Here is a 57671-nt window from a genome sequence, read left to right as displayed (position 1 = left end):
GTCAATCTCACTCTGTAGCCCGGAAACAACCTAAAACCCTATCAGGGATTGAAACGCTGAGAAAAATGTAGGACGACCGCAGTAGTAATCCGGAAACAACCTAAAACCCTATCAGGGATTGAAACGGCCGCAAACAACTTCTTTTTAAAGTAGACGAGACCGGAAACAACCTAAAACCCTATCAGGGATTGAAACTCTCAGCAAGTACAACTGACTTGATAGGATTTTCCGGAAACAACCTAAAACCCTATCAGGGATTGAAACTTACACATGGCGTATGTTACACATAAACAAGCTGCCGGAAACAACCTAAAACCCTATCAAGGATTGAAACTTATGAGGGAGTTTTCAGAAGCAATCTCAACTCCGGAAACAACCTAAAACCCTATCAGGGATTGAAACGTTAATCCCAACGAAATTAAAAATGGTTCTCGTTTCACCGGAAACAACCTAAAACCCTATCAGGGATTGAAACTCCTAACTTGTAAGCTTTCTAATCACTAAAGAAACCGGAAACAACCTAAAACCCTATCAGGGATTGAAACAGAATAATTCTAAATGTAATAACATAAATCATTAAAGCCGGAAACAACCTAAAACCCTATCAGGGATTGAAACTGCAGTTCTGCTAACTGTTCACTGGCATCCAGTTGCCGGAAACAACCTAAAACCCTATCAGGGATTGAAACGCACAAAGTATTACTTAGAAAAAGAAACGGGTAGCCGGAAACAACCTAAAACCCTATCAGGGATTGAAACGCGAGTCAGAGCAAGCTCTAGATACTCATCAGCCCGGAAACAACCTAAAACCCTATCAGGGATTGAAACACACCCTAATGACTTTACAATCAGCGTCAATATTTACCGGAAACAACCTAAAACCCTATCAGGGATTGAAACAGAACCTTCCTTTCAACAAAAAGGGAGAAAGAAGCCGGAAACAACCTAAAACCCTATCAGGGATTGAAACTTGCCACGCAAATTTTTCAAACGATCGCCTAACGCCGGAAACAACCTAAAACCCTATCAGGGATTGAAACCCGGTAGTCCCCGCCCCTCGCTACTTCACTAAGGCCGGAAACAACCTAAAACCCTATCAGGGATTGAAACCTGTAGTGGCTGGCAATCTTGCTAAAAAGCAAGCGCCGGAAACAACCTAAAACCCTATCAGGGATTGAAACATCATATTTCCACTTCTGTCCATAGTCATCAGCAAGTGCCGGAAACAACCTAAAACCCTATCAGGGATTGAAACTCAATACAATGAAGATTTAATCGATCGGACCGAAGACCGGAAACAACCTAAAACCCTATCAGGGATTGAAACGCAGAAGGGGATACACAGCGCACCCGCCGCTAAACCGGAAACAACCTAAAACCCTATCAGGGATTGAAACGTTTTCAAAACTCATACCGTCAATAAATTCATCGTGCCGGAAACAACCTAAAACCCTATCAGGGATTGAAACTATGGAATCTCCAAGCCAGCCGAGATTGAATCCGAGAAGCCGGAAACAACCTAAAACCCTATCAGGGATTGAAACGCAGCCCTACTTACCCGCTAATCAAAGAAATCAAACACCGGAAACAACCTAAAACCCTATCAGGGATTGAAACCTATTCTGAAGATACTGACATACTTGTGCCAATTCCGGAAACAACCTAAAACCCTATCAGGGATTGAAACCCGACAGCAGTTGCTGGCACTAACACAACGCAGCCGGAAACAACCTAAAACCCTATCAGGGATTGAAACACCCCATCCTAAGCGCTGCAAGTCTTTAAAGGTTTGCCCGGAAACAACCTAAAACCCTATCAGGGATTGAAACCCTACCAGTGTTAATGGTGTTGAGACTGTTTTCGCTACCGGAAACAACCTAAAACCCTATCAGGGATTGAAACTACGCCCCGCACTGGAATTATGAGCAGGAACAAGCCGGAAACAACCTAAAACCCTATCAGGGATTGAAACTAATTGGCAGTGCCTCAAACACTACAAAATCATTAGCCGGAAACAACCTAAAACCCTATCAGGGATTGAAACGCTTTATTCGGTTCGGAAGATGGCGGGCCCTACTCCGGAAACAACCTAAAACCCTATCAGGGATTGAAACTATTCTGGTGTCGAGGACAAACCACCATCTTTTCCCGGAAACAACCTAAAACCCTATCAGGGATTGAAACTTTAGATAGATATTTTGATATGGATAGCACTAACCGGAAACAACCTAAAACCCTATCAGGGATTTAAACCCAAATCTCCAAAGAACTTGCAGAACTTTAACACGCCGGAAACAACCTAAAACCCTATCAGGGATTGAAACATATTAGCCGACAGGCTGCCAGGTATCAAAATTACCGGAAACAACCTAAAACCCTATCAGGGATTGAAACTCAGAATATTTTGCTCACTTTGTATAGCCACCCCCGGAAACAACCTAAAACCCTATCAGGGATTGAAACATAGTAGGTGAAACGCCTGACACAGGCAATAAACCGGAAACAACCTAAAACCCTATCAGGGATTGAAACTTGAGCAAGTTAGCCTTCTCTGATTCACTCAGGTCCGGAAACAACCTAAAACCCTATCAGGGATTGAAACTTTTCGCTTCCCACCCTTTCAATATAAGGCCCTCCACCGGAAACAACCTAAAACCCTATCAGGGATTGAAACTTATGCACGAATACAAAAAGAGAAAAGCAATGGCGCCGGAAACAACCTAAAACCCTATCAGGGATTGAAACCTACCCATTTTCTTAATGTGATGTATTCGTTATTGCCGGAAACAACCTAAAACCCTATCAGGGATTGAAACCTAGACCCGCCCCGCCCCGACCGAGCTAGATTGCCGGAAACAACCTAAAACCCTATCAGGGATTGAAACCCCTTCGGAGACTTGCAATGAGGCTGTACCGCTCGCCGGAAACAACCTAAAACCCTATCAGGGATTGAAACCCCAGCATTGGGGTAGCCAGTGCGAGCAATGACCGGAAACAACCTAAAACCCTATCAGGGATTGAAACTTACTTGGTAAGGTAATAGCAGTGATTCTTTACGTGCCGGAAACAACCTAAAACCCTATCAGGGATTGAAACTTGACCGCTCCGACATGAACAATTTTATCTGCCTTCCGGAAACAACCTAAAACCCTATCAGGGATTGAAACATCACAAATCACCCGCAAGATTGAAGCGCTAGCCGGAAACAACCTAAAACCCTATCAGGGATTGAAACACAACCTATACCCCGAAGGGTACGGCGCTGCTGTCCGGAAACAACCTAAAACCCTATCAGGGATTGAAACCACCTGCTGCATACTTGAAAGACTCGATATAGCCCGGAAACAACCTAAAACCCTATCAGGGATTGAAACTGATTATCTTTTTAGCAGCTACAGCAGCGCCGTACCCTCCGGAAACAACCTAAAACCCTATCAGGGATTGAAACATCAGGCAGCGATTTATCGCAACCATTTTATAACCGACCGGAAACAACCTAAAACCCTATCAGGGATTGAAACGCGACGCATATTCTGGCGACGTGCAGTAGATGCCCGGAAACAACCTAAAACCCTATCAGGGATTGAAACAAAACTACTATCCACTACTTCTTTAACGGGTAATACCGGAAACAACCTAAAACCCTATCAGGGATTGAAACTCTATTTGGGGGGTCATGCCCCCAAATATTTTTACCCCGGAAACAACCTAAAACCCTATCAGGGATTGAAACTAGCCATTGTTTTGTTCTCCAATAATGTCTTAATTGCCGGAAACAACCTAAAACCCTATCAGGGATTGAAACCGCCTTCTAATTTCTCGACTTCATCGAGTACATCCGGAAACAACCTAAAACCCTATCAGGGATTGAAACTAAGACGGGAAAGAAGCTGAAAAAAGAGAGTTTAAACCGGAAACAACCTAAAACCCTATCAGGGATTGAAACTTGAACTTGTTTGAGCTTACAATACTATTTTAACCGGAAACAACCTAAAACCCTATCAGGGATTGAAACCTCGGAGAAAAACTCTTTGAGACATCCACCAATAGAACCGGAAACAACCTAAAACCCTATCAGGGATTGAAACTTGCCCGGCGACGGATTGAACACCTCAAGCAGCTTGCCGGAAACAACCTAAAACCCTATCAGGGATTGAAACTTGGCTTGTTGACACCACAGCAGGTGGAAATAGTCACCGGAAACAACCTAAAACCCTATCAGGGATTGAAACCCGAACTTCACTTTTGCTCCCACTACAAAAGCAGCCGGAAACAACCTAAAACCCTATCAGGGATTGAAACGCAATTGAGGCAACAGCTAGCAAGACGCATCCTCCGGAAACAACCTAAAACCCTATCAGGGATTGAAACCCCCCAGACAAGCATTGATGAAATCTCAGCTATTTCTGCCGGAAACAACCTAAAACCCTATCAGGGATTGAAACTCTTCTCTACGCTTGATAAATTGCATTGCTTGCCGCCGGAAACAACCTAAAACCCTATCAGGGATTGAAACTACCGGGGAAGGCAGTCTGGGGGTACAGAATTCCCGGAAACAACCTAAAACCCTATCAGGGATTGAAACGAATCCAGCAGCCTCTTGATTCCATTTCCACAACCCGGAAACAACCTAAAACCCTATCAGGGATTGAAACAATCAAAATTAAGTGAGTCGATTATATCATGATCAAGCCGGAAACAACCTAAAACCCTATCAGGGATTGAAACAGGATTTACTGCAATCGTGCTTCCTCAAAGTGCGACCGGAAACAACCTAAAACCCTATCAGGGATTGAAACATGCAACTATGAGGATTATAAGGAGAATTCTGCGGTCCGGAAACAACCTAAAACCCTATCAGGGATTGAAACGTTTCTGACCCGGCTTTTATGATGGATGCTTTCTTGCCGGAAACAACCTAAAACCCTATCAGGGATTGAAACATAATGAACATGAACACTTAACAGAAACCGCGATGCCGGAAACAACCTAAAACCCTATCAGGGATTGAAACGTAGAATTACTATCCATTCGCCCTTGCAGTTCCTTCCGGAAACAACCTAAAACCCTATCAGGGATTGAAACGTGTTCCTCCTTCATGTCGCTCCTTATACCCTGTCCGGAAACAACCTAAAACCCTATCAGGGATTGAAACAATGGAGCAAGTTTCACCGAAACGAGTGCGAGAAGAGCCGGAAACAACCTAAAACCCTATCAGGGATTGAAACACAACCAAAATTCAAGTCAGCCGACCTCTCTTGCAACCGGAAACAACCTAAAACCCTATCAGGGATTGAAACGAGAACCTGGTCAATAGTTACTGCGACTCTTTAACCCGGAAACAACCTAAAACCCTATCAGGGATTGAAACAATTGACAACTTGTAAGGCGGCAAATAGTCAGCCGGAAACAACCTAAAACCCTATCAGGGATTGAAACAGCAGTTACTTGCAGCTTGAAAATTTCGACTGGACCGGAAACAACCTAAAACCCTATCAGGGATTGAAACAATTAAAGGTAATAGAACTAACAGAAGTAGCAATTACCGGAAACAACCTAAAACCCTATCAGGGATTGAAACATCATCTTCATTTAATAATAAAGTTACTTGTTGCCCGGAAACAACCTAAAACCCTATCAGGGATTGAAACTTAAGCCAAAACTGAGCCAAAACTGAGCCGTCACGCCGGAAACAACCTAAAACCCTATCAGGGATTGAAACTTTTGGACTTAAGGTTTTTCACTAAGGTTTGCAAAATCCGGAAACAACCTAAAACCCTATCAGGGATTGAAACGCGATACTGTTTCTGATGTCTTAAATCGGTTTGACCGGAAACAACCTAAAACCCTATCAGGGATTGAAACCTAAACATTTTGTTTTATCAAATACTGCCCGCACGTCCGGAAACAACCTAAAACCCTATCAGGGATTGAAACCTGGCTCTACCGAATTCCATGATTGAGCGAAAGCCGGAAACAACCTAAAACCCTATCAGGGATTGAAACCAATATCATCTCGAACATCATACGCATTCTTAGAATCCGGAAACAACCTAAAACCCTATCAGGGATTGAAACACAGGTAATTTTGGTTCACAAAATAATTCTTTGACCGGAAACAACCTAAAACCCTATCAGGGATTGAAACTATCTGCCTTGGTCTGACGGGCGATCGCCGTTCTTTTGCCGGAAACAACCTAAAACCCTATCAGGGATTGAAACGCCGAACTGGGAGTGTACAAAATTGCACTTTGAGGAGCCGGAAACAACCTAAAACCCTATCAGGGATTGAAACTACAGAAACAGAAACATCCTCACCAGAATCAAAAGCCCGGAAACAACCTAAAACCCTATCAGGGATTGAAACTACAGTATAAATCAATAGTGTCTACACTGTCAACACTGCCGGAAACAACCTAAAACCCTATCAGGGATTGAAACGTCTTAATTTCACCTCATTAACCATTTTTTCACCAACCGGAAACAACCTAAAACCCTATCAGGGATTGAAACGCGCTTGATACTTTTTATAAAGCAGATTCTAAAAAGCCGGAAACAACCTAAAACCCTATCAGGGATTGAAACAATCGGTCAAATTCCTTTTCCTGGAATTCATCCGTCCGGAAACAACCTAAAACCCTATCAGGGATTGAAACATGAAAACCACACTTCCTTCTTTCAGATCGACTTTCGCCGGAAACAACCTAAAACCCTATCAGGGATTGAAACGCGTATTCTTTCGATCGCGACGATATTTTTGCCAAGCAATCCGGAAACAACCTAAAACCCTATCAGGGATTGAAACGTTGCCACCAGTGAGCGATCGGAATAACGGCAACCGGAAACAACCTAAAACCCTATCAGGGATTGAAACTCAAATTGTCTAGTTACCAGTGGTGTCTCGTCAACCGGAAACAACCTAAAACCCTATCAGGGATTGAAACTACCAGAGAACAGCAACCGAGCAAGTTTCTACCAAACCGGAAACAACCTAAAACCCTATCAGGGATTGAAACAAGTTTCAGAAGGCGTTCTAAGCTGATGGGTCAACCCGGAAACAACCTAAAACCCTATCAGGGATTGAAACAATGGAAGTTTGTACGCGATTCCTTTCTACCTCGCCGGAAACAACCTAAAACCCTATCAGGGATTGAAACAGGACTGATTCGGTTTGTGCAATTGCACCTGCATCGCCGGAAACAACCTAAAACCCTATCAGGGATTGAAACTTACAAAACCAGACTCAGTATGTAAGACAATATGAAGCCGGAAACAACCTAAAACCCTATCAGGGATTGAAACCTAGCTAATTCTTCCACTCTTTCAGCGGTGTTAGCCGGAAACAACCTAAAACCCTATCAGGGATTGAAACTGACTTTAACGAGGCCGAAAGCTATTCAAACGACGCCGGAAACAACCTAAAACCCTATCAGGGATTGAAACTGAACCAGGGAAATCGGACGGAAGCTGGGGGCCGAGCCGGAAACAACCTAAAACCCTATCAGGGATTGAAACTGAAACAATCGGACGTAATGGCGACGGAGTTTTGCCGGAAACAACCTAAAACCCTATCAGGGATTGAAACTGATATGAAGTTGGCGATCGCACTTCCGCTCGGTCGCCGGAAACAACCTAAAACCCTATCAGGGATTGAAACGTTATTAGCGAGCCGTTTTCTACTTTCGATCGCCCGCCGGAAACAACCTAAAACCCTATCAGGGATTGAAACAGAGAAAAACACAAAGTGAGAAAATATTGATTTCTTAAGCCGGAAACAACCTAAAACCCTATCAGGGATTGAAACAGGCAATAGCCAAAGTAGAGCAAGCGTACTGGAAGCCGGAAACAACCTAAAACCCTATCAGGGATTGAAACAGGATGCGTCGTAACATCTCCTGACTTTCAATGTCGCCGGAAACAACCTAAAACCCTATCAGGGATTGAAACAGAGAGAAACAAAAGCAAACGCCCAAAGATAAATACAGCCGGAAACAACCTAAAACCCTATCAGGGATTGAAACTGTAACTTGTGATATTAACATTACAAGTATTATTGCCGGAAACAACCTAAAACCCTATCAGGGATTGAAACCGATTTTGGGGGTATTTTCGAGCCGGATTTGGGTAGAGCCGGAAACAACCTAAAACCCTATCAGGGATTGAAACCTTAGCTGCGAAAGAGCCATGTTCCGAGCAAGTACGGCCGCCGGAAACAACCTAAAACCCTATCAGGGATTGAAACCAACAAAATGGAACCACTACGCCACAACCTATTTGCCGGAAACAACCTAAAACCCTATCAGGGATTGAAACCAGTAATTCTGTCGATATTTGCAGCTTTTACAGTGCCGGAAACAACCTAAAACCCTATCAGGGATTGAAACAAACGATTTATGATGCTCTTGCTGAGGTGGAAATTTCCTTGCCGGAAACAACCTAAAACCCTATCAGGGATTGAAACAGGAGGTAATATGCTTTTAAGATATGCAAAATTGCCGGAAACAACCTAAAACCCTATCAGGGATTGAAACCTTCTTACTTCTCCCGTAATTCTTACTTTTTTAAAGCCGGAAACAACCTAAAACCCTATCAGGGATTGAAACTAATGCAAAAGATGTATTAGCGGCACTGCACACAAGCCGGAAACAACCTAAAACCCTATCAGGGATTGAAACCTTAAAGGTCAAGCTGGTAGCGGAAAATCCTAGATGCCGGAAACAACCTAAAACCCTATCAGGGATTGAAACTGACGTATTTATCGACTACCTTGCCTCGATAAATTAATTCGCCGGAAACAACCTAAAACCCTATCAGGGATTGAAACGTCAACTTTCTGAAGTGCGTTAACCTGATTCTGCAAGCCGGAAACAACCTAAAACCCTATCAGGGATTGAAACATCAGAATACAGTCTTGAAATCCGTCCCCAAATGCCGGAAACAACCTAAAACCCTATCAGGGATTGAAACCATTTTTTGGTTTGTTGGTCGTAACCCAAAAAGTGCGCCGAAAACAACCTAAAACCCTATCAGGGATTGAAACCTCGCAGCTATCCATCTCCTTACTCATCTCTTGGGCTAGCAACAAGTTTACTTCCCACACTTGTCACAGCACAGGTAGTGGTGATGGATAATCTCACATTTGATAAAAGTGGTCGGATTCAGGAATTGATTCAAACAGCAGGGTGTAGACTATTATATTTACCGCCATACTCTCCAGAGTTTAACAAAATTGAACAAAGAAGAGTCTTGGCTAAAAAGTCAAATTCGCAAACATCTTGATGAGTTTGATTGCTTACATTTTGGCCACCCTTGGATGTCTTGCGCCTTGCATCCTAACACGGGCGGTTGCTATATGTGATTTCCCAGATTATTCAGTTGAAAAAATACCAAAATTATGACCAATCAAACAACTTCTCCACTCCTACTCAGTCCCTTCAAAATCGGAGATTTACCCTTAAAAAATCGGGTAGTCATGGCACCCCTAACGAGAGCCAGAGCCGGTGAAACGCGGATGCCCAACGCATTGATGGCAGAGTATTACACTCAGCGAGCCTCCGCTGGTTTAATCATTACAGAAGCCACAGTCGTTTCTACTCAAGCTAATGGTTGGCTCAATACGCCCGGTATTTATTCAGACGAGCAAGGCCAAGCTTGGAAACAAATTGTGACTGCGGTTCATGCCCGCGAAACGCCGATTTTCATGCAGCTTTGGCACTGCGGACGAGCTTCCCACAGCAGTTTTCATGAAAACAATCAATTGCCAGTTGCAGCCTCTGCCATAAAAATAAACGGAGAAGGCATTCATACCCCTGTGGGCAAACAACCCTACGAAACCCCCCGCGCTCTAGAAACCGATGAAATCTCCCTGGTTGTAGAAGATTATCGCAAGGCAGCCGAACGGGCAAAAATGGCAGGTTTTGACGGTGTAGAAATTCACGCTGCAAACGGCTATCTCATTGACACGTTCCTGCAAACCAAAACCAATCACAGAAAAGATTCCTATGGTGGCACAGTTGAAAATCGATACCGTTTTCTTAAGGAAATTGTAGAGGCGATTATCACAGTATTTACTGCCAACAAAGTGGGAGTTAGACTTTCTCCCAACGGCGTTTATAATGATATGGGTTCTCCTAGTTATCGCGAAGATTTTCTGTATTTTGCAGGGCAGTTAAATGCCTATAATTTAGCTTACCTTCACTTGGTGGACGGTCTAGCATTTGGCTTTCATGAATTGGGAACGCCGATGATGATAGGAGAGTTTCGCGATGTGTTTACAGGGCCGCTCATCGGCAACTGCGGATATACTCAAGAACAGGCTGAAACGGCCCTGAGCAGCCAAGTTGCGGATTTAATTGCTTTTGGTCGGGATTTTATCAGCAATCCTGACTTGGTAGAGCGTTTTACTAATGGTTGGCCGCTCAATCCGCCTGCCGAAGTCGGCGTCTGGTATTCTTTTGGACCTGAAGGTTATATCGATTTCCCTACCTATCCGGAACCAGCAGCTATTTCTTAGTTGAGTTGGTTGGGGCGGGTTTATCAATAAATACCGAGTATGTGCCTCATAGATAATGGTGAACCCGCCCTAAAAAAATTATGGTTAATTTATCAAAATAGGACTGGGAGTTGGAGCAATATTTAATTTTCATCGCCCGTTGAGAACGAGCATCTCCTATTGGTAAAAACACTTCTTCTGCCTCCTGCCTCCTGCCTTCTGGCTTCTGTCTCCTGCCTCCAATTTCCACCTTGACTGCAAAAGTGAGAGGCTCCCAGTTGAGATCGAGAACGTTTCCCCATATCCTAATAACCATAGGGTACTTCAAAACATCCAAGCTGCTAGCTCAGCGTTTGAGTGCCTGAAAATAATCAATAGCGGAAGCGCTTTTAACAAGATGGCACAAAATCACAAATCCACGGTTATCATTACCGGCGCTTCCTCCGGCGTCGGTTTGTACGGCGCGAAAGCTCTCGCAGACAAGGGATGGCACGTGGTCATGGCCTGTCGGGACGTGCGAAAAGCCGGAGACGCCGCCCGAGAGTTGGGTATACCTGAAGGCAGTTTCTCCATCATGGAGATTGACTTGGGCGATTTGGAGAGCGTGCGTAGGTTTGCTCGGGCATTTAAGGCCAGCGGCAGGCCTCTGGACGCTTTGGTGTGCAACGCCGCCATTTATATGCCTTTGATTAAGGAACCGCTGCGGAGCCCGGAGGGTTACGAGTTGACGATGACTACCAATCACCTGGGTCATTTCCTGCTGTGCAACCTGATGATGGAAAATATGAAGCCTTCCTATTATTCGGATGCAAGAATCGTGATTTTGGGAACCGTGACTCACAATCCAGACGAGTTGGGCGGGAAGATTCCGCCGCGCCCGGATTTGGGCAAGTTTGAGGGTTTTGAAGCGGGTTTCAAAGACCCGATTTCGATGGTTGACGGCAAGAAGTTTGAACCGGTCAAGGCTTACAAAGATAGCAAAGTTTGCAACGTGCTGACGATGCGGGAATTGCACCGCCGCTTTCACGAATCCACGGGGATTACTTTCACTTCGCTGTATCCGGGATGCGTTGCGGATACGCCGCTGTTCCGCAACCACTATCCTTTGTTTCAGAAGCTGTTCCCGCTGTTTCAGAAGAATATCACCGGGGGTTACGTGTCGCAGGAGTTGGCGGGCGAAAGGCTGGCGATGGTGGTTGCCGATCCAGAATACAAGCAATCTGGGGCTTATTGGAGTTGGGGGAACCGCCAGAAAAAAGATGGTAAGTCTTTTGTGCAAAAGGTTTCTCCCCAGGCCCGCGATGATGAAAAAGGCGAGCGGATGTGGGAGTTGAGCGCTAAGTTGGTGGGCTTGACTGACGGGGCTCAAATGGGTGCTGCGGCTGGTGCGGGCCGCTCTGCATAATTCAAAGTTACAAACCCCCTTTATCAGGCTTGGCGGTTGAAACGGCGTCTACGCACAGGAGGTGGGTAGACGCGGACTCAATAATAAAGGGGTATTCAAGTCTGATTTGGTATGATGCACCAAAATCAAAGAAACCGGGTTTTTTAGTGGCTCTGCGGGCTGTAACTCACATCTTGCCTGTTCCTAAAAAGATTATTGAGAAGGGTGCCATATCTCAGTTGTAGCGCGTCTTTTCGGACACAACCCGGTTTCGGGTTTACCCTGGCGTGCAGGGCTATTCTGGTAGCCGTATTAGCATGAAAGCATAGGTTTTGCAAGCAAAAAAATTGGTTTTTTTTACCGTTTACGATCGACTTACACGATATTTTTTCGGATAAGAACCCGGTTGATGCGTAAGTCTTCGGAAATCAACAGCCGTCGATCGACCTTTTGGTTTGTAGCGTCGCCGAAACTGTTAGCTGCGACGGCTGTTTCCTTTTTTGCTGTTAAGATTGATTTTTACTTGAGGGTGCTCACTTCCTGAAAATATTTTCCCCCGCTTAAGCGAGATAATAATTAGATCCTATGGCTTGTCGCTCACAAAAAATATTTTTACTCGCTGGAATTTTTGGGTTAGTTTGGCTGGGAAAACCAGCGAAAACATCCGCTAGCACCGTTGAAATTTTGACCTCAAATGTTGAGGATTTGGCAGCAGTCAGCAGCGGAGGCGATCGAGCTTTAGCCCCTAACGACACCGAGATCGGCCTTCGTGAAGGCTTACCAGCCTCTTACGAGGAAACGCAGTTACCCGCTGAGTCAGAACGATCGGCTTTGGCGACAACTCAACCCTTATCCCCACCAGCAGAAATCCCCAACTTAGAGTCGGAAGCGACCAATTCTGGCGATCGCACTTTCAGCACAAAAACTCAAGAAACCGAGCTTTTTAACTCTAATCAAAAACTAGAAGAAAATATTGACCCACAAAAAATTGATTTGGGTATCGATCGAGCCTCGCATCTGGCCCAACTGCCCAACCCAATTTTGCCGCGATCGCCCGAATTACCTGCTCCTGAGCCGCCGCAACCGCCTGCGCCGTCTCCCCTCCAACCCACGCAGCCAACACCCGTTGAAAGCGAAATTAGACCGGGGATTCCGGGTACAATTAAGGTCGCTGGCTTTGAATTTGAGGGCAACACAGCTTTTAGCGATCGCGAACTCGCAGAAGTTACGCAACAGTTTGCGGGGCGCGAAATCACCTTTGCCGAACTGATCGCAGCCGAAGCAGCCGTCACTCAAAAATATGTAGCTGCAGGATACATCAATTCTGGTGCTGTAATTCTCGCCAACCAAAGCTTTCCGAGAGACGGAGGTGTGGTGAAAATTCGGATTGTAGAAGGCGGATTAGATGAAATTGCGATTACTGGAAACAGGCGCTTAAATTCAAATTACGTGCGATCGCGCCTTGAGCGCGCTACCAGACGGCCCCTCAACCGGTCTAGCCTGCTGGAAGCCTTGCAACTACTGCAACTCGACCCCTTAATTGCCAATATTTCCGCCGAACTTCAAGCCGGAAGCCGCCCGGAAAACAGCCGTTTAGAAGTGCGGGTAAAAGAAGCAGACAGCTTTAACGGTGAAGTGTTCGCAGACAACAACCGATCGCCCAGCGTCGGCAGTTTTCGGCGCGGTGTTCGCATCAATCAAGCAAATTTGCTCGGTTTGGGCGACGGACTAGAGGTATCTTATGCTAACACCGACGGCAGCAATGAATTCAACGGGAGCTACACAGTCCCCGTCAACGCGCGCAACGGCACGATTGGGTTCGCTGCGAGTGCTGCCAGCACCAACATCATCGAGGAACCGTTTGATGCTGCTGAAATTGAAGGGAAATCGCGGACTTACGAGTTAACTTACCGCCAGCCGATTGTCGAAAAGCCCGATCGCACTTTGGCTTTGGGACTGAGTTTTTCGCGGCAAGAAAGCGATACATTCCTTTCTGGGCAACGATTTGCCCTTTCGGCGGGAGCAAACGAGCGCGGCGAAACCCGGGTTTCGGCTGTGCGCTTTTTTCAAGAATACGTGCAGCGGAGTTCTAGCCAAGTGTTCGCGGTGCGATCGCAATTCTCCCTCGGCACTAATCTGTTCGGCGCTACTGCGAACGATAGCGGGCCGGACAGCAGTTTTCTGGCATGGCGCGGACAAGCCCAGTACGTAAGGCTATTAGCGCCAGAAACCTTACTGATAGTGCGTTCTGACATTCAATTAGCCGATCGCCCCCTGCTTTCCCTCGAACAAATTGGGATCGGGGGCGTTCAAAGCGTGCGCGGATACCGCCAAGATTTGCTGTTAACTGATAGCGGTGCGATCGCGTCTGCAGAAGTGCGAATCCCGGTTTGGCGTGTTCCGCAAGTCCAAGGATTGTTGCAAGTCGCTCCGTTTATCGATTTTGGGCTAGGGTGGAACCAGTCGGAGGAAAAGCCGAATCCTGACTCGGATAAACTTCTGGGTGCGGGTTTGGGGCTGGTTTGGCAGATGGGCGATCGGTTGAATGTGCGTTTAGACTACGGCATTCCTTTGATAAATGCTCGATCGGGCGATCGAACTTTGCAGGAAAATGGCTTATACTTTCGGATTAATTACTTTGCTTTCTAGCTAATTCTGTCTGTGGTTGAAACCCCTGTCTCCTAGCGAAATTCCCCCGCTAGGAGAACTAAATATAGTTTAGCTAATTCCCGGCTATACTTCAATCTAATATCAATTGCGGTTAGCTCGGAATGATTAAACCGCAGAGAACGCAGAGGATACAGAGGAAGGGAAAAGAGATGAATAATTCCGATGAAGTGCGGATTAGATATAAAATATAAAATCTAAAATTGTATAACTTAGTTAACAAAAGAGGGCTTGTCTTATGGTTCAGACAAAAACTAAACTAACATTTGCAGAGTTTCTCGAAAAGTACCCAGATGGATCGGGCATCTACGAACTTGTAAATGGAGAGATTGTCAAAGTGGAAGCAACCAGAGCGCATAAAAATGTGGCACGATTTCTTGTTAAGTCTTTCGACAGAGAAAGCGAGCGCTTGGGGCTTGACTATATCGTTGACAAAGATATAGTTTTGAGAACTGTAACAGCTTCAGGACAAGAACAAGGCAGAAATCCTGATGTTGGCGTGGTTAAGGCATCAGTATGGAACAGCAATGTACGCGGCTACGGAGCCCTTACTGAACCTATCCAATTAGCAGTAGAAGTTACCTCAACTAACTGGGAAGACGACTATGTGGATAAACTAGATGAGTATCAACGCCTCGGCATTTGTGAGTATTGGATTGTGGACTATTTAGCGATCGCTTCTAGGGCTTATCTAGGAAACCCCAAAATTCCCACAGTTTTCGTTTACAATTTGGAAAATGGCAATTATGTAGTTCAAAGTTTTACAGGTAATGAGCGCATTATCTCTAAAATTTTTCCCGAACTAGAAATCACAGTCGAGCAACTTGTACTCAGCAGCCAAATTCAAAACATTTAGAGAAACGAGATGAGATTACACCAAGAAAATTTATCCTGGAAAGAGTGTTTTTATGCCTCCCTTCCATTACTTTTTACTATTTTCACCCTTCTCAAAAACAGGCAAGATGCCTGTTCCAAAAAAACTAGATTGGACTGTGGTGTGGGCATCATGCCCCCCCGTAAGTTACTCCCTACTGTTTGCTTTCCTGTTGCTATTTCCCTCGAAAACCTTCGCCCAAATTATTCCCGATAATACCCTGGGCCCGGAAAGTTCGCGGACAGTTCCCGATACTATCAACAACTTACCCTCAGATAGAATCACTGGCGGTGCAACTCGCGGCGTTAACCTATTTCACAGCTGGCGCGAATTTAACATCCGTGAAGGGCGGGGAGCTTATTTTGAAAATCCCAGCGGAATTGCCAACATCTTCACCCGCGTTACAGGCGGCAACCCCTCAAATATTTTAGGAACTCTGGGAGTTTTAGGCAACGGCAATTTATTCTTAATTAATCCGAAAGGAATTATATTCGGGCCGAATGCCAGGTTAGATTTGCGCGGTTCGTTTATCGGTTCAACCGCTGACAGTATGGTGTTTAATAACGGCTTTGAATTCAGCAGCACCAACCCACAAACATCTGCGCTGTTAACCGTTAATATTCCCGTTGGTTTAAGATTTAGAGACAATCCCGGTGCAATTGTCAACCAATCGAAGGCTGTAGAGAAGGTAAACCTGCCAGCCTCTGCTGTGTCAATTCCGATTAGCGATCGAGTTGGTTTAGCAGTAGAACCAGGTCAAAATTTAGCACTGATTGGCGGCGACATCCAACTTCAAGGCGGCAATTTAACCGCCAGCGGCGGACAAATTTTACTCGGTAGCGCCGCGAGTCCCGGTTTAGTTAATTTTGCAATGACAGCGGGGGAAAAGGGAAATTTAACTTTAAATTATGACAATATTCAAAACTTCGGCAATATTCAGATATCCGATGGATCACTGATCAACACTAGCGGCACCGGTGGCGGCAGAGTAGAGTTAAAAGGTGGAAATATCGCCCTCAGCGGGGCGCGAATTTATGCGCTGACACTGGGAAATATTGATGGTAGAGGTATCGATATCACCGCTCAAAAGTTGCGAGTGGAAAACGGCTCGCAATTTTCTACCCTGACTCTAGGAGATGGTGCAGGAGGTAATATCAACTTCCGCGCTGCTGATTCAGTAGAAATGAGCGGGCTGGGAGTTGAGGGATATCAACAGCTTGCAATTAAATATTTGGTATCGGGAACCACAGACCCGTTTGACCCGCTGTTCGTGCTGTTTAATGCTAGTGCTGGTGCTGGTTCGGGGGGGAATATTACGATCGACACCGGGCGTCTCCTCTTCAACAATGGGGTAGTAGGTAGCGGCATCACTTTTGGCGGTGGAAATGGCGGCAATTTAATCATTCGCGCCAATACTTTTGAGATGGTGGGTTCTGGAATAAATAACGGGACAGCTAAAGAAAGTACCGGTGCGGGAGGAAGCATTAGTGTTGATGTCGCGAGATTAATTATGCGCGACGGTTCTATTCTCGGTACGACCAGCTACAGCAGCGGCTCGTCGGGGAATATCAACATTAATGCTGCTGAATCAGTAGAATTGTCTAACACCGGGCCGAGAACAGTTGTGTCAACTGGAATCAGCACGCTGAGTATCGCCTCTCACGGAAGGGCGGGGAATATTAACGTCGATACCAAGCGGTTGACTCTCTCTGGAGGTTCTGCGTTTACAGTAGGAACGGGTGTGTTAATTGGCAGGTTTTTGTTTTCTCAGGATGGGGGGCCTGCTGGAAATTTAACAGTTAGGGCTACTGAATCAGTAGAAATTTCAGGTATTTCTCAACTTTTGAGCAGCGGAATTCAGAGTGCTAGTGCGCTGAGTTCTGGAACTTTGAGCTCTAGTCCGGGCGGGGAGATTCGCATTGATACGCCAAGCCTAACCGTGCGGGATGGGGCGGTAGTTTCTACGAGCTCTTTGGGGGTGGGAGATGGGGGGAATATTACTGTTAATGCCGATCGCATTGAGGTCAGCGGCAGCGGAAATAACGGTCTGTTTGTCAGTACAATTGATGCTTCGGTGGGCAAAATATTTGGTACTAATGCTAATGCTACGGCAAATGCCGGTTCGTTGAATCTGAATGCCGATCGACTAATTGTCAGAGATGGAGCTACAGTGACTGTGCAGGCTACAGGAACCGGACGCGCTGGTAATATCAATGTTGTCGCCAATTCGATCGCTCTTGATAACAAAGCGATGATTGACGGCACGACTGTATCCGGTACAGGAGCAAATATTAACCTGCAAGCGCGAGATATCCAATTGCGCCGCAACAGCCGAATTACCACCGATGCAGGCACTTCTGACGGCGGTAATATCAACATCAACAGTGATATTCTTGTCGCCCTCCCCCAAGAAAACAGCGACATCACAGCCAACGCCCGCACAGCAGGCGGCGGCCGCGTCAATATCAATGTCCCCAATGTCTTTGGTTTTAAAGCAGCGAGTCGCGAACAAGTCAGAAGCAGGTTGCGACTCAGTGACGGCGAATTTGCAGCGTTGCAAGTAAGTCCTACATCTCTGCTTCCAAGCAGCGACATCGCCGCGATTTCCCAAAGGGGCGGCCCGGCTTTGCAAGGGGCGGTAACATTTAGTTCTGTTGGAGTCAATCCCGTTCAAGGTTTAGTGGAACTACCACAAAATGTGGTCAATCCGGCTGCGTTAATTGCGACAAATCCCTGCATCCAAGGGGCCGAGAACGAGTTTATTGTGACTGGGCGGGGGGGATTGCCACCGAGTCCTCACGATGTTCTCAGCAGCGCAGAAGAACCGTTTCCGTGGATGGAACCACCGGTAGGTGGAAGTCAGCAAGTAGAAGACCCCCTAGCCTCCATAGAAGTTCGGCCAACAGAAATTATTCCCGCTCAAGGTTGGGTAATGGACGATCGAGGACAAGTCAGGCTGGTAGCCTATAATTCTGGTGGTGGTGCATCTCTTCGCAGTCCGAAACCTACTGGTGTTTGCGTACCTCGATAGATACTCTTTAGGTTTTAGCTAACCCCTCGCTATTTTCCTAAAATTAAATGAACCAGACTTCAAAGATGTCCCGCCAATCTTCCGCCCTATTTTTTGCATTTTTACTGCTGTGTCCTTTCCCTGCGATCGCCCAAATCATCCCTGACAACAGCTTGGGTGCAGAAAGTTCGCGGACAGTTCCCGATACTATCAACAACTTACCCTCTGATAGAATCACTGGCGGTGCAACTCGTGGCGTTAACCTCTTTCACAGCTTGCGTGAATTTAACATCCGTCAAGGGCGGGGAGCCTATTTTGCCAATCCTAACGGGATTGCGAATATTTTTACCCGCGTTACTGGTGGGAATCCTTCTAATATTTTAGGAACTCTGGGAGTTTTGGGAAACAGTAACTTATTCTTAATTAACCCCAAAGGGATTGTTTTCGGTCCCAATGCGAGGTTAGATTTGCGCGGTTCATTTTTAGCAAGTTCAGCAGATAGCGTAGTTTTTAATAATGGCTATCAGTTCAGCAGCAGCAATCCCCAATTAGTACCGCTGTTAAATGTCAATATACCGATCGGTTTAAATTTTCGAGAAAATCCGGGTAAAATCATTAACTCTTCAGCAGCAGCCTTAAACTTACCCGAATTACCCGCTGGCATCCCGCAGATTTTCAATAATACGGGCTTAACAGTTGGACCCGGAAAAACTCTCACCCTAGTGGGGGGAGATATTGAATTAAATCAGGGAACACTCACTGCATCAACCGGACAAATTTTGCTGGGTAGCGTCGCTAGTCCGGGTATGGTTGGATTGGACTCAACGCCATTTGGATTAAGTTTAAACTATGACAAGATTTCCAACTTGGGTAATATTGAAATAACCAACGGCTCACTGATCGATACCAGTGGAATCGGTGGCGGCAAAGTCGATATTCGAGGTGGAAATGTCAACCTCAACGGTGGGCGAATTTATGCACTGACTTTGGGAAATATCGATGGTAGGGGTATCGATATTAACGCTCAACAGTTTCGGGCCCAAGGTGGAGCGCAAATCTCCACGCTGACAGCAGGAAGTGGTGCCGGAGGCGCTATCAACATCCGCGCTACCGACTCAGTTGAAACGCTCGGAATTGGATTAGATAACTATAGAGTGTTTGGTGGTAATTATACGGTATCTGGCTCTTTCGACCCTTTTGACCCACAACTTCTGCTGATAACTGGCACTAATAGCATGGGAGCCGCCGGAAACATCACGATTGATACGGGAAAACTGTTGATAGACAATGGAAGCGCATTGACTACCACCACGTTAGGTGATGGCAACGCCGGAAATATTACCATCCGTGCCGGGGTTTTAGATATGGTCGCTTCTGCAATCCACAGTGGCCCACTTTTGGGAAGTACGGGTAGGGGAGGAAATATCACCTTTGAGGGAGAACGTTTAACCGTGAGCGATGGTGCTGCTCTGATCAGCCTCACCCGCGGTGAAGGAGGAGCGGGGAATATCAACATTAAAGCTTCGGAATCAGTAGAAGTGCTTCGGACTCCCACGGGCAGTCCCGTAGCAAGTTTAATTGGGTCAACTGCGAGCGGTGTGAATGGGCAAGCCGGGGACATTAATATCGACACGAAGCGGTTGATTATCTCTGAAGGAGGCGGGATTAGTTTATCTAGCGGAGCCGTTGTGGGCAACCAACCGTTAAATACAACTGGGGGGCCCGGAGGTAATTTGACAGTTAGGGCCACTGAGTCAGTAACAGTCGAGGGTTTTTCTGGAGTTTTGGCAAACGGCAGTCGGAATCCCAGTTTCATCTGCGCTGATGCCAATACTGCTAATCGGGGAGGGAGTATCAACATTTCTACACCTGTACTGACTCTCCGGGATGGAGGAGTTATTAGTACTGCATCTTTAGGCAAAGGAGATGCAGGAAGTATCACAATTGATGCGGGTCGTGTAGAAGTTATTGGGAATGGGGGTCAAGGTGAATTTAACAGTCAAATTCAGACTTCCGTTGGGATTGCCTCTGACATTATAGATCCCAATGCTACGGCTAACGGAGGTTCGTTGAATCTCAATGTCGGGGAATTGATTCTTCGCAATGAAGGAACACTCAATCTGCAAGCTTTGGGATCGGGACGGGCTGGTAATATTAACGTGAAAGCAGATTCAATTTCCCTTGACAATCAAAGCAGCATTGACGGTAGGACGGCATCCGGCGCCGGAGCAAATATTAACCTTGAAGCACGAGATATCCAGTTGCGCCGAGGGAGCAGAATTACAACTGATGCAAGTATTTCTGAGGGTGGCAATATCAACCTTAAAAGCGATATTCTGGTGGCTTTACCCAAGGAAAATAGCGATATTACTGCTAATGCGCGATCGGCTCAAGGTGGTCGCGTTAATATTAATGTCCCCAATGTTTTCGGGTTTACATCAGTCACTCGCGAACAGGTTCGAGCGAGTTTGGGATTAACAGATGCTGAATTTGCAGCGTTGCAAGTAAGTCCGACTTCTTTAATTCCTACCAGCGACATCGCCGCGATTTCCCAAAGTAGCGGCCCGGCTTTGCAAGGTACTGTAACATTTAGTTCTTCTGGGGTAAATCCCGCTCAGGGTTTAGTGGAACTGCCGCAAAATGTGGTCAATCCGGCTGCGTTAATTGCTGCAAATCCCTGCATCCGAGGGGCCGAGAGCGAATTTACCGCTACTGGGAAAGGAGGAGTGCCACTCAGTCCTAATGATGTTCTCAGCAGCCCTCTATCGCCGTTGCCTTGGGTTGAACCAGCGGTAGGTGGAAGTCAGCAAATAGAAGGCCTCATACCATCCCTCGAAATTCGACCAAGAGAAATTATTCCCGCTCAAGGTTGGGTAATGGACGATCGAGGACAAGTGACGCTGGTAGCCTATAATTCTGGTGGTGGTGCATCTCTTCGCAGTCCGAAACCTACGGGTGTTTGCGTACCTCAATAGGTACTCTTCAGGTTTTAGCTAAACCGTCGCTATTTCCCTCATACTAAATTAACAGGAATTAAAAGATGCCCCGCCAATCTTCCGCCCTATTTTTTGCATTTTTACTGCTGTTTCCTGGCCCTGCGATCGCCCAAATCATCCCCGATAATAGCTTGGGTGCAGAAAGTTCGCGGACAGTTCCCGACACGATTAATAACTTACCATCGGACAGAATAGAAGGCGGGGCAACTCGCGGCGTTAACCTCTTTCACAGCTTGCGTGAATTTAACATCCGTGAAGGGCGGGGAGCATATTTTGCCAATCCCAGCGGAATTGCGAATATTTTTACCCGCGTTACGGGTGGCAACCCCTCAAATATTTTAGGTGTCTTGGGAGTCCAAGGAAATGCCAACTTATTTTTAATTAATCCCAAAGGAATTGTCTTTGGTCCCAACGCTCGGTTAGATTTGCGCGGCTCGTTTGTCGGTTCAACAGGTACCGGAATTCTCTTTGATAATGGGTTTGAATTTAGTGCAGCTAATTCTAATGCAGTGCCATTGTTAGCTATTAATATTCCTGTAGGTTTAAGATTTAGAGACAATCCCGGCACAATTGTCAACTCTTCCCAAACAAAGGCTCCTACATCAGCCTTACCGCCACTACCCATAGAAATTCCTGCTTTTGAAAAACTAGGTTTGGCCGTAGACCCCGGTCAAACTTTAGCATTAATTGGCGGTGACATTCAACTGCAAGGAGGAAATCTAACTGCTTATACCGGACAAATTCTTCTAGGTAGTGTCAAGAGTCCAGGTGTAGTGCAATTTGAACCAACAGCTTTAGGTCTGAATTTAAACTATCAAAATATTCAGAACTTCGGCAATATTGAAATGAACGGTGCATTTATAAATACCAGCGGATTAGGAGGTGGGAAAGTCGATATTCGAGGAGGAAATATTAATCTTAACGGTTCAGGAATTTATGGGCTGACACTGGGAAATATTGATGGTAGAGGCATTGACATCAATTCCCAAAACTTCCGAGTAGAGGGGGGGTCGCAAATTTTCGCCTCCACACTGGGAGAGGGAAGAGGAAGCGATATCAACATCCGCGCTACTGACTCAGTAGAAATGATCGGGTTGGGAATTGAGGGCTATCAGCAGCTTACAGAAAATTTTCAGACATCTGGAACAGGCAACCCCTTTATTTCGCAAATCGTTCTGTTCACTAGCGCTATTGGCAGTGGAGCAGCCGGAGATATTAACATTGAAGCCGGACGGCTGTTGATGAGCAATGGGGTAGTGGGCGGTGCCCCCACCTTTGGTGCTGGGAATGGCGGAAATCTGGCTATCCGCGCCAAAACCGTCGAACTCGTGAGTTCAACGCTCTATAACGGAACAACGAACGAAAGCACTGGTCAAGGCGGAAACATCTCTGTTGAAGCGCAACGGTTAATACTGCGCGATGGCGGTGCGTTTGCCAGCTTCAGCCTTAGTGATGGAGCATCGGGGAATATCGCGATTAAAGCGAGTGAATCGGTGGAATTATCGGGTAGTCTTCCTGTAGGCCTAGGGCAAACTCGGCTCGGCACGAATACTTTTGATGGGAATGGAAAAGGTGGGGATATTACGATCGACACTAAGCGGTTGAGTGTTTCTAATGGAGCCACAATTAGTTTAACTACGGGTGCAATTTTTGGCGAAGCCGTGTTTTCTACAACAGGGGGGACGGGAGGAAATTTAACTGTGAGAGCCTCCGAGTCTGTAGAAGTGAGCGGCGAGTCAAGATTTTTGGGGAATGCGGGCTATGTAGCAAGTTCTTTTGTTACTCAAACTGCAAGTTCTGGTAGAGGTGGAGATATCCGCCTGTCAACACCTAAACTAACTGTGCAGAATGGCGGCGTTATTTCTGCGGCTTCTTTGGGTATAGCAGATGCAGGAGATATTACAATTAATGCCGATCGCCTAGCAGTGCAAGGTATTGGGAGTAACAGTGGGTTGAGGAGTGGAATTGAAGCCTCGTCTGGTAGGGCGTTTAATGCTGTAAATTCCACTGCTAGCGGCAATGCAGGCTCGTTGAATTTGAACGCTAATCAATTGATTCTTCGGGACAGTGCAGTGGTTAACGTTCAATCTTCAGGCACAGGTAGGGCTGGCAATATTAACGTTGTAGCTAACTCAGTTGCCCTGGATAATAAAAGCATAATTGATGGCACGACTGTCTCTGGCACAGGGGCTAATATTAACCTGCAAGCGCAAGACATTCAGTTGCGGCGCGGCAGTAGAATCACCACGGATGCAGGTATTTCTGAGGGCGGTAATATCAGAATTAATAGCGATATTTTGGTAGCTTTACCGCGAGAGAATAGTGATATTACAGCTAATGCTCGCACAGCTAGGGGCGGACAAGTTACGGTCAATGTACCAAATATCTTTGGCTTTACAAGCCTTAACCGCGAACAAGCCAGGAGTAGTTTAGGATTAACAGATGCTGAATTTGCAGCGTTGCAAGTAAGTCCGACATCTTTAATTCCTACCAGCGACATCGCCGCGATTTCCCAAAGTAGCGGCCCGGCTTTGCAAGGTACTGTAACATTTAGTTCTTCTGGGGTAAATCCCGCTCAGGGTTTAGTGGAACTGCCGCAAAATGTGGTCAATCCGGCTGCGTTAATTGCTGCAAATCCCTGCATCCGAGGGGCCGAGAGCGAATTTACCGCTACTGGGAAAGGAGGAGTGCCACCGAGTCCTAATGATGCCCTCAGCAGTGCTGCAGCGCCGTTCCCTTGGGTAGAACCAGCGGTAGGTCAAAGTCAGCAAGTAGAAGGCGAAAGAGTATCCATAGAAGTTCGGCCAACAGAAATTATTCCCGCTCAAGGTTGGGTAATGGACGATCGAGGACAAGTCAGGCTGGTAGCCTATAATTCTGGTGGTGGTGCATCTCTTCGCAGTCCGAAACCTACTGGTGTTTGCGTACCTCGATAGATACTCTTTAGGTTTTAGCTAACCCCTCGCTATTTTCCTAAAATTAAATGAACCAGACTTCAAAGATGTCCCGCCAATCTTCCGCCCTATTTTTTGCATTTTTACTGCTGTTTCCTTTCCCCGCGATCGCTCAAATCATCCCCGATAATAGCTTGGGTGCAGAAAGTTCGCGCACGGTTGGCGACACGATTAATAACTTACCCTCGGACAGAATAGAAGGCGGTGCAACTCGCGGCGTTAACCTCTTTCACAGTTTACGCGAATTTAACATCCGTGAAGGGCGGGGAGCATATTTTGCGAATCCCAGCGGAATCAACAACATATTCACCCGTGTTACAGGTTCAAACTGCTCAAAGATTTTAGGAACTCTGGGAGTTTTGGGAAACAGTAACTTATTCTTAATTAACCCAAAAGGGATTGTTTTCGGTCCCAATGCGCGGTTAGATTTGCGCGGTTCATTTTTAGCAAGTTCAGCAGATAGCGTAGTTTTTAAGAATGGCTATCAGTTCAGCACCAGCAATCCCCAATTAGTACCGCTGTTAAATGTCAATATACCGATCGGTTTAAATTTTCGAGAAAATCCGGGTAAAATCATTAACAATTCAGTAGCACCAACCTTGAATTTACCACAATTACCCCCAGGAATTCCGCAGATTTTCAATAACATGGGCTTAGCAGTTGCTCCCCGACAAACTATAGCCCTAGTGGGGGGAGATATTGAATTAAATCAGGGAACACTCACTGCATCTACAGGACAAATTTTGCTGGGTAGCGTCGCTAGTCCGGGGATGGTTGGATTGGGGGATACCTCTTTTGGATTAAGTTTAAACTATGACAAAATTGCCAAATTGGGTAATATTGAAGTCACCAACGGCTCACTGATCGATACCAGTGGAATTGGTGGCGGCAAAGTCGATATTCGAGGTGGAAATGTCAACCTCAATAATGGCAGGATTTATGCACTGACTTTGGGAAATATCGATGGTAGGGGCATCGACATTAACGCCCAACATTTACGGGCCCAAGGTGGGGCGCAAATTTCCACGCTGACAGCCGGAAGTGGCGCGGGAGGTGCTATCAATATCCGCGCTACCGATTCAGTAGAACTGATCGGGATTGGATTTGAGAGCTTTCAAAACTTTGTCAAAAATTATACAATCTCTGGAAGAATCAACCCTTTTGACCCACAGATTCTACTGGAAACTAGCACTGCTGGCATGGGAGATGCGGGAAACATCTTAATCGATACGGGACAACTGCTGATCGACAATGGAACCGTATCGGGTAGCGCTACATTAGGTGCTGGCAACGCCGGAAATATGACCCTCCGTGCCAGGGTTCTCGATCTGGTCGGTTCAGGGATCAACACCGGCACACTCGCGGGGAGTACGGGTAAGGGAGGAAATATCACCTTTGAGGGAGAACGTTTTATCATACGCGATGGCAGTGCGATCGTCAGCACCACTCGCAGTGAAGCACCATCGGGGAATATCAACATTAAAGCTTCGGAATCAGTAGAAGTGCTGCGGACTCCTCCTCGAAGTCCCGTCGCAACCTTGATTGGTGCAACCGCAATCAGCATTAATGGGAAAGCCGGAGACATTTATATCGACACGAAGCGGTTGAGGATCTCTGAAGGGGGCGGAATTAGTTTATCTAGCGGCTCAGTTGTGGGCAACCAACCGTTGAATACAACTGGGGGGCCCGGAGGTAATTTAACAATTAAAGCTACTGAGTCAGTCAGACTAGAGGGTATTTCTGGAGTTTTGGCGAATGGCAGTCGGAATCCTAGTTTCATCTCGGCTGATACCAACTCTGCTGCTCGGGGAGGGAGTATGAACATTTCTACACCTTTAGTAATTCTCCGAGATGGAGGACTTATTTCTACTGCATCTTTAGGCAAAGGAGATGCCGGAAGCATCACGATTGATGCGGGGCGTGTAGAAATTATTGGGAATGGGGGTCAAGGTGAATTTAACAGTCAAATTCAGACTTCCGTTGGGATTGCATCTCGCGTTAGAAATCCCAATGCTACGGCTAACGGAGGTTCGTTGAATCTGAATGTCGGGCAATTGATTCTTCGCAATGGGGGAACACTTAATCTGCAAGCATTGGGTTCAGCACGGGCTGGTAATATTAACGTGAAAGCAGATTCAATTTCCCTTGACAATCAAAGCAGCATTGACGGGAGAACGGAATCAGGCGCCGGAGCAAATATTAACCTTGAAGCACGGGATATTCAGTTGCGCCGAGGGAGCAGAATTACAACTGATGCAAGTATTTCTGATGGTGGCAATATCAACCTTAAAAGCGATATTCTGGTGGCTTTACCCAAGGAAAATAGCGATATTACTGCTAATGCGCGATCGGCCCAAGGTGGTCGCGTTAATATTAATGTCCCTAATGTTTTCGGGTTTACTTCAGTCACTCGCGAACAGGTTCGAGCGAGTTTGGGATTAACAGATGCTCAATTTGCAGCGTTGCAAGTAAGTCCGACATCTTTAATTCCTACCAGCGACATCGCCGCGATTTCCCAAAGTAGCGGCCCGGATTTGCAAGGTACTGTTACATTTAGCACTACTGGGGTGAATCCGGCTCAAGGTTTAGTGGAACTGCCGCAAAATGTTGTCGATCCGGCTGCGTTAATTGCAGCAAATCCCTGCACGCAAGGGGCAGAGAGCGCATTTACTGTCACTGGTAAAGGAGGAGTTCCCGCCAGTCCTAATGATGCCCTCAGCACCGCTCCAGCGCCCTTTCCTTGGGTGGAACCAGCGGTAGGTGGAAGTGAGCAAATAGAAGGCAAAAGACCATCCATAGAAGTTCGACCAACAGAAATTATGCCCGCTCAAGGTTGGGTAATGGACGATCGAGGACAAGTAACGCTGGTAGCGTATAATTCACGTGGTGGTGCATCTGTTCGCAGTCCGAAACCGACGGGTGTTTGCGTACCTCGATAGGTAAGCTGTCGCGCATTTAAATTGTAGATTCAGGGCGGGCGGGACGCCCACCCCACAAGACGGGGAATTGTTTTTTAACAGACAATTTAAATGTAGAACAGCTTACTCTTCAGGTTTGAGCTAACCCGTCGCTATTTTCCTAATATTAAATTAACCAGACTTAAAAGATGCCCCGCCAATCTTCCACCCTATTTTTTGCATTCTTACTGCTGTTTCCTTTCCCCGCGATCGCCCAAATCATCCCCGATAATAGCTTGGGTACAGAAAGTTCGCGCACAGTTCCCGATACTATCAACAACTTACCCTCAGATAGAATCACTGGCGGTGCAACTCGCGGCGTTAACCTTTTTCACAGCTTGCGCGAATTTAACATCCGTGAAGGGCGGGGAGCTTATTTTGAAAATTCCAGCGGAATTACCAACATATTCACCCGCGTTACTGGCCCCAACTCTTCAAATATTTTAGGAACTCTGGGAGTTTTGGGAAACGGCAATTTATTTTTTATTAACCCGAAAGGGATTGTCTTTGGTCCCAATGCTCGGTTAGATTTACGCGGTTCATTTTTAGCATCAACTGCTAGCAGCGTTCTTTTTAAGAATGGCTTTGAATTTAGCAGCAATAACCCCCAAACCGTGCCATTGTTAGCGATTAATATTCCCGTAGGAGTGAGATTTAGAGAAAATCCTGGTACAATTATCAACCAGTCAAAAGCAGTGGGTGAACTGCCGAAATTGCGCCCACTTCCCATACAAATTCCTATTTTGAACAAAGTCGGTTTAGCAGTAGACCCCGGTAAAACATTAGCGTTAATTGGCGGAGATATTCAACTGCAAGGAGGCAATTTAACAGCTTATAGCAGTCAAATTATCCTGGGTAGCGTCAAAAGTCCAGGGGTGGTGCAAGTTGAAGCACTGCCTATAGATTTGAATTTAAACTATGGCACTATTCATAACTTTGGCAATATTGAACTCTCGGATTCAATTATAAATACCAGCGGATTAGAAGGTGGCAGAATAGACATCAGGGGCGGAAACGTCACCCTTAACGGCTCGCGAATTTTGGCGCTGACGCTCGGAAATATTAATGGTAGAGGTATTGACATCAATGCTCAACAGTTGCGAGTAAATAGAGGGTCGCAAATTTCAACCCTAGCGCTAGGAGATGGGGCGGCGGGCAATATTAATATCCGCGCTACTGACTCAGTAGAAATGAGCGGCATTGGATTTGAGAGTTATCAACAGTTTTTACAGAATTATTTGAGATCGGGAACAGGCAATCCTTTAGATCCGCAAATTGTTTTGAGTACTGGTACTCTTGGCAGGGGAGTCGCAGGCGCGATCGCAATTGATACGGGAAGACTGCTGATCCGCAACGGTAGCCTAGTAGGTAGCTCTACATTTGCTAGTGGCAATGGTGGAAATATCACCATCCGTGCCGAGGTTTTCGAGCTAGCTGGCTCTGCGATTAACAGTGGCACACTTGTAGGGAGTACAGGCATCGGCGGAAACATCACCTTTGAGGGCGAAAGGTTGATAGTGCGTGATGGTAGTGCGATCAGCAGCGTTACCCGCAGTAGGGCAGCATCAGGAAATATCAATATTAAAGCGAATGAATCATTAGAAATCTTGCGTACTCCCGCTGGCAGTGTCCTACAAACTATCATAGGTACAAACGCTCTCGGTCAGAATGGAAATGCGGGAAATATTACCATTGATACCAAGAAATTGACTATCTCTGGTGGGGGTGGGATTAGCTCATCGAGTGGTGCAGCAATTGGCACTCAACTATTAAATACAACGGGAGGTTTAGGAGGTAATGTAACCATTAGAGCTAGCGAGTCGATAGAAATAGGAGGTGTTTCTGAAGTTTTGGCGAATGGAAGGCGGAGTATTAGTTTTGTCGCCAGTGATACCTACTCATCGAATCGGGGAGGGGATATCTACATTTCCACACCTATGTTATTGCTACGGAGTGGGGGATTTATTTCGGCTGGTTCTTTGGGTATAGCAGATGCCGCTAACGTCACCATTGATGCCCAAAAAGTGGAACTTATTGGTAAGGAGAATCCGGGTGAATTTAGCAGTGCTATTCAGGCTTCCGTTGGCTTTTTACACCAGTTAAGGAATCCCAATGCTACGGCGAATGCGGGTTCGTTGAATCTGAATGTTAACCAATTGAGGCTGCGGGATGGCGCAACGGTTAATGTTCAGGCATTAGGAATGGGGCAGGCTGGTAATATTAATGTTGTAGCTGACTCAATTGCTCTGGAAAATAAAGCCAGCATCAATGCTTCTACTGACTCTGGCGGCGGGGGAAATGTTAACATCAGGGCGCAAGACATTCAGTTGCGGCGCGGCAGTCGAATCACCACGGATGCAGGTATTTCGGAAGGCGGTAATATCAGAATTAATAGCGATATTTTGGTAGCTTTACCGCGAGAGAATAGTGATATTACAGCTAATGCTCGCACAGCTAGGGGCGGACAAGTTACGGTCAATGTACCAAATATCTTTGGCTTTACAAGCCTTAACCGCGAACAAGCCAGGAGTAATTTACGACTGACTGATCCTCAATTTGCAGCGTTGCGAGTAAGTCCTACTTCTCTAATTCCCACTAGCGATATTGCGGCGATTTCCCAAAGTAGCGGCCCGGCTTTGCAAGGTACTGTTACATTTAGCACTACTGGCGTCAATCCCGCTCAAGGTTTAGTGGAACTGCCGCAAAATGTTGTCGATCCGGCTGCGTTAATTGCGGCAAATCCCTGCACGCAAGAGGCAGGGAGCGCATTTACCGTCACTGGGAAAGGAGGAGTGCCACCGAGTCCTAATGATGCCCTCAGCAGCCCTCTATCGCCCTTGCCTTGGGTAGAAGAGGCAGGAAGAAATGCAACGAGTAATGTAGAGGATTTAACCGATGTAACCAATAGAGGGAAGAAGGAAGAAGGAGAAATCCCCGATCGGGAAGTTGTTCCGGCCCAAGGTTGGGTGGTGAATGGGAAAGGGGAGGTGACGCTTGTTGGATACAATGCGGGTAATGCTGCGGACTCTCGCAATCCTCGACCGAGTTCTGTTTGTGTGCCGCGTTGAAATTAGGTTGTTTTTGACCGCCGATGTAGGCGGATTAACGTAGATTAACGCAGATCAAGAATAAGATGTATTTGGGTTAATTGGTATGTGTGTCTGCGGTTGTAATTTTATTTTCTAAATATGAAGTTTACCCGATCGCTCCGGCAAGTAATTCTGTTATTTGTGATTTCCTGTCTGCTAGCAGTTGCGATTCCTCCCGGAGTTGCTCAGGTTAATCCACCACCAGCGGTTCAGCTTGTCCGACAAGCTCGAACTCTTTACCGAGAGGAACGTTTTTCGGAAGCTGTATCGCTGTTGCAGAAAGCGGCGGCGCAGTTTGAGGCAAAAGGTGAAAATCTCGATCGCGCCACAGCTTTGAGCAATTTAGCTGCAACCTACGGGCAGTTGGCGCTTTGGGAAGAAGCAGAAAAAGCTGTAAATTCCAGTTTGTCTGTTGTGCGAACACAGGCAAAAACTCCCGAACAGCAGCGGATTTTGGCTGAAACTCTCAACATTCAAGGACAGTTGCAACTCGAACGCGGTCAGACTCAAGATGCGATCGATATTTGGACTCAAGCTGCTAAAATTTTTGAGCAAATTGATAGAAAACCCCAACTTCTTCAAGTTCAAATTAATCAAAGTCGGGCTTGGGAAATTCTCGGACTTTATCCCAGAGCTTGCAAAATGCTGTTAGCTTCTTTCAACCTGGAAAACCAAACTTGCGAAGTTTCGGCAGGGAGTTTGGAAATTATGAAAAATCAGCCAGTTTCTCTCGAACAAGTCCGGGCAATTCATGCTTTAGGGCGGGTACTGCGGGTTTTGGGACAACTGGAACGATCGCAGGATGTGCTGTCGGTTGGACTCGAAGCAGCCCAAAAATTAGGTTCCCGACCAGAGGAGGCTGCAATTTATCTCAATCTGGGCAATACGGTACGGGCTAAAAGCAATAAACCGGGTTTGACACCAGAACAGCGCGGTGATTGGGAACGCTTTGCCCTAGAGTATTATGCTCGATCTGCCCAGGCGATGCCGGAGCGATCGCTCCTACAAATTCAGGCAAAGTTAAACCAATTGAGTTTGTTGGTCGATCGCAAAGATTGGTCTGAGGCAGAAGCTTTGTGGCGTTCCATCGAACCTCAAGTCGCTCAATTTGGGTCGAATCGCGCTGGACTTTACGCTCAAATTAATCTAGCTCAAAGCTTGATGAAATTAGCTCAATCGCCAGCGAAAACTTTGAGTTTAAGCGAGATTGACACAATGCTCGATCGCTCTGTCGAACCAGCAAACAGTTTGGGCGACAAACGAATACAAGCTTATATTCTGGCAGCTAAAGGCAAACTATCGGAAATCCAACAGCAGTATCAGACTGCGGAAAATATCACAATTCAGGCTTTGAGTTTAGCACCGGCGTTTCAATCTCCCGATATTGCTTACCAATTGTTTTGGCAACTGGGACGGATTCGGAAAGCTCAGGGGAATACAGAAGGGGCGATCGCTCAATATACTCAAGCTGTGAATGTACTTTCTTCTTTGCGGGGCGATTTGGTGACAGTCAATCCCGAAGTCCAATTTTCGTTTCGGGAAAGTGCCGAACCGGTTTATCGGGAATTAGTCGGGCTGCTTTTGCAAGAGGAATCTCCCAGTCAAGCTAAGTTGAAACTAGCGCGCCAAACGGTGGAATCTTTGCAGTTGGCGGAATTGGACAACTTTTTTCGGGATGCTTGCGCTGATGCTAAACCAAAGTCGATCGAGGAAATCGATCCGACAGCGGCGGTGATTTATCCGATTATTTTGAGCGATCGTTTGGAGGTAATTTTGTCAATTCCCGGCAAACCCCTGCGCCGCTACGCTACGAAGAAGTCTCAAGCCGAGTTGGAAACTGCCTTCAGACAAGCCAAAAATACCATCCGGCCTGCATCTTTCCCGCGCAACAGGAGGCAACCAGTTGAACAGGTTTATGACTGGTTAATCCGCCCCGCAGAGGCGGATTTGACCGCTGCTGGGATTAAAACCCTGGTATTTGTGCTCGACGGTTATTTGCGAAATCTGCCGATGACGGTGCTCCACGACGGTGAAAAGTTTTTAGTAGAAAAATACAGTATTGCTTTGGCGCCGGGATTGCAACTGCTAGCACCGAAACCGCTGAACAAAGTCAAGTTAAAAGTGCTCACCGCTGCCCTCTCCGAAGCGCGTCAAGGCTTCTCGGCTTTGCCGGGGGTGAAGGAGGAAGTTGAACAAATTGCAGCCGAGATGCCGGCGAGTTCGCTGCTGAATGAAGATTTTGTCAGCGGGCGGTTGCAAGATCGAATTAAAGCGGTGTCTTACCCGATCGTCCATTTGGCAACTCACGGTCAGTTTAGCTCGAACGCGGCGGATACTTTTATTGTGACTTGGGATCAGAAAGTGAATGTTAAGGAGTTCGATCGACTCCTGCGAGCCCGCACTGGTGAGAGACAACAGGCGATCGAACTTTTGGTTTTGAGTGCTTGCGAAACTGCTTCGGGCGATAACCGCGCGGCTTTGGGTTTGGCCGGGGCCGCAATTCGATCGGGTGCCCGCAGCACCGCCGCCACCCTTTGGCAAGTCAACGACGAATCTACAGCTATCTTTATGACTGAGTTTTACCGGCAGCTTGCTTCTTCTAAAACCAGCAAAGCTGAAGCCCTCCGCAACGCTCAATTAACCCTGCTGAAAAACCAACAGTATCAGAACCCGTATTTCTGGGCACCTTTCGTGCTAGTGGGCAATTGGCAGTAATTTCAGATCGGGCATCGGGCATCGGGCTGGCAGACAACAGTCAACAGACAACAGACAACAGACAACTGACTCAAATGCAGTTGGTTTTTTGTTAAAGTTTGTAAACTGTTAAGAGTGCTTTTTGCATCTAATATTTTTTCGAGGAGTCCCATGAAGCAACTTTTGATTGCTGAGCGCTTTTGCCTGATTGCCCACGTCTTGTCAATGGCTTTTGGATTGGCAGGGTTGCTGCTGATTTTACCCCGTCCCGAATTGGTGATGAGTTTGCCACCAGCAGGGCAAACGCTATTCCAGTGGGGGATGGCTGGGGGTGGAGTAGTTTATATCATCTTTGGTGCTGCAGCGGTTGCTCTCTATGCCTTGCGGACGTTGGGTTTGGGTGCAACTCTGGCTTTTTTACTGCCTTCTGTTTTTTTGTCCTTGAGTAGCGAGTTGTTGGGAACGAGTACGGGTTTTCCCTTCGGCCACTACCACTATTTGAGCGGTTTGGGTTACAAAATTGCAGGGCTGGTTCCGTTTACAATTCCCCTCTCGTGGTTTTATCTGGGACTGGTTTCCTATTTAATTGCTCGCGCTGGAGTAGCTGGCGGTAAAAGTGAACTCAACTGGGTGCGCCAAGTAGGGGCGATCGCCCTTGGTGCTTTGCTGCTAACAGCTTGGGATTTTGTACTAGATCCGGCGATGAGTCAAACTTCTGTGCCTTTTTGGGAGTTTGAGGAACTTGGGGCTTTCTTTGGGATGCCTTACCGCAATTTGGCCGGCTGGATGGGTACGGGGGCGCTATTTATGTCTGTAGCAGCTTTCTTGTGGAGAAAAACCCCGATTAAATTAGAGCGATCGGAATTGGGTTTGCCCTTAATTGTTTATTTGGTAAACTTTGCTTTCGGAGCAATTATCACTGTAACATCGTTGGATTCTCGGTTCTGGTTCCCGACATCGCTAGCGGTGCTTCTGGGCGTAGTTCCGGCGATCGCGTTAAGCTGGATCGCTAAACCCGCAGCAGGTGACGTAACCGAAACAATGCCGTCTTTGGATACATCTGTTATCGCGGCTGAAATTCCACCTCAGCCCGTGGGCGTTTTGCGTAAGTGAGTTGCTAGCAAGTAACTGTGGCTGATTTAGCAAAAATTTACACTAAATTTTGAGCTAGTTGAAAAACCCGGTTTCTACAAGGAACCGGGTTTTTCAGCGGCGATTTTTTCATTCGCAATTCCTGTAATATGTTTGAGGTCAAAATTTGATTAAATTTTTCAAATTGATATTAGTTACCAAAAAATGAACTGTAAATAAGCTCCCCACCTATATCCAGTCAGTCATTCCCAATTCTTCAATTCTTTAATAGTATGGTTTTGCCGATCGCCCCTCACGTGTTCTCCCAACCGCTGACAACTATCATCCCTGTCGCACTTCTGCTGCTGCAATTGCCCGCTGCAGTCATTCTGATGTCGCGCTTAATTAAAGGCCCATCGCGCATCCCGCCCCTGGAACCCGATGCGCCGACGTTGGATTTGTTAGGTGCTTGTACTGCGGTAGTACCGACTTTGAACGAAGCCGATCGCATTTCGCCTTGTTTGGAAGGATTAACCAGCCAAAGTTACGAACTCCGAGAAGTAATTGTGGTTGACAGCTATTCGGTAGACGGAACCGGAGATTTAGTCAAAGCAGCCGCACAAAAAGACCCCCGGTTTCGCTTGATTAACGACGATCCGCTGCCTGCAGGTTGGGTAGGGCGTCCCTGGGCACTGAATGCAGGTTTTTTGGCAAGTTCCGAGAAGTGCGAGTGGATTTTGGGGATAGATGCCGATACTGTGCCGCATCCGGGTTTGATTGCGAGTTTACTCAAAACGGCGAAAGCTGGAAATTACGATTTGATTTCGCTGTCGCCGCAGTTTATCCTCAAGTATCCGGGGGAGTTGTGGCTGCAACCTGCTTTGTTAATGACTTTGGTTTATCGGTTCGGGCCGACGGGGACTGGCGGGGATGTGCCGGAACGGGTGATGGCGAACGGTCAGTGTTTCTTGTGCAGGCGCGAGGTTTTGGTGGCATTAGGGGGCTATGAGGTCGCGAGGGGTTCTTTTTGCGATGATGTGACTCTGGCTCGCTATGCGGCTGCTAAGGGCTTTAAGGTGGGCTTTTTGGACGGGGCTAAGGTGTTGAAGGTGCGGATGTATGAGGGGGCGATCGAGACTTGGAATGAATGGGGTCGATCGCTCGATTTGAAAGATGCTGCTTCTGGCGGTCAAATCTGGGGCGATTTGTGGCTGTTGCTGGCGGTTCAAGGTTTGCCCGTGCCGATTATATTTTGCTATTTGCTGTTTGGTTCGCTGCCGCCGGTTGGTGTATTTCCGCACTTTTGGCTGTTGGGATTGAATGTATTTTTGGTTGCAGTGCGATCGGCTTTGTGTTTTGCGATCGCACCTTCCTACGATACAACTGGGGCATCGGGTAAATGGCTGTTTTGGCTGTCACCTTTGGCCGATCCGCTGGCGTTTTTGCGAATTCTCATTTCTGCGTTGAATCAGCCTACTCAGTGGCGCGGCCGGAAGTATGAATAAGGATTAAATTTTGGCTAGATTTTTTAAAAAACGAAAATAGGTGCGATCGCTTTGACAACGAACAACCCAAGCCCTGAAAACATCCTCGCTCAGTTAACATTCATCAGCCTGGGAATCTATAACGTATTGATGTCATTGCTCGCGGAGATTGTTAGCTGGCGCGCCCTCTTAGAACAACAATCGCAGCATCTGTTTTTCATGGGTTCTGCGTTTAGGATTTGGAGATTGAGTTGACAAGCTGTACCGCATTTAAATTGGATATTTCAATGCCGTATCAAAATTCCTCCCATCCCCGCATCCACTTAACGCGCCACCTGTCGCATATACTCCCCCCACAACTGAGCAGCATTTGCACTACCTCCGGCAGTCGGAGAATTATCATCATTTCCCAACCAAACTCCTGTTACCAGTTGCTGACTCGGAATATAACCGACAAACCACAAATCTCTATTATCATTAGTTGTGCCTGTTTTTCCAGCTTCTCCCAACCCCAAAGCAGCACTGCTACCCGTACCTCCCCGCACCACACCTTGCAGCATATCAGTCATCGTATCCGCTACGGCTTCAGAGACTAACTGCCGATTGGCAATGCCATCTTTTTGATAGTCATAAATCACCCGACAACTGTTAAAATTATTTCTATCTTTGCAATCGCTACTGTCAATAATTCGCTTAATTACGTGGGGACGATTTCCCAAACCCCGATTTGCCAAAACCCCGAAAGCACCAGTTAATTGCAACACATTAACTTCACTTTCACCTAATACTAAACCCGGGTTAGAACGCAGTTCAGAAGTAATCCCCAAACGTCTAGCCATTTGCACTACATTGTCTAAACCGACATCCTGTGCTACTCTCAAAGCAACTGCATTTTCCGACTGTGCTAAACCCCGATACATATCAGCACTGCCGCTGGTTCTCTCGCAGCCGCTGTAAGTTTGTCCGCCCCAGGAAAGGGGAGCGCAAGAATAAGTTTTATCGGCTGAGATTCCCCGTTCCAGGGCGGCTGCATAGGTGAAAATCTTAAATGTAGAACCGGGCTGTCTCAAAGCTTGAGTAGCCCGATTAAACTGACTTTTCAAATAATCTACGCCCCCAACTAAAGCTAAGACTTCTCCGGTTGCAGTATTGAGAGTTACCACTGCTCCTTGAGAAAAACCTGCACTTGCTCCCGCATTTTCAACAGCATTTCTGAGGGAAATTTCCGCCAACTTTTGCAGCCTGGGGTTCAAACCTGTTTCTACAATAAAATTGCCTTCTCTGGCTAACTGCTCCCCCAGCAAAAACTCTAACTCATCAAATACATAACTGTAGAAATAAGGAGCGATCGTACTTTGCAAAAATTCGCGAGCTTTGGGATTTATCTCAATTCGCGATCGCCTCGCGCGATCGGCTTCTTCCTGAGAAACCGTCCCCATAGCCCGCATCCGTTCGATTACTCGATCGCGGTACTGCACCGCCAACTGATAATTTTGAATTGGATTAAAACTGTTTGGCGCCGGCAAAATTCCCGCCAAAGTTGCCGCCTCTGACAAAGTTAAATCCTTCGCCGACTTGCCAAAATAAAACCGAGACGCATCCTCAAAACCGTAAAGGTCAATTCCTAAAAACACGCGATTCAAATAAGTCAGCAACAGCTCATCTTTGCTGTAATAATTCTCCAGTTTCAGGGCAACTACAGCTTCCCGCAACTTGCGTCCGGCCGAATCTTGAGTTCCCACATAATCTCGAAACAAACTCCTCGCTAACTGCTGCGTCACAGTGCTGCCGCCTTCCCGAATTCCTCCCCCGCGAACATTGGTCAACAGCGCGCGCAAAACTCCGATCGGATCTACCCCCAAATGCCAATTGTACCGGCTGTCTTCCGAAGCAAGTACAGCCTTGGATAAATAAGGCGAAAAATCCTGCAATTTTTTTAATTCTAAGTGAGCGTTATTCTGAGGAGGACGCAGAGGAGTTTGCCCGTCGCGGGCGTAAACAATCACGGGGCCATTGATACTTCTGGGCAGAGGCCGCACTTGAAACTTTGTCGATTCCATGCCTACCAACACCGCAATCAAAGCGGTGATGCCGCTGACGCCGTAAAAGCTGTAACGCACAAGTTGCACATACCAAGGTGGCGGATATACATACTGAATTCTGACAGCGGCGGCTAGTTCCGGTGGCCCTAAAGTAAACACGTCTCCGTGACGCAGGGACATAGTTTTAACTCGCCTTTTGCCATTGTAAATGCCGTTTGTGGAGTCTTCATCTTTGATGACAAAAGGAGTTCGCCGCCGAGTATCGCGCGACAGGGATAAGTGCACGTGACTGACCACGGGATTGCGAACTACAATATCTGAAGATTTGGAAGATCGACCTAATAAATATCGATCGCCCAACAGCGGATAAACCTCAGCTTTAGCTGCACCGGCATCCTGTACCCACAGTTCGGGTACTTTGGCGTTTGGTTTCAGCGCTAGCTGGTTAAAATTAACCTTGGCAATAGTCTGGACTGCTTGGGTAATCGCACCCAAGACGGTTTGAGGTTTGCGGGGCGGCGGCGGTGGGGTCATATTTCGCTGTGCACTACGATCGAGCGATCGGCTCTTGCACCATTCTACTCGCAACTTTTGGCTAATTTCACGATCGGGTCATACTCTGAGGCGATCTTCGGCTAGTGCCGAGCGATTTTGGGGTTATTGGTGAACCCGCAAGGCGAGCAGTTTCTTGATAAAATCTCCACCCAACCACCAAAAATCCCCCTTTCACCCGATGATTAAATTATCATAAACTTGCCCACAAATCCCCACTCTCAATAACATTTACCCCCGCTTTACCAATACAATTCTCATAATTAAAACCCCCCTTAAAAAAGGGGGGTTAAAAGCCGAAAATAAGCTTGATTCTCCTTACATCGAAGAACCCAAACCGGCATATGCACCGTAGAAGAAAAGAGCCACAATGCTCAGAACACCGAGGCCTGCGACAGTAGCTACCACCCACAAAGGAATTCTGCCACTTTCACTAAACATAGCCATCACCTCACTAATTCACAGCTAAACACATTCGATCGAACTATTGAAAGCAAACTCAAACACCAGTTAATTAAAGAAATAACTGGAAAACAAAATACCCAAAACAAAAATCAGCAACAAACCCAAATACAAAGAAGTCCGGTTTAACTCAACAGGCTGCTCGTTGGGATTAGGAACGCGCTCAGGCATTGTAAACTCCTATCGTTGAATAAATTGCATTGCTGCGATCGCGCCCAAAAAGAAAATTGTTGGGACACCTAAAGTATGAACTGCCAACCAGCGCACCGTAAAAATCGGATACGAAATTGGCTCATTATTTGGGGTTCTGCTCGTCATTTTTCCAAATCCTTGTTAAATTACTTGGCAATGAACTGATCTACTTGTTTCTTAGCTTCAAAGCGATCCGAGATAATCGGCACTTCTTCCCGCTGCGGTGTGAAATACTGGTTAGGGCGAGGAGTTCCGAAAGCATCGTAAGCCAAACCCGTTTGCACAAACAGCCATCCAGCAATAAACAAAGCCGGAATGGTGATGCTGTGAATTACCCAATAACGGATACTTGTAATAATGTCCCCAAACGGACGTTCTCCAGTTGTACCAGCCATTTAGAATCCTCCTTTCAACAACAAATTGACAGACAATCTCTATTACTATTCTACTATCAAGCCGCTTGCGCTGAACCTTGATATTTAAGTAGAGTACCGCTCGCACCGATCACAAATCCGCGATCGGGCCCCATAAAGACAATCCTGTAAAAATTAGCGGGAACATCTTCTACTTCGCGGTCTTTTAGCCAAGTTTTGCCACCGTCCAAACTGCAAAGCAAATTGCCGCCGCCGCCGGCTACCCAAACTTCATTATCAGTCCGGTAAGCCATGTCCAGCAAACCCCAACTCGCCTTGCGATCGGGAAAAAAAGGTTTTCCCCAACCTTCAGGATTGGACGGGTCGCTAAACTGAATCTGACCGCCGCGGGCAAGCATCCACAAACGCCCATCCTTGGTAAAGCCCATATTTTGCAGGCGGCGAGAACTATTGCGGTTGTGAGGTTCCCAAGCTTCTTGTCCTGGTTTCCAGACCGAGTAGAAATTGCCCTTTGAGGAAACCGCAACATACTGCCCGTCTTCAGAACGGTTGATATTGCGAACTACCCCAAAAGAATCCTGCACGACAGCTTTCCAGTTTTTGCCGCCGTCAGAAGTCCGGTAAATCGCCCCGACATCGGTCGTCATCTCGGCGGAATTCGGGCCCAAAGCCGCGATCGTACTCGGAGAACCGGGCAACTGACTGCTCAAAGCAATCCGCGTCCAAGACTTGCCCTCATCGTTTGTGTGGAGCAAAACCGAAGGCTGGCCGACAATCCAGCCTTCGGAACCCGAAAAACTCACCGATGCAAAACGCGACCTCGGGTCGTCGATATCCAGTGCTATAGACTTCCAGCTAGTGCCACCGTCAAGGGTTTCGAGCAAAGTCGCCTCAGAACCCACAACCCAGCCGTGCTGAGGATTGCCCGTAAAGGCAATATCCTGCAAATTAGCTTCCGTCGGCAAGGAAATCACTTGCCAGGGGTTGTAACTCACAGAACCGATGGTGCTGCAACTCGTACAGATGAGGGCAGCGGCCAATAACATTACAATTCGTTGCCAAAATCTCACAATCGTCTTACTGCAAACCATACATACTAAGTAACAACAAGAAACCAACGACCAAGCCGCCAAAAATCAGCAAACTTTTCTGACCTTCGGTCATGCCGTTGACACCGACACCGTAGCGCTGATTTGCCTTAAATCCCGATACCCCTTCCATCTGACCGAGATTTTGAAACATCGACTTGCGCGCTGCACAAACGGGACAGACCCAAGTTTGGGGCAAATCTTCAAAAGCCGTGCCCGGGGCAATGTCATTTTTAGGATTCCCCTTTTTCGGATCGTAGACGTAGCCGCAGGCGCGGCACTCGTGCCGATCGAGGGTTTTAGTTTCAGTGGCTCGATCGCTCATAGCTCCAAAAGAGTAGGTAAGCTAATCTTAAAATATACATTAAAAATTATTGCAGAAGATGGACGATTAATCTCAACCACCCGTAATTTTAGCTACCCAAAATCTATATAATGTAACAGACAAGTTACAGAACCCTTTCACCTAGGCAGTAATTATTCACCGTGTTTGCACTCAGCGGCTACGAGTATTTCTTAGGCTTCCTGTTAATTTCCAGCCTAGTCCCTATCCTCGCCCTCACGGCGTCTAAGGTACTGCGCCCCAAAAGTCGTCCCTACGACCGACGCACTACCTACGAATCCGGCGTCGAGCCGATCGGCGGAGCCTGGATTCAGTTCAACATCCGATATTATATGTTCGCCCTGGTCTTCGTCATCTTCGACGTAGAGACCGTCTTCCTCTATCCTTGGGCGGTTGCTTTCAACCAGCTAGGACTGTTGGCTTTCATCGAAGCCTTGTTTTTTATCACGATCCTCGTTATTGCTCTTGTCTATGCATGGCGCAAAGGAGCCTTGGAATGGTCTTAAGTTCTGACAAATCACAAAAAGCCCTGATAAACCCGGTCGAGCGCCCGGAAGTCACATCCCAACTCTCAGAGAACGTTATCCTGACAACAGTGGATGACCTCTATAATTGGGCGAGACTTTCGAGCCTGTGGCCGCTGCTTTTCGGCACGGCCTGCTGCTTCATCGAATTTGCAGCTTTGATCGGATCGCGCTTTGACTTCGACAGATTCGGTCTAGTACCGCGATCGAGTCCCCGACAAGCCGACTTGATCATCACCGCCGGCACAATTACCATGAAGTACGCCCCCATCTTGGTGCGGCTGTACGAACAAATGCCGGAACCCAAATACGTGATCGCGATGGGCGCTTGCACAATCACCGGCGGAATGTTCAGCATGGACTCCACCACAGCAGTCAGAGGCGTTGACAAACTGATTCCTGTAGACGTGTACATCCCCGGCTGTCCCCCCCGCCCAGAAGCGATTATTGACGCAATTATCAAACTGCGGAAAAAAATCGCCAACAATTCCATGCAAGAACGGGCCAATTTGCTGCCAACCCACCGCTACTACACCAGACCCCACAAAATGAAAGTAGTAGACGATATTTTGGACGGCAAATACTTGTCAGTTCCAGGCCGGATAGCGCCGCCGAAGGAATTGACAGAAGCAATGGGAATGCCAGTACCGCCGGCCCTGCTTGCAGGACAAAAACAGGAGGTAAACCGTGGCTGAGACAGAATCTGCAATTGTTGAAGCCGGGAAGGTTTCCCAGTGGTTGACTCAGAATGGGTTTGAACACGAAGCTTTAGCGGCCGATAATTTGGGCGTGGAGATATTAAAGGTCGATCGAGAATTCTTAATTCCGATGTCAACAGCACTGTATGCCTACGGGTTTAATTATATGCAGTGCCAGTGCGCCTACGACCAAGGGCCGGGACAAGATTTAGTCAGCGTCTACCACTTGGTTAAACTGACAGACAATGCTTCCAAGCCTGAAGAAGTTCGCGTCAAAGTATTCGTACCGCGCGAAGATCCCAGAGTGCCATCAGTCTACTGGATTTGGAAAGCAGCCGACTTTCAAGAGCGGGAATCCTACGATATGTACGGCATAGTCTATGAAGGACATCCGAATCTAAAACGGATTTTGATGAACGAAGATTGGGTAGGCTGGCCACTGCGGAAAGATTACATTTCCCCTGATTTCTACGAATTGCAAGACGCTTATTAAGGGAGTTTGGCGAGGGCGGGTTTAGAGCATAAAATTGGACTTTTGCGGTCCAGTTTTATGCAAAACCCGCCCTCTGTTTTTTGGCTAATTTTGATTTTTTAACCGCAGATACACGCAAACTCCCTATGACGGCTCTGACCGTAGAAATTCTTTGTTCTGAGGCGGCAATATTTTCAGCAGCCGAGTCTCAACACCTGGAACCTCTGCTTTACGGCATCACCGACGGAAAGGCTGTGGGGACATATTTGGAGCAAAAGTTTAGACTCTATCTCAAGCAGCAGTATGAATTTATATAGCAATCCTAAATCATTGTGAATTTCTTACTCCCTCCCCGCGAGTTTGGGGAGGGTTGGGGTGGGGTAAAAAAATTACGACTTATGTAGGATTTCTATAGAGTCTATCCTATATACATGGAATCTGCTGTATGATAAGTTTGTCAGTCCAGGAGTAATTGTCCTGAATTTAGTTAGAAAGCCTGAACGGAAACAATCCTGCTTTGAACTTCATTTGGGGTTACATTCTCTACAAAACCTAAAATCGCATTAGAATTCCTGACTCTGATTAGAGTTCCTGAATAAACTCCGCTAATTCCACCTCTGAGTTGAGTGCCTGAAGCAGATCCGCTAAATGCGTCTGCCGGACCTGGAGGAAGTAATGGTTGTAAAGCTTGTGGCAGATCGAAAGTATATGTTAATGCCACATTCTGTACCGGCTCCAACACTATATCATTGACCGTTAAGTCACTCGCTAATCCAATGCGATCCAAATCAGAATCAAAACTTTCAATTATATCACTAGAATTGATCTCTGTAGTGGCAGCATCTATTCCCAGAACGCATAAATTATTCCCCAACCCACACTCTAAGAAGTCTCTGCCCAAACCGCCAACCAGAGTATTATTTCCATCTCCGCCGGATAACAAATCATTGCCTCTCCCTCCAAATAAAATATCATCGCCAGCCTCTCCAAGAAGAAAATCAGCATCTAGACCACCATTGAGGGAGTTATTCCCCTCCTGTCCAAACAAGGCATCTCTTCCTTTTCCCCCAAATAAAGCATCGTTGCCTGCAAAACCTGTGAGAATATCTTCCCCTTCATTTCCGAGGATTAACTCGCTAGCCTCTGAGCCATTTACTGTATCGTCGCCATCGAGCGCCCAAGCTCCTAAAGGAAAATTTGTTAGATCTGCAGGAAAAAGTTGAATGAATTCCGAGGTGTTGTCGCCAATTAAGCGCAATGTTCCTGACGCATCCGGTTTTAAAGCCATAGTTAAAATCTTTGTCTGTTGGTAGATTACTAACCCTACTTGAGCCAATACTGGCTCACAAGTGGGTCATAATTCAATTAGAACCGCATTCAATATAACTAGAAACGGTATTTTCCAAAAGCATAGCAACAGTCATCGGCCCGATTCCTCCCGGCACCGGCGTGATAAATTCGGCTACTGTTTTAACAGCATCAAAGTTTACATCTCCGGCTAAACGACTCGTACCGTCTGGGTTGACGACGCGGTTGATACCGACATCAATTACTACTGATCCGGGTTTAACCATATTAGCTGTAATCATTTCTGTGCGGCCGACTGCGGTTATTAGAATATCGGCTTGATTGGTAATAGATTCTAAGTTTTGCGATCGCGAATGAGCTACAGTAACAGTGCAGTCGGCTTCTAATAGCATCAGTGCCATCGGTTTACCCACCAAAATACTCCGTCCCAAAACAACGGCATTTTTTCCTTTCAAATCAATCTGGTATTCCTGCAATAACCGCATCACTCCGGCGGGAGTACAACTCCGCAAACCTTGCTCCCCGCGCACGAGACGGCCTAAATTTACAGGGTGAAGTCCGTCAGCATCTTTGTCGGGGGCAATTTGGTACAGCAGCGAAATTGCGTCTAAGTGCTCTGGTAGCGGTAATTGAACTAAAATGCCATCAACTCGATCGTCCTCGTTGAGTTCACGAATTGCAAGTTCTAGTTCGGCTTGAGTAGCATTTGCGGGGTAATGCTTGCCGAAGGAAGCTATGCCAACTTTAGCGCAGGCTCGCTCTTTATTGCGGACATAGGCTGCGCTAGCTGGGTTTTCGCCCACCATCAGCACGGCAAGTCCGGGAGGACGCCCCTTTTGGGGTTGTAGGGCGCGGACTCGATCGCTCAGCTCGGTTTGAATCTTTGTCGCTAAAGCTTTGCCATCTAGTATTTGAGCAGTTTTGGCATCCATTGTAGACTCTGGGTTAGGGGCTGACGATTTTAGATTTTAGCTTAATCCCCGCCAAGGACTACACTAGAGAAATTTCTTACTTGCGATCGATTCTGGGGATTCTGTTAAAGTAAGTCGTATCTCACATCTCAAATCAGTTGACCAATGACTACTGCAGTTAAGCAAGTTTGGGTTCAAAGATTCTGCACCGCCTCTTTGTCGCTAATCCTCGCCAGCGGTTTTTTCAGTTGCGGCAATTTACCCCTGTCTCAACTTAATCTTGGTTTTAATGTTGCTAGCATTGGCGACGTTCAACAAAAGCGGCAAGTGGATGCTGAAGTTTATCTTCGAGGAAAGGTGGAAAATCGCGCTCCCTTTGTAGGAAATGCGGCTTATCAACTTGACGATGGTACTGGCAGTATTTGGATTTTAACCAAGCAAGATTTGCCCCAGCTTGGCGATGAAGTGTTGCTCAAGGGAGAAGTCCGCTACAAGAGTATTACTCTGAAGGAATTGGCCGGAAAAGATTTAGGTGAAGTTTATGTTGAGGAAATGGAACAATTAAAGCGCACTCCAGCGACAAATAAATAAAAATATGAAGATCCTAATTTCGTTCAATAATTAAGTACCTCAATTTCATAAAAATCAAAGGTTTGTAGTTGCGCCCAAACGCTGTGGGTAGGTTTATTTATGCTAAAAGTTGCTCGACTATAATAGCCTCGTCCGGGCTGGTTTATCAGCTTTTTTGTTTATATTACAGATTGCGGTTAACCTGCCCCTACACCAACTTCTCCTCTATCTCGTAAATAACTTCTTCCGTCTTCCTTCTCTCCTGAATATCCCTAGGTTAAATCCGTTAAATCCATTAATTCCGTACATTGCTTGTTGTAAAAATTTCTTATGACTAAAATTCACGTTGCGATCGCGATTTTGTACCGAGAGGGCAGGTTTCTCTGTCAGTTGCGGGACGATATTCCTCACATCAGGTATCCCGGACAGTGGGCTTTGTTTGGCGGACACTTGGAACCGGGGGAAACGCCGGAAGTTGCTCTAGTGCGGGAATTATCAGAGGAAATTGGCTATGCTCCTGCAAGTGTTTCTTTTTTTTGTTGTGATGTCGAAAAAGATGTCGTTCGCCACGTTTTTCATTCACAACTTAGTGCGGATGTCAAGGATTTAGTTTTGCTTGAGGGGTGGGATATGAAGTTGTTGACACCGGAGGAGATTCGGGCGGGAAAATGCTTTTCTGAGCAGTCAGGAGATGTGCGACCTTTTGGCATTGCTCACCAGCGTATTTTATTGAATTTTATTGAGTCGATTTGAAAAAAATTCCCCGTACCCTAGATGGGAGCGGTTTGAGCTGGGAGATATTTGTAAGGTGCGCCCGGTGGTACACCCTACATTGCAGGGGTTTTAAAAGTTAAGAGCGAGCAGCAATCATTCCCGTTTGGCGCGCGTAGTCAAACAGCCCTCCGGCATCTATTACAGGCCCTACTTCTCCTAAAGGTTTGAGCGAGAAAGTTCGATCGAGAGTGTGGTTGACAATTACCTCTTCTGTAAAATCGATCGTCACTTCTTGGCCAGTTACAAACAAGTCGCAGAGCCGCTCGACTGATTCGATCGGGTACAATTCGCCAGTAGCCGAGCAATTGCGAAAGAAAATGCGTGCGTAAGACAAAGCCACCACTGCTGTTACGCCCGCGGCCCCCAGAGCGATGGGAGCGTGCTCCCGCGAAGAACCGCAGCCAAAATTTTCGCCCGCTATGATAATCGGATACCGGGTTTTCTGTTCGCCGGATTCGATAAACTTACCGTAGCGATCGGGCAACCCAATCATAGCGTAACTGCCTAGTTTCTCGTACTCATCCGGCTTCGAGGGAACCAGGGTCAGGTATTCGGCCGGGATAATTTGATCTGTATCGATGTTGTCGTCTACAACAAAAATTTGACCGCTAATTACTTTACCCATAGTTTATTTCCTGTTAGCCTCGCTCGATGCTGTGGTGATAATTTTAAGTGGATCGGTATGCAAGATTTGCATCTGTTTATTTTAACCTGGCAGTGTCAGTGATAACCTGTATGAGTAAAAATTAGATCCGAGACTTTGGGTTAACAATTAACAGATTGCTAAGCGTCAAGATAGTTTTATGGCAAATCCAATAGATGACATTGCTCGACAAGCTCGCGAGGGCTCGGTTGCATCGATTATTCAAATCCTTAATGACGAACTGGCACAGATAGGAGTCAGGGCCCGAGCTGTGTTTGCAGACGGGGTGCTGCAACTGCTGTGCGAAGCTGCAACCCCCCAACTCCTCGAAGAGTCTAGTTTGGTCGATCGAGTCCGAGACATTTTGGAACGCATTTCGCCCCGCAATATTCGCCGAGTTAACATCAACAGCCGGCTTGTTCGAGAACACCAACTGCTGTGGCTGGAAGAAATTAGTCGCGATCCGGATAATCAACTGTTGTGGTGTCAAGAAATTAAACTCCGAAAGCCGAATTTGTTCAAGCGTTTAGCCAGCGCCCATCACGAACGCCAAGCTTTCTCCGGCAAGCGGGCTTTGCCGAGAATGGCTATACCTCGATCGATGCAGCAGCCGCGGCAATTTCAGCGCGGTATCGTCGGTGGCATCAGCTTGACCGTGCTGTTGCTTGCAGCAGCGGCCGCCATCCACAAAGGACTTAATTCCCAAGTGCCAAACAGCACACAAGCCACCACCCAAGCAGTAGCAACTGCCCCTTCCTCTGAGGCAAAACCTGCTTTGAAAATTTCTAAGGAGACTGTTAATTCTGCTGTTGACTCTTTTACCCGAGCAGTGCGAGTAGCCGAACAAGCAGCCACCCAGGGCAAAACCGCTCAATCTCGCCAGGATTGGTTAATCGTAGCTGCTAAGTGGCAGCAAGCTTCCGATTTGATGGCCGCCGTGCCTTCCCAGCATCCCCGCTACACAACGGCTCAGAACCGGACGGCACTTTACCGCCAAAATAGCGATAAAGCCCAACAGGAAGCACAAAATAAGTAAGCAGGTAAGTCGGATAAATTTAACCCTACAGTTCGTCGCTCTGCTCTAGGTGTTGTGAAAAATGAGTTTTTGAGCAAAAACTCGAAAACTCTCAGCTATGCTATGAGTGATAATTTGGGGATTTTGAGTTTTTGCGATCGGCATTATTCGATCGGCGGATTTGTATCACAATAAAAATTTGTTACGATCACAAACCTAAATAGGAAACATCACACAGCCAGAAGATGGGTGTCACTAAGCGGTCTCTAGAAAAGCTTCATACTATTAATAACCGTCAAAATTAGCGGGAATGCGATTGATAATCATCCGGTAAAGGATGGTAAAGTTCATCCCGTAGAGATAGAAGGGTAGAAAACAGGAAAATAGAACTCGGTCAGATCTGGGTATATTTTTACATATCGAGCGACCCGCCGACCGGCTGCACAAACACAGAAAGCAGGCTCATAACGGTCAAGCCGACAGTTATGGAAAGGTTCTAGATTGGCAGCAGGAGCAGGCTCAAACATCTTAGAATAAAGGCTTGGTTGCCATGATCGATCGCCAGGGAAATCAAGACTTTACTTCGATCGACCGATCGCCGTCAGAGTCTTGCACTTTGCATTTTCCGCAAATCGCAGAACCAGTATCAGTCCAAAAATTTCTGGATCGTCTTATGCAGTACCAGGTCGATCCTGCCCTTCTTGGGCGACAAATTTGCCAAATTCTCGCCACCAGCTTTGATCGAGAACTCCTGCTGCTGCAAATAGCCAATACTTTGGGGGTTGCATGGCGGGCAGATTTCTGTTTTGTTACTGCTGTGGTTGGCAAAAAAGTAGTACATCCGAATGCTTACTGGCAAAATAGCAGCGATTTCCCCTATGTTGGCGGTGTTGCCGATTCCACCGAAACACCGGAACACTCCCAAGGCACAAGATTAAAATCGCCTAGCATATCACTCGAACATCCCGCTTGGGCAAACGTCCTAGCAGACGGCGAGATAGTGGCTATATCCGATTATCTCGATAGTCCGGCAGCTTCACCGCCCAATTCTCCTGTAACTGCGCTGCCTTTTCGGGCAATTCTGGCAGGGCCTGCGCGATTTGGAGGGGCTGTAAATGGCATGGTGATTGTTGGTAAGTCGCAACCTCACGAGTGGTCGGTAGCGGATCGGCAGCGCCTTGAAGCAGCATCAGACGCGATCGGCATCGCGATTTCTCACATTCAAAAAACTCAAGAAATTGCCAACTTAAACGAACAGTTACAGCGACAAGCTAAATACAAAAATCTACTCGTGTCAGTGGCTGCATCGATCGACACAAATTCAGAAGTCGATCGAATATTGCAGCAAGTTGTTGAAAATACCGTCGATACCCTGGAAGTAGATAGAGGGCAAATCCTGCTCTTGAAATATACAGATCCTCTATTTACAACTCGCTCTCCCAATCAAACTCCCAAAGCGAAAGTCGAATTAGTTTGCGAATCCGTTGTAAAAAAATATCCCGACAAACAGGCAATAGCCCAAAGCGCTGCCGGAAAAAAAAGCTCAACCTCCAAAACAAAAAACAAGGATAAAACTGCTAATTCCCAATCCCAAATCCCCAACTCAAAACCAAATAACTCTCCCGCTTTTTGGCTGTCCGAATCTAATTTTTGCCGTCAAGCATTCCACAGCGCACCCAAACCCCTCGCCCTCGCTGACGCAGGCGCATTAATCGGCAAAGAACAAGAAGCAGCCAAAGAAATTTTGAAACTCCAAGGCATTCGCGGCTTGCTGCTGGTTCCCCTTACGGGCGGTTGCTGCCAGGGAACAGTTTTGGGTTTCTTGGTTTTGCAGCACTCGCAGCCGCGCACTTGGAACGCGGAAGAATTAGAAGTTCTCGAATCGCTCAGCGCTCAAGCGAGCAAGATGATTATCCAAACTCAAACGCTTAAGGAATTGCAAACCGCAGTCTTAGACAGAACATCTCAGTTGCAGCAAAGTCTAGACGTGCAGGGGAAACTGTACGAACAATCTGCCAATCAGCTAGAGCAAATGCGGAAATTGAAGCTGATTAAAGACGAGTTTCTCAGCACTCTGAGTCACGAGTTGCGTACCCCTTTAACAATCATGAAGCTGGCCATTCTGATGCTCAAACAAGCTGAACTGCCGTCAGCGAATCGGACTAAGTATCTCGACATTCTAGAACAGCAGTGTTCTAAGGAAACCGATCTGGTTAACGATTTGCTGGCCCTCAAGCAGTTTGAGCCTCAGCAAGTCCCTATTGCTATAATCAAAATCGATCTCAACCGTTTATTTCAAGATTTAGTTAGGGATTTTGAAAAACAGTGGGCTGATAAGCAATTGACTCTGAAGGTGGATTTGCCCAAGTTGACCCCTTACTGGGAAACCGACCCGGACATTCTGAATCGGATACTCCTGGAACTGCTGACGAATGCTGGAAAATACTCTGCTTCTGGAACGGCGGTAGTTTTGGAGGCGTCTGAGGCAGGCGGCTATATTGTCCTGAGTATTTCTAATCTCGGGCGCGGCATTTCTGCGGCTGATTTGCCCCACATCTTTGACAAGTTCCGCCGTGGCACTGGCATTACTGACCAAGCTATCGCCGGTACGGGTTTGGGTCTGGCTCTGGTAAAGTCTTTAGTGCAGCACTTGAATGGTACTATTGATGTATCTAGCTGTCCGGCAGAAAGTTCAGAATCTGACAATTTATGGCGCACATCTTTTACTCTGACTCTGCCGCAATTTGCAGCGGAACTCTGTAATGTAGAAGAATAGTTCCGTTGAGAAGCTGCTGGGAATTGGCAGCGAACAAGCGAAACTAGAAGACTTGCCAGAAGAGGGAGATTTGGAAATGTCGTAAACGCTTCCAAGTCCTCTGTTTTGAATTGTTGGTCTGGTTGCCGTCTAAATTGGCGGTTATCAATTGCTGATTTTCCAGAGGACTTATATTATGTCTGGTTATTGGTCTGTAATTAGCGCGCGTTTGTAGTGAGTCCTACTGTCATCTATTTATGAATTAATCAGGACTTGCATTACTTACTAGGAACTTAATTATAATTGTATAATCGGAGATGATATTACGCAGTATAGACTGAAGAAACTGAGTTTTTTAACTGTTTCAAAGGTCTGCCACCCGTCTTTTCATACAAGCCGGTTTCTGCGTCTTGGATTGTTCCCTCAAAATTGTCACGGTGCATGGAATTCGATCGCCAATATTATGCTCACAAAAGCTGCACCTAAAACCCTGCGTTGGCAACGTTCTAAATATTCGCCACTGGCACGGCAAATAGACATTTTTGCAGCGGCGGGAAAGTTTATGTTTTTTTTGTGGTGGGACGCACTGCTGCAAAATAAGTCGCCTCATACTAGAAGAATTCGCGCTCATTGGTTGGTCAATACTTTGCTGAATTTAGGCCCGACTTTTATTAAAATCGGGCAGTCTCTCTCGACTCGCGCAGATTTGCTGCCGCTTGAGTATGTGAAGGAACTCGAACAGTTGCAGGATCGGGTTCCTCCGTTTAGTTCCGAAGAGGCGATCGCTCTTGTAGAATCAGAGTTAGGCAAGGATATTTATGCTTTATACCGCGATTTTGACCCGTCGCCCATCGCTGCTGCGAGTCTGGGACAGGTGCACAAAGCGAGGCTGCACACCGGGGAAGATGTGATTGTGAAGGTGCAGCGTCCGGGTTTGGAAAGTTTATTTGATTTGGATGTGAAGGCGGTGCGCCAAGTGATGCGTTTTTGCGATCGTTATTTGCCTGGGACGCGCAAATATGACCTGGAATCTATTTATCACGAATTTTTTAAGATTTTATATCAAGAAATTGACTACGTGCAAGAAGGTAAAAATTCCGATCGCTTTAGCCATAATTTTCGAGAATATCCTCAAATTGTTGTCCCGAAAGTCTACTGGCAATACACGACTAAAAAAGTGCTGACTATAGAATACGCACCCGGCATTAAGGTGGACGACCGCATTAGTTTAGAGGCGATTGGAGTGGATATTGTGAAGCTCAATCAACTCGGAATTTGCTGTTATTTAAAACAGTTGTTAATTGACGGTTTTTTTCAAGCTGACCCGCATCCCGGAAATTTGGCGGTGAGAGAAGATGGTAGCTTGATTTTTTACGATTTTGGGATGATGGCTGAGGTGAAGTCTCTGGCTAAAGACCAAATGGTCAAGACTTTTTTTGCTGTGATGAGAAAGGATACTGACGAGGTACTCAATACTTTAATTTCGATCGGCTTAGTTGAGCCGATGCCGGATATGATGCCGGTACGCCGGCTGATTGCTTTTCTTTTAGATAAGTTTATTGATAAGCCGATCGACTTTCAAGCTTTTAATGAAATTAAAAACGAACTTTACATCATGTTCGAGCAGCAACCGTTTCGCTTGCCTGCAGAAATGATGTTTATTGTCAAGTCGGTAACGACTCTCGACGGCATTGCCAGAACTCTCGACCCTGATTACAATTTCCTAGCATCCGCTCAGCCTTTTGTCAAAAGTATTGCGGTGAGCAAGGGGCGGGGAAATGCGATCGGAGAATTGGCAAGGCAAGCGCGAAGTTTTATTACATATAAGTTACAGCAGCCCAGCAAATCGCAAGTTTTTCTCAAGCGTTTGGAGCAGCGAATTGAAGAGGGCGAACTGCAAATTAGAGTCCGAAATGTCGAGAGCGAAAGAGCCTTGAAACGCATTAATTTAGCCCTAAAAACTCTAATTTTCGCTTGTCTGACTGGTTTTGTGTTTTTGTCGGGTGCAGTGCTGCTAGTGGGCGGATATCAAACGGCGGCGATGACAGCTTTTGCGGTTTCGGGATTCGGTGGATTGTTTGTGTTGCGCTCGTTGTTAGACTTGTTGGTTAAGGAAAAGCTCGATCGAATGGTCGATCGATAAATATACTGGATAATTGGGAAGTGCGATCGTAAGCTGCTACGCATTTAAATTGAATCCAGATCCTGGCTCTCCGGCCCGTTCCACAATAGCAGACGGTAGGCTGACATTGATACTGCAAACTAAACTTGTCAACATAATTTGCGACTTTAGGTAGGGGCGGATTCTCAAAGCACGAAGTTATACTCCTAACATATATTAAACGCGATCGCCCGCCCCTACAAAAAATGTACGCCCAAAAATTGCTAAAACCAGACGGCCGCCCACTCACACTGTACAGCCGCTATCCAATCCCAGAAGGTATCGCGGCCGTAAGTCCCAGCAATGAACCCGTAGAGGCAAACCCCCACTTTCGCTGGCATCCTTTGCGGGGGGAATGGGTAGCATACGCCAGCCACCGTCAGGGAAGAACTTTCATGCCGCCGCCGGAATACAACCCGCTGGCAGCTACAATTAACCCTAAGTTTCCGACAGAATTGCCGCCGGGAGATTACGATGTAGCAGTGTTTGACAACCGCTTTCCCTCGATGACTTTGCAAGCAAAAAATGCACCTGCAAATATTGTCGAAACTTTGCCCGCCAAGGGCATTTGCGAAGTAGTTGTTTTCACTCAAGATCCCCTGGCTTCCTTGGGCGCTTTGGAGTTATCTCACTTGGAATTGCTGTTAGAAGTATGGGCCGATCGCACTTTAGTTATTGGCAGCAATCCCGAAATTGAATACGTCTTGCCCTTTGAAAATCGCGGCGTCGAAGTCGGAGTAACTTTGCACCATCCCCACGGTCAAATTTACGCTTATCCGTTCGTGCCACCGGTGCCGGCACGGATGTTAGAATGTCAATCGGTTTACTATCAAAAAAACAGTAGCGGTTTGCTGCAAGATTTGATTCAAAAAGAGATTGCCGACAAACAGCGAATTATCTATTTAGACGAAGAGGCGATCGCCTTTGTCCCCGCTTGTGCCCGCTACCCTTACGAAGTGTGGATTGCCCCGATCGCCCCCACTGCTACATTTATTGATTTGACGGAAAAACAGCGGCAATCACTCGCTAAAGCATTAAAAACAGTCACCCTCAAATATGACGGTTTGTGGCATCGCCCTTTCCCTTATTTGATGGCTTGGTTTCAAGGGCCCACAGATGGGAAACCGCATCCAGAAGCGCATTTGCACGCCCAATTTTATCCGCCCTATCGATCGAGCGATCGGCTAAAATACCTCGCAGGAACCGAACTCGCCGCCGGAATGTTTGCCAATGACGCTTTACCCGAAGAAAAAGCTAAAGAACTGCAAGCCGTATCTGTCAATATAAGCTGAAACCCATTTAAATTTTCAAGTAAAGTTTGATGCAATTATTGTGGGGTGGGCGTCCCGCCCGCCCAAAAAATACAATTTATATGCAAGAAAGCTAATGATAAACTCATTAAATCAAGAAGTCGATCTAAAACTCGGATTCATCCGCAAAGCCTTAACCGAAACAAAAGCGATCGCCCTTCGCTTGCGAGGCACAGACTGGTTTGCCTGGGCCACAGCCGGCGGTTCCCATACAGTATTGCTAACCGCAGAAACTGGAGTGGCAGAACTTTTAATCACCGCCGAAACAGCTTGGGTTCTCACCGATGAAATCGAAGCTCAACGCTTGCAAGACGAGGAATTGCCAGCCAACTTTCAAATGTACATCTATCCTTGGGCTGATGTTGCACAGCGCGAAGGTTTTGTTAAAGAAATTACTGGTGGCGGTAACGTCATGAGCGATCGGCCAAATGCCCAAGAAACACCAATAATCGCATCTTTACAGTCTCGCAAACAGACAATGATGTCAAGCGAATTAGAGCGATACCGGCGAGTCGGGCGTTTAGCCAGCGAAGCGATGACAGAGGTACTTTCTGCTGCCAAACCAACATGGACAGAATATCAGCTAGCGGGAGCCGGTGCAGAGGCTTTGTGGGCGAGAGGTTTGCATCCAGCCCTGACATTAGTTGCTGGAGAAAGGCGTTTGCCACTGTACCGCCACGCCACAGCAACCGCCGAACAAATTGGACGACAAGCAATGTTAGTATTTTGCGCTAGGGGATGGGGTTTGTATGCAAATTTAACCAGATTTGTATGTTTCGATTTTCTTGGGGAAAAGCATTCTGAGTTGCACCGACAAGTCAGAGAAATTGAAGCAGCGGCGCTAAATTTGTGTCGGCCGGGAGTAACGCTGAATGCGGTTTATGATACGCTTAAAACTGCTTACGAAGAACAAGGATATCCTCAAGCAATTCGGGAACACCATCAAGGCGGAACTACCGGATATTTGGCGCGGGAAATTGTGGCGAATCCGGCTACTTCAAATATATTGGCAGAAAATATGGCTGTGGCTTGGAATCCGAGTTTGTCTGGAGCAAAAATTGAGGATACGTTTTTAATTCACAGCGATGGAACGTTGGAAAATTTGACTTTTGATCCGAATTGGCCGAGTGTAGAAGTAGCAGGAAGGTTGCGCCCTGTGCCGCTGGAAATATGGGACGATCGACCTTAGTCAATTTAACTTTTTTTCTCTAAGCTGGTGCGGCACTTAAATGGTCTGTCAAAACAAATAAAAGTCTTGTGGGGTGTCCCGCTCGCCCTGAATATACAATTTAAATGCGCGACAGCTTAGAGAAAAAAAGTACACTAAGCTAATCTGCAGTTAAATTGCATAGTAAAATAAATTTTTCTTCCTGTGGGGTGGGCATCCTGCCCGCCCTGAATATACAAATTAAATGCACAACAGCTTACGCTACAAAATGAATTAAATTGAGTTCGGATCGCCGTACTTAATGTTTTGTTACATACTGATGATTTTTGCCACCAACTTACTTCAGCAAAAACGCTTCTCAATAAAGGTTTCCAGGACTTGTAGTTATGTAAAAGATTTTTCAAAACCGGAAAAGTCTCACTGCGTATTGGTTTGGATCGGAACGATAGCGAGCAGGCGGCGGAAGTTCCGATCACTTTACCCCACAGCCCTGTTTTTTAGTCTGCAGTTTCTAATTCTTCTAATTCTTGGGTAGACTGCCATCCAGCTTGCCAGAGCGATCGGTCTTTAAGCTGTGCGGCGTTCAGCCAAAAACGCACATTTGGATCGCAAGCGGCCACCATTTCTGCAAATACCCATTTACCTTCGTTTTTTCGGTTGACCACTTGAAAGTGTCGCCACCCCCAAGTTTTTTGGTGTGAAGTCCATCGGGAACCAACTAAATAAGGAAATTTTTGTTTTTTGCTCACAGTATTTTTGTGGAATAAATATATTAGAAAGCAAGTGAATTGTAATAACTCGTTCTGTTTGATGATATTAGTTTCCTTTTAAAGCTCCTCAAGTCCTCTCCTCCTCTCCCCATCTCGAACATAACAGATAATATAGAGGCGCTGCAGCTTACATGAGAGTTAACCTAAACTCTATCTGCAAGTAGATGCGTTTATTGTAACTTGCAGCATTTCCCCTCGGAGATCAAAAGTAAGGGCAGTTCAAAGACTGCCCCTGTAATTAGTTACACCTATTGAATAGGATAATTTTTCAGGCGATCCACAAATAGCCTATTTATCCAATACTAGCTAAATCGTGAATCTCAAATCTAAAAGCAAATAACCCAGGTTATAGTTGTGCACAATAATCCGTTCTGTGAAACTTAGTCAAATCTACTTTCAGAGCAGGTTTGACGCTCACTTCCTGCTTCTACCAAGGCGGTCAGCCGCTTCTTGTCCACAGGCGTGTTTTTGAGCCCAACTTTCCCTACAAACATTTTTTCAATCTTAATCGTGTTTCATTGATCCTGTACAGCTCAATAAAAATGGACTTTTAGGTAAGATTGACTAATTTCTTTGATTCTGTCGCTAGCTCTTGATTACTTCCCTGTTAAGGCTTTTGGCCGGATAAGTCCAGAGGAAGTTGGGGAAGCCGGAGGCGAACCGCATTTGTTTGCAGCCAGAGAGTGATAGCGTGCTTCCGTTGCGGCGTCACGTACTCTCCGGGGCGGATCACGCCAGCACAGACGCCGATGTTTTTAATAAGGGTTTCTCGCTCCGATGAACTTGCACCCTGTAGCAACCTGACTTGGGCTTTGATAAAATCCACGTTCATAGCTGAAAGTAAAAGTAAGTAAAGAACTCAGTTAAATAGCGATGCTTTGGTTCCGATTGTAACTCTCAAACCACTTGGTATGAATCAAATTGATTCAACATCCCCAGGATGGGGATCGGGGCGTCTAGAGTTAGCCAACTTTATTTACTTTATCTGTTTTTGCTAGCAAAAGTGTCACTATGCTAGCAGTTTTGACAGAATTATTTATAGTTAAGAACTGTTACAAATTTGGCTGAATTTCCACAATACGGCAGAGTTTAGTGCTAACGCTACTCTCCTGAACTCAAAAAGTTCAGCATTGTCTCCAACTCCTTCCCTTCCTAGGTTTTAGACTCACCGATTGGGAAGCGATCGCTCAAGGAACATTCCTCTTCGATCGCCCCTCTTAACACCCGGACACTGCCAAATCACTCTATTCATTTAGAGCGTCCCGTAGACTTGGCTGTGGACTATAACTTCAGGCATACGTGTTGTTACCGGGGCTACAATAAGCGAGTAAGTTCTTATTCTTGTTTCTCAAGGAATATTGGTTGATTTTTCTTGCAAAGCCCTTATTTGTGTTAATTGAGGCAGCTTTGCTATCTCCGGGCCAACGAAGACTCCCAGCTTGCGAATCCAGCTATTTTGTGCTGTGTGGCAGTGAATCTTTTTCCTGAATCCAGTGGGGGCGATCGCTTCTCTCCGATAATTCCCATAACGGCCCATTTTGTATAATTCAGAACATATGTGTCACTGCTAATAATTTAAACATAGCACAATTTTAAACTGTTTTTCCTCCGTCGATTGTTCCTAATATCCCACAAAGAGGATAAATAAATTAACTCTGTATACCCGATTTTTTTGTCTATTTTGCCTTAGCTATTTGCATTAGATAGCGATTCTATGTAGCCCTATTTGCTGTCACTTAAGTTAAAATTAACTATAGACCAAGCTGATAAGCTTACGTGATAAAATACTAATACCATTTTTTTAAAGATGTGATAGAGATAAAGAATGTAAAATCCAAGACCATCCGGTGAGAAAACAAATGACGCG

Annotated in this window: 36 protein-coding genes and 1 CRISPR repeat array (1 of these 37 running past the window's edge); of the genes, 24 read left to right on the top strand and 12 right to left on the bottom strand. The window is 46.5% G+C overall.

Translation table 11 applies throughout. The features are described from left to right. Window positions 1-9040: a CRISPR direct-repeat array (repeat unit 36 nt; unit sequence CCGGAAACAACCTAAAACCCTATCAGGGATTGAAAC) (it extends 3891 nt beyond the left edge of the window). Window positions 9041-9117: 77 nt separating this feature from the next. The 13 genes from QUA53_RS29290 to cruG all read left to right on the top strand — a co-directional run bounded on the left by QUA53_RS29290 (window position 9118) and on the right by cruG (window position 35693). Continuing rightward, on the top strand, window positions 9118-9279 hold the full coding sequence (locus QUA53_RS29290; protein ID WP_445251065.1) for a transposase: 162 nt from the start codon (window positions 9118-9120) through the stop codon (window positions 9277-9279). 115 nt (window positions 9280-9394) lie between these two features. Beyond that, a complete protein-coding gene (locus tag QUA53_RS19765) occupies window positions 9395-10513 on the top strand; it encodes an alkene reductase (RefSeq protein ID WP_333099250.1) in 1119 nt (372 codons plus the stop codon). Window positions 10514-10889: 376 nt separating this feature from the next. Further along, window positions 10890-11897 carry a protochlorophyllide reductase gene (locus QUA53_RS19760; RefSeq protein ID WP_333099251.1) on the top strand — a complete coding sequence of 336 codons (1008 nt, stop codon included), beginning with the start codon at window positions 10890-10892 and terminating at the stop codon, window positions 11895-11897. Window positions 11898-12461: 564 nt separating this feature from the next. After that, complete coding sequence (locus QUA53_RS19755; protein ID WP_333099252.1) at window positions 12462-14525, top strand: ShlB/FhaC/HecB family hemolysin secretion/activation protein; 2064 nt, start codon at window positions 12462-12464, stop codon at window positions 14523-14525. Window positions 14526-14781: 256 nt separating this feature from the next. After that, window positions 14782-15399, top strand: coding sequence for a Uma2 family endonuclease (locus QUA53_RS19750; RefSeq protein ID WP_333099254.1), 618 nt, complete (start codon window positions 14782-14784; stop codon window positions 15397-15399). Window positions 15400-15505: 106 nt separating this feature from the next. Then, window positions 15506-18448, top strand: a complete 2943-nt coding sequence (locus QUA53_RS19745; protein ID WP_333099255.1) for an S-layer family protein — start codon at window positions 15506-15508, stop codon at window positions 18446-18448. 65 nt (window positions 18449-18513) lie between these two features. Then, window positions 18514-21402 carry a two-partner secretion domain-containing protein gene (locus QUA53_RS19740; protein ID WP_333099275.1) on the top strand — a complete coding sequence of 963 codons (2889 nt, stop codon included), beginning with the start codon at window positions 18514-18516 and terminating at the stop codon, window positions 21400-21402. A 65-nt stretch (window positions 21403-21467) separates the two neighbouring features. Further along, complete coding sequence (locus QUA53_RS19735) at window positions 21468-24359, top strand: S-layer family protein (protein WP_333099256.1); 2892 nt, start codon at window positions 21468-21470, stop codon at window positions 24357-24359. A 65-nt stretch (window positions 24360-24424) separates the two neighbouring features. After that, window positions 24425-27316: a two-partner secretion domain-containing protein gene (locus tag QUA53_RS19730; protein WP_333099276.1), complete on the top strand. Its 2892-nt coding sequence runs from the start codon at window positions 24425-24427 to the stop codon at window positions 27314-27316. Between the two features lie 167 nt (window positions 27317-27483). Continuing rightward, on the top strand, window positions 27484-30402 hold the full coding sequence (locus QUA53_RS19725; RefSeq protein WP_333099257.1) for an S-layer family protein: 2919 nt from the start codon (window positions 27484-27486) through the stop codon (window positions 30400-30402). Window positions 30403-30522: 120 nt separating this feature from the next. Continuing rightward, on the top strand, window positions 30523-33138 hold the full coding sequence (locus tag QUA53_RS19720) for a CHAT domain-containing protein (RefSeq protein WP_333099258.1): 2616 nt from the start codon (window positions 30523-30525) through the stop codon (window positions 33136-33138). Between the two features lie 150 nt (window positions 33139-33288). Beyond that, window positions 33289-34230: a gamma-carotene 1'-hydroxylase CruF gene (gene cruF / locus QUA53_RS19715; protein ID WP_333099259.1), complete on the top strand. Its 942-nt coding sequence runs from the start codon at window positions 33289-33291 to the stop codon at window positions 34228-34230. A gap of 251 nt (window positions 34231-34481) precedes the next feature. Then, entirely contained in the window at window positions 34482-35693 is a 1212-nt protein-coding gene (gene cruG, locus QUA53_RS19710) for a 2'-O-glycosyltransferase CruG (protein WP_333099260.1), read from the top strand. Window positions 35694-35995: 302 nt separating this feature from the next. On the opposite strand, the gene QUA53_RS19705 is transcribed toward cruG, so the two are convergent. The 7 genes from QUA53_RS19705 to QUA53_RS19675 form a co-directional block, all read right to left on the bottom strand. After that, the gene (locus QUA53_RS19705; protein ID WP_333099277.1) at window positions 35996-38248 is read right to left on the bottom strand and encodes a transglycosylase domain-containing protein; all 2253 of its coding nucleotides are present in this window, start codon (window positions 38246-38248) and stop codon (window positions 35996-35998) included. Between the two features lie 336 nt (window positions 38249-38584). Continuing rightward, a complete protein-coding gene (locus QUA53_RS19700; protein ID WP_332960666.1) occupies window positions 38585-38707 on the bottom strand; it encodes a photosystem II reaction center protein J in 123 nt (40 codons plus the stop codon). A 69-nt stretch (window positions 38708-38776) separates the two neighbouring features. Then, complete coding sequence (locus QUA53_RS19695) at window positions 38777-38899, bottom strand: photosystem II reaction center protein L (protein ID WP_015176850.1); 123 nt, start codon at window positions 38897-38899, stop codon at window positions 38777-38779. Between the two features lie 9 nt (window positions 38900-38908). Then, window positions 38909-39046, bottom strand: coding sequence for a cytochrome b559 subunit beta (gene psbF, locus QUA53_RS19690; protein WP_006635504.1), 138 nt, complete (start codon window positions 39044-39046; stop codon window positions 38909-38911). A 20-nt stretch (window positions 39047-39066) separates the two neighbouring features. After that, window positions 39067-39315 (bottom strand): cytochrome b559 subunit alpha, encoded by a 249-nt coding sequence (psbE, locus tag QUA53_RS19685; protein WP_006635503.1) that lies wholly within the window; start codon window positions 39313-39315, stop codon window positions 39067-39069. Between the two features lie 56 nt (window positions 39316-39371). Beyond that, a complete protein-coding gene (locus QUA53_RS19680; RefSeq protein WP_333070732.1) occupies window positions 39372-40385 on the bottom strand; it encodes a photosynthesis system II assembly factor Ycf48 in 1014 nt (337 codons plus the stop codon). Next, window positions 40372-40707, bottom strand: a complete 336-nt coding sequence (locus QUA53_RS19675; protein WP_333099261.1) for a rubredoxin — start codon at window positions 40705-40707, stop codon at window positions 40372-40374. The genes QUA53_RS19680 and QUA53_RS19675 overlap by 14 nt, the downstream gene beginning before the upstream one ends. A 161-nt stretch (window positions 40708-40868) precedes the next feature. Between QUA53_RS19675 and ndhC the strand changes: the two genes are divergently transcribed. The 4 genes from ndhC (at window position 40869) to QUA53_RS19655 (ending at window position 42736) form a co-directional block, all read left to right on the top strand. After that, the gene (gene ndhC, locus QUA53_RS19670; RefSeq protein ID WP_006635500.1) at window positions 40869-41231 is read left to right on the top strand and encodes a photosynthetic/respiratory NAD(P)H-quinone oxidoreductase subunit C; all 363 of its coding nucleotides are present in this window, start codon (window positions 40869-40871) and stop codon (window positions 41229-41231) included. Next, complete coding sequence (ndhK, locus tag QUA53_RS19665) at window positions 41222-41944, top strand: photosynthetic/respiratory NAD(P)H-quinone oxidoreductase subunit K (protein WP_333070728.1); 723 nt, start codon at window positions 41222-41224, stop codon at window positions 41942-41944. Before ndhC ends, ndhK begins: the two co-directional genes overlap by 10 nt. Next, a complete protein-coding gene (locus tag QUA53_RS19660) occupies window positions 41937-42440 on the top strand; it encodes an NAD(P)H-quinone oxidoreductase subunit J (protein WP_172190238.1) in 504 nt (167 codons plus the stop codon). The genes ndhK and QUA53_RS19660 overlap by 8 nt, the downstream gene beginning before the upstream one ends. 125 nt (window positions 42441-42565) lie before the next feature. Further along, window positions 42566-42736, top strand: a complete 171-nt coding sequence (locus tag QUA53_RS19655) for a hypothetical protein (RefSeq protein ID WP_333099262.1) — start codon at window positions 42566-42568, stop codon at window positions 42734-42736. Window positions 42737-42906: 170 nt separating this feature from the next. Here QUA53_RS19655 and QUA53_RS19650 read toward each other — a convergent pair whose 3' ends face one another. Both QUA53_RS19650 and folD read right to left on the bottom strand, forming a co-directional pair. After that, window positions 42907-43707 carry a calcium-binding protein gene (locus QUA53_RS19650; RefSeq protein WP_333099263.1) on the bottom strand — a complete coding sequence of 267 codons (801 nt, stop codon included), beginning with the start codon at window positions 43705-43707 and terminating at the stop codon, window positions 42907-42909. A gap of 73 nt (window positions 43708-43780) precedes the next feature. Then, entirely contained in the window at window positions 43781-44659 is an 879-nt protein-coding gene (gene folD, locus QUA53_RS19645) for a bifunctional methylenetetrahydrofolate dehydrogenase/methenyltetrahydrofolate cyclohydrolase FolD (protein ID WP_333099265.1), read from the bottom strand. Between the two features lie 144 nt (window positions 44660-44803). Here folD and QUA53_RS19640 point away from each other — a divergent pair, with 144 nt between their 5' ends. Both QUA53_RS19640 and QUA53_RS19635 read left to right on the top strand, forming a co-directional pair. Continuing rightward, a complete protein-coding gene (locus QUA53_RS19640; protein ID WP_333099266.1) occupies window positions 44804-45229 on the top strand; it encodes a DNA-binding protein in 426 nt (141 codons plus the stop codon). A gap of 309 nt (window positions 45230-45538) precedes the next feature. Further along, window positions 45539-45961, top strand: a complete 423-nt coding sequence (locus tag QUA53_RS19635; protein WP_333099267.1) for an NUDIX hydrolase — start codon at window positions 45539-45541, stop codon at window positions 45959-45961. Between the two features lie 97 nt (window positions 45962-46058). Here the strand turns inward: QUA53_RS19635 and QUA53_RS19630 are convergent, their stop codons facing one another. Next, window positions 46059-46607, bottom strand: a complete 549-nt coding sequence (locus tag QUA53_RS19630; protein WP_333099268.1) for a LeuD/DmdB family oxidoreductase small subunit — start codon at window positions 46605-46607, stop codon at window positions 46059-46061. Window positions 46608-46785: 178 nt separating this feature from the next. On the opposite strand from QUA53_RS19630, the gene QUA53_RS19625 reads away from it, so the two are divergent. The 5 genes from QUA53_RS19625 to QUA53_RS19605 all read left to right on the top strand — a co-directional run bounded on the left by QUA53_RS19625 (window position 46786) and on the right by QUA53_RS19605 (window position 55055). Then, the gene (locus QUA53_RS19625) at window positions 46786-47661 is read left to right on the top strand and encodes a hypothetical protein (protein WP_333099269.1); all 876 of its coding nucleotides are present in this window, start codon (window positions 46786-46788) and stop codon (window positions 47659-47661) included. A gap of 529 nt (window positions 47662-48190) precedes the next feature. After that, window positions 48191-50416, top strand: coding sequence for an ATP-binding protein (locus QUA53_RS19620; RefSeq protein WP_333099271.1), 2226 nt, complete (start codon window positions 48191-48193; stop codon window positions 50414-50416). 442 nt (window positions 50417-50858) lie between these two features. Beyond that, window positions 50859-52538, top strand: coding sequence for an AarF/ABC1/UbiB kinase family protein (locus QUA53_RS19615; RefSeq protein WP_333099278.1), 1680 nt, complete (start codon window positions 50859-50861; stop codon window positions 52536-52538). 224 nt (window positions 52539-52762) lie between these two features. After that, entirely contained in the window at window positions 52763-53848 is a 1086-nt protein-coding gene (gene galT / locus QUA53_RS19610) for a galactose-1-phosphate uridylyltransferase (RefSeq protein ID WP_333099272.1), read from the top strand. A 94-nt stretch (window positions 53849-53942) separates the two neighbouring features. Next, window positions 53943-55055, top strand: a complete 1113-nt coding sequence (locus QUA53_RS19605) for a M24 family metallopeptidase (RefSeq protein ID WP_333099273.1) — start codon at window positions 53943-53945, stop codon at window positions 55053-55055. A 476-nt stretch (window positions 55056-55531) separates the two neighbouring features. Here QUA53_RS19605 and QUA53_RS19600 read toward each other — a convergent pair whose 3' ends face one another. Continuing rightward, window positions 55532-55783 carry a TIGR02450 family Trp-rich protein gene (locus QUA53_RS19600; protein ID WP_242725377.1) on the bottom strand — a complete coding sequence of 84 codons (252 nt, stop codon included), beginning with the start codon at window positions 55781-55783 and terminating at the stop codon, window positions 55532-55534. 628 nt (window positions 55784-56411) lie between these two features. Continuing rightward, complete coding sequence (locus tag QUA53_RS19595; RefSeq protein ID WP_006635912.1) at window positions 56412-56636, bottom strand: hypothetical protein; 225 nt, start codon at window positions 56634-56636, stop codon at window positions 56412-56414. Between the last annotated feature and the right edge of the window lie 1035 nt (window positions 56637-57671).

This window comes from Microcoleus sp. Pol12B3, assembly GCF_036701355.1.
In the GTDB taxonomy this organism is placed as follows: Bacteria; Cyanobacteriota; Cyanobacteriia; order Cyanobacteriales; family Microcoleaceae; genus Microcoleus.
The sequence above is the reverse complement of the archived record's forward strand: the minus strand, read 5'-3'. Positions and strand labels throughout refer to the sequence as shown.

Coding starts and splice junctions, on each gene's coding strand:
- QUA53_RS19765 (WP_333099250.1), top strand. CDS start 9,395: ATGACCAATCAAACAACTTCTCCACTCCTACTCAGTCCCTTCAAAATC.
- QUA53_RS19760 (WP_333099251.1), top strand. CDS start 10,890: ATGGCACAAAATCACAAATCCACGGTTATCATTACCGGCGCTTCCTCC.
- QUA53_RS19755 (WP_333099252.1), top strand. CDS start 12,462: ATGGCTTGTCGCTCACAAAAAATATTTTTACTCGCTGGAATTTTTGGG.
- QUA53_RS19750 (WP_333099254.1), top strand. CDS start 14,782: ATGGTTCAGACAAAAACTAAACTAACATTTGCAGAGTTTCTCGAAAAG.
- QUA53_RS19745 (WP_333099255.1), top strand. CDS start 15,506: ATGCCTGTTCCAAAAAAACTAGATTGGACTGTGGTGTGGGCATCATGC.
- QUA53_RS19740 (WP_333099275.1), top strand. CDS start 18,514: ATGTCCCGCCAATCTTCCGCCCTATTTTTTGCATTTTTACTGCTGTGT.
- QUA53_RS19735 (WP_333099256.1), top strand. CDS start 21,468: ATGCCCCGCCAATCTTCCGCCCTATTTTTTGCATTTTTACTGCTGTTT.
- QUA53_RS19730 (WP_333099276.1), top strand. CDS start 24,425: ATGTCCCGCCAATCTTCCGCCCTATTTTTTGCATTTTTACTGCTGTTT.
- QUA53_RS19725 (WP_333099257.1), top strand. CDS start 27,484: ATGCCCCGCCAATCTTCCACCCTATTTTTTGCATTCTTACTGCTGTTT.
- QUA53_RS19720 (WP_333099258.1), top strand. CDS start 30,523: ATGAAGTTTACCCGATCGCTCCGGCAAGTAATTCTGTTATTTGTGATT.
- cruF (WP_333099259.1), top strand. CDS start 33,289: ATGAAGCAACTTTTGATTGCTGAGCGCTTTTGCCTGATTGCCCACGTC.
- cruG (WP_333099260.1), top strand. CDS start 34,482: ATGGTTTTGCCGATCGCCCCTCACGTGTTCTCCCAACCGCTGACAACT.
- QUA53_RS19705 (WP_333099277.1), bottom strand. CDS start 38,248: ATGACCCCACCGCCGCCGCCCCGCAAACCTCAAACCGTCTTGGGTGCG.
- QUA53_RS19700 (WP_332960666.1), bottom strand. CDS start 38,707: ATGTTTAGTGAAAGTGGCAGAATTCCTTTGTGGGTGGTAGCTACTGTC.
- QUA53_RS19695 (WP_015176850.1), bottom strand. CDS start 38,899: ATGCCTGAGCGCGTTCCTAATCCCAACGAGCAGCCTGTTGAGTTAAAC.
- psbF (WP_006635504.1), bottom strand. CDS start 39,046: ATGACGAGCAGAACCCCAAATAATGAGCCAATTTCGTATCCGATTTTT.
- psbE (WP_006635503.1), bottom strand. CDS start 39,315: ATGGCTGGTACAACTGGAGAACGTCCGTTTGGGGACATTATTACAAGT.
- QUA53_RS19680 (WP_333070732.1), bottom strand. CDS start 40,385: ATGGTTTGCAGTAAGACGATTGTGAGATTTTGGCAACGAATTGTAATG.
- QUA53_RS19675 (WP_333099261.1), bottom strand. CDS start 40,707: ATGAGCGATCGAGCCACTGAAACTAAAACCCTCGATCGGCACGAGTGC.
- ndhK (WP_333070728.1), top strand. CDS start 41,222: ATGGTCTTAAGTTCTGACAAATCACAAAAAGCCCTGATAAACCCGGTC.
- QUA53_RS19655 (WP_333099262.1), top strand. CDS start 42,566: ATGACGGCTCTGACCGTAGAAATTCTTTGTTCTGAGGCGGCAATATTT.
- QUA53_RS19650 (WP_333099263.1), bottom strand. CDS start 43,707: ATGGCTTTAAAACCGGATGCGTCAGGAACATTGCGCTTAATTGGCGAC.
- folD (WP_333099265.1), bottom strand. CDS start 44,659: ATGGATGCCAAAACTGCTCAAATACTAGATGGCAAAGCTTTAGCGACA.
- QUA53_RS19640 (WP_333099266.1), top strand. CDS start 44,804: ATGACTACTGCAGTTAAGCAAGTTTGGGTTCAAAGATTCTGCACCGCC.
- QUA53_RS19635 (WP_333099267.1), top strand. CDS start 45,539: ATGACTAAAATTCACGTTGCGATCGCGATTTTGTACCGAGAGGGCAGG.
- QUA53_RS19630 (WP_333099268.1), bottom strand. CDS start 46,607: ATGGGTAAAGTAATTAGCGGTCAAATTTTTGTTGTAGACGACAACATC.
- QUA53_RS19625 (WP_333099269.1), top strand. CDS start 46,786: ATGGCAAATCCAATAGATGACATTGCTCGACAAGCTCGCGAGGGCTCG.
- QUA53_RS19620 (WP_333099271.1), top strand. CDS start 48,191: ATGATCGATCGCCAGGGAAATCAAGACTTTACTTCGATCGACCGATCG.
- QUA53_RS19615 (WP_333099278.1), top strand. CDS start 50,859: ATGCTCACAAAAGCTGCACCTAAAACCCTGCGTTGGCAACGTTCTAAA.
- galT (WP_333099272.1), top strand. CDS start 52,763: ATGTACGCCCAAAAATTGCTAAAACCAGACGGCCGCCCACTCACACTG.
- QUA53_RS19605 (WP_333099273.1), top strand. CDS start 53,943: ATGATAAACTCATTAAATCAAGAAGTCGATCTAAAACTCGGATTCATC.
- QUA53_RS19595 (WP_006635912.1), bottom strand. CDS start 56,636: ATGAACGTGGATTTTATCAAAGCCCAAGTCAGGTTGCTACAGGGTGCA.